At 59.4% G+C, this 53,837-nt stretch carries 62 protein-coding genes and 1 pseudogene (2 of these 63 only partly in view); 41 read left to right on the forward strand and 22 right to left on the reverse strand.

Features of this window, described 5'->3' with window-relative positions:
* Positions 1-153: the 5' portion of a cupin domain-containing protein gene (locus ACR0IM_RS01125; RefSeq protein WP_480589462.1), read on the reverse strand. Its footprint begins 267 nt before the window's first position; the window shows 153 of its 420 coding nt (coding positions 1-153); the start codon lies at positions 151-153; the stop codon falls past the left edge of the window.
* Positions 154-240: 87 nt separating this feature from the next.
* Between ACR0IM_RS01125 and ACR0IM_RS01130 the strand changes: the two genes are divergently transcribed.
* The 9 genes from ACR0IM_RS01130 (at position 241) to ACR0IM_RS01170 (ending at position 7,895) form a co-directional block, all read left to right on the forward strand.
* Positions 241-1,659, forward strand: a complete 1,419-nt coding sequence (locus tag ACR0IM_RS01130; RefSeq protein ID WP_480681429.1) for a protein adenylyltransferase SelO — start codon at positions 241-243, stop codon at positions 1,657-1,659.
* Positions 1,660-1,738: 79 nt separating this feature from the next.
* On the forward strand, positions 1,739-2,578 hold the full coding sequence (locus ACR0IM_RS01135) for an isocitrate lyase/PEP mutase family protein (RefSeq protein ID WP_480680577.1): 840 nt from the start codon (positions 1,739-1,741) through the stop codon (positions 2,576-2,578).
* Between the two features lie 191 nt (positions 2,579-2,769).
* Positions 2,770-3,132: a cupin domain-containing protein gene (locus ACR0IM_RS01140; protein WP_480589460.1), complete on the forward strand. Its 363-nt coding sequence runs from the start codon at positions 2,770-2,772 to the stop codon at positions 3,130-3,132.
* Between the two features lie 47 nt (positions 3,133-3,179).
* Positions 3,180-3,902 carry an endonuclease/exonuclease/phosphatase family protein gene (locus ACR0IM_RS01145; protein ID WP_480680578.1) on the forward strand — a complete coding sequence of 241 codons (723 nt, stop codon included), beginning with the start codon at positions 3,180-3,182 and terminating at the stop codon, positions 3,900-3,902.
* A 55-nt stretch (positions 3,903-3,957) separates the two neighbouring features.
* The gene (locus tag ACR0IM_RS01150) at positions 3,958-4,371 is read left to right on the forward strand and encodes a Fur family transcriptional regulator (protein WP_480589456.1); all 414 of its coding nucleotides are present in this window, start codon (positions 3,958-3,960) and stop codon (positions 4,369-4,371) included.
* Between the two features lie 137 nt (positions 4,372-4,508).
* Positions 4,509-5,390 (forward strand): DMT family transporter, encoded by an 882-nt coding sequence (locus tag ACR0IM_RS01155; protein ID WP_480680579.1) that lies wholly within the window; start codon positions 4,509-4,511, stop codon positions 5,388-5,390.
* Between the two features lie 145 nt (positions 5,391-5,535).
* The gene (gene eno, locus ACR0IM_RS01160; RefSeq protein WP_480589452.1) at positions 5,536-6,813 is read left to right on the forward strand and encodes a phosphopyruvate hydratase; all 1,278 of its coding nucleotides are present in this window, start codon (positions 5,536-5,538) and stop codon (positions 6,811-6,813) included.
* Positions 6,814-6,872: 59 nt separating this feature from the next.
* Positions 6,873-7,550, forward strand: coding sequence for a haloacid dehalogenase type II (locus ACR0IM_RS01165; protein ID WP_480589450.1), 678 nt, complete (start codon positions 6,873-6,875; stop codon positions 7,548-7,550).
* 177 nt (positions 7,551-7,727) lie between these two features.
* On the forward strand, positions 7,728-7,895 hold the full coding sequence (locus tag ACR0IM_RS01170; protein ID WP_480680580.1) for a hypothetical protein: 168 nt from the start codon (positions 7,728-7,730) through the stop codon (positions 7,893-7,895).
* A 49-nt stretch (positions 7,896-7,944) separates the two neighbouring features.
* Here the strand turns inward: ACR0IM_RS01170 and ACR0IM_RS01175 are convergent, their stop codons facing one another.
* The 3 genes from ACR0IM_RS01175 to mazG all read right to left on the reverse strand — a co-directional run bounded on the left by ACR0IM_RS01175 (position 7,945) and on the right by mazG (position 10,253).
* Positions 7,945-8,394, reverse strand: coding sequence for a GNAT family N-acetyltransferase (locus tag ACR0IM_RS01175; RefSeq protein ID WP_480680581.1), 450 nt, complete (start codon positions 8,392-8,394; stop codon positions 7,945-7,947).
* The gene (locus ACR0IM_RS01180; RefSeq protein WP_480680582.1) at positions 8,391-9,332 is read right to left on the reverse strand and encodes a nucleoside hydrolase; all 942 of its coding nucleotides are present in this window, start codon (positions 9,330-9,332) and stop codon (positions 8,391-8,393) included. Before ACR0IM_RS01180 ends, ACR0IM_RS01175 begins: the two co-directional genes overlap by 4 nt.
* A 63-nt stretch (positions 9,333-9,395) precedes the next feature.
* Complete coding sequence (gene mazG / locus ACR0IM_RS01185) at positions 9,396-10,253, reverse strand: nucleoside triphosphate pyrophosphohydrolase (protein ID WP_480681431.1); 858 nt, start codon at positions 10,251-10,253, stop codon at positions 9,396-9,398.
* 66 nt (positions 10,254-10,319) lie between these two features.
* Here mazG and ACR0IM_RS01190 point away from each other — a divergent pair, with 66 nt between their 5' ends.
* From ACR0IM_RS01190 to ACR0IM_RS01215, 6 genes and pseudogenes are all read left to right on the forward strand, one after another.
* Positions 10,320-11,483, forward strand: a complete 1,164-nt coding sequence (locus ACR0IM_RS01190; RefSeq protein WP_480640219.1) for a M20 aminoacylase family protein — start codon at positions 10,320-10,322, stop codon at positions 11,481-11,483.
* A gap of 12 nt (positions 11,484-11,495) precedes the next feature.
* Positions 11,496-12,458: an agmatinase gene (gene speB, locus ACR0IM_RS01195; protein ID WP_480640220.1), complete on the forward strand. Its 963-nt coding sequence runs from the start codon at positions 11,496-11,498 to the stop codon at positions 12,456-12,458.
* Positions 12,455-13,012: a hypothetical protein gene (locus tag ACR0IM_RS01200; RefSeq protein WP_480680583.1), complete on the forward strand. Its 558-nt coding sequence runs from the start codon at positions 12,455-12,457 to the stop codon at positions 13,010-13,012. Before speB (ACR0IM_RS01195) ends, ACR0IM_RS01200 begins: the two co-directional genes overlap by 4 nt.
* A 32-nt stretch (positions 13,013-13,044) precedes the next feature.
* Positions 13,045-13,992, forward strand: coding sequence for an agmatinase (gene speB / locus ACR0IM_RS01205; RefSeq protein WP_480680584.1), 948 nt, complete (start codon positions 13,045-13,047; stop codon positions 13,990-13,992).
* A gap of 63 nt (positions 13,993-14,055) precedes the next feature.
* Positions 14,056-14,460 carry a DUF1499 domain-containing protein gene (locus ACR0IM_RS01210; RefSeq protein WP_480680585.1) on the forward strand — a complete coding sequence of 135 codons (405 nt, stop codon included), beginning with the start codon at positions 14,056-14,058 and terminating at the stop codon, positions 14,458-14,460.
* A gap of 98 nt (positions 14,461-14,558) precedes the next feature.
* Positions 14,559-14,843 (forward strand): annotated as a pseudogene (locus tag ACR0IM_RS01215) (DUF6404 family protein); the annotation flags it as partial.
* Between the two features lie 3 nt (positions 14,844-14,846).
* Here ACR0IM_RS01215 and ACR0IM_RS01220 read toward each other — a convergent pair.
* A complete protein-coding gene (locus ACR0IM_RS01220; protein ID WP_480640225.1) occupies positions 14,847-15,137 on the reverse strand; it encodes a hypothetical protein in 291 nt (96 codons plus the stop codon).
* A 63-nt stretch (positions 15,138-15,200) separates the two neighbouring features.
* Between ACR0IM_RS01220 and prfA the strand changes: the two genes are divergently transcribed.
* The 3 genes from prfA to ACR0IM_RS01235 all read left to right on the forward strand — a co-directional run bounded on the left by prfA (position 15,201) and on the right by ACR0IM_RS01235 (position 17,917).
* Positions 15,201-16,256 carry a peptide chain release factor 1 gene (prfA, locus tag ACR0IM_RS01225; RefSeq protein WP_480680586.1) on the forward strand — a complete coding sequence of 352 codons (1,056 nt, stop codon included), beginning with the start codon at positions 15,201-15,203 and terminating at the stop codon, positions 16,254-16,256.
* The gene (prmC, locus tag ACR0IM_RS01230) at positions 16,253-17,095 is read left to right on the forward strand and encodes a peptide chain release factor N(5)-glutamine methyltransferase (RefSeq protein WP_480640227.1); all 843 of its coding nucleotides are present in this window, start codon (positions 16,253-16,255) and stop codon (positions 17,093-17,095) included. The genes prfA and prmC overlap by 4 nt, the downstream gene beginning before the upstream one ends.
* 243 nt (positions 17,096-17,338) lie before the next feature.
* Positions 17,339-17,917: a DUF4167 domain-containing protein gene (locus ACR0IM_RS01235; protein ID WP_480589425.1), complete on the forward strand. Its 579-nt coding sequence runs from the start codon at positions 17,339-17,341 to the stop codon at positions 17,915-17,917.
* 56 nt (positions 17,918-17,973) lie between these two features.
* Here the strand turns inward: ACR0IM_RS01235 and rsmA are convergent, their stop codons facing one another.
* From rsmA to lptG, 5 genes are all read right to left on the reverse strand, one after another.
* Positions 17,974-18,816, reverse strand: a complete 843-nt coding sequence (gene rsmA / locus ACR0IM_RS01240; protein ID WP_480640228.1) for a 16S rRNA (adenine(1518)-N(6)/adenine(1519)-N(6))-dimethyltransferase RsmA — start codon at positions 18,814-18,816, stop codon at positions 17,974-17,976.
* A gap of 84 nt (positions 18,817-18,900) precedes the next feature.
* The gene (gene pdxA, locus ACR0IM_RS01245; RefSeq protein WP_480680587.1) at positions 18,901-19,866 is read right to left on the reverse strand and encodes a 4-hydroxythreonine-4-phosphate dehydrogenase PdxA; all 966 of its coding nucleotides are present in this window, start codon (positions 19,864-19,866) and stop codon (positions 18,901-18,903) included.
* Positions 19,863-21,116, reverse strand: a complete 1,254-nt coding sequence (locus tag ACR0IM_RS01250) for a peptidylprolyl isomerase (protein WP_480589419.1) — start codon at positions 21,114-21,116, stop codon at positions 19,863-19,865. Before ACR0IM_RS01250 ends, pdxA begins: the two co-directional genes overlap by 4 nt.
* Entirely contained in the window at positions 21,107-23,269 is a 2,163-nt protein-coding gene (locus ACR0IM_RS01255; RefSeq protein ID WP_480680588.1) for an LPS-assembly protein LptD, read from the reverse strand. The genes ACR0IM_RS01250 and ACR0IM_RS01255 overlap by 10 nt, the downstream gene beginning before the upstream one ends.
* Complete coding sequence (lptG, locus tag ACR0IM_RS01260; RefSeq protein WP_480589415.1) at positions 23,269-24,369, reverse strand: LPS export ABC transporter permease LptG; 1,101 nt, start codon at positions 24,367-24,369, stop codon at positions 23,269-23,271. The genes ACR0IM_RS01255 and lptG overlap by 1 nt, the downstream gene beginning before the upstream one ends.
* Before the next feature lie 240 nt (positions 24,370-24,609).
* On the opposite strand from lptG, the gene ACR0IM_RS01265 reads away from it, so the two are divergent.
* Genes ACR0IM_RS01265 through ACR0IM_RS01275 form a run of 3 tightly spaced genes read left to right on the forward strand, consistent with a single transcriptional unit; the run spans position 24,610 to position 27,622 of the window.
* Complete coding sequence (locus ACR0IM_RS01265; protein ID WP_480680589.1) at positions 24,610-26,076, forward strand: leucyl aminopeptidase; 1,467 nt, start codon at positions 24,610-24,612, stop codon at positions 26,074-26,076.
* A 4-nt stretch (positions 26,077-26,080) separates the two neighbouring features.
* Complete coding sequence (locus ACR0IM_RS01270; RefSeq protein WP_480680590.1) at positions 26,081-26,539, forward strand: DNA polymerase III subunit chi; 459 nt, start codon at positions 26,081-26,083, stop codon at positions 26,537-26,539.
* A 36-nt stretch (positions 26,540-26,575) separates the two neighbouring features.
* Complete coding sequence (locus tag ACR0IM_RS01275; protein ID WP_480680591.1) at positions 26,576-27,622, forward strand: aldo/keto reductase; 1,047 nt, start codon at positions 26,576-26,578, stop codon at positions 27,620-27,622.
* Between the two features lie 67 nt (positions 27,623-27,689).
* On the opposite strand, the gene ACR0IM_RS01280 is transcribed toward ACR0IM_RS01275, so the two are convergent.
* On the reverse strand, positions 27,690-28,676 hold the full coding sequence (locus ACR0IM_RS01280) for a GlxA family transcriptional regulator (protein ID WP_480680592.1): 987 nt from the start codon (positions 28,674-28,676) through the stop codon (positions 27,690-27,692).
* Positions 28,677-28,807: 131 nt separating this feature from the next.
* Here ACR0IM_RS01280 and bcoG point away from each other — a divergent pair, with 131 nt between their 5' ends.
* From bcoG to ACR0IM_RS01300, 4 genes are read left to right on the forward strand one after another with little or no spacing between them, the layout of a single operon-like run.
* Positions 28,808-29,725: a 3-dehydrocarnitine:acetyl-CoA trimethylamine transferase BcoG gene (gene bcoG / locus ACR0IM_RS01285; protein WP_480680593.1), complete on the forward strand. Its 918-nt coding sequence runs from the start codon at positions 28,808-28,810 to the stop codon at positions 29,723-29,725.
* Between the two features lie 52 nt (positions 29,726-29,777).
* Positions 29,778-30,125, forward strand: a complete 348-nt coding sequence (locus ACR0IM_RS01290) for a hypothetical protein (RefSeq protein ID WP_480680594.1) — start codon at positions 29,778-29,780, stop codon at positions 30,123-30,125.
* Between the two features lie 13 nt (positions 30,126-30,138).
* Positions 30,139-31,605 (forward strand): carnitine 3-dehydrogenase, encoded by a 1,467-nt coding sequence (locus tag ACR0IM_RS01295; RefSeq protein WP_480680595.1) that lies wholly within the window; start codon positions 30,139-30,141, stop codon positions 31,603-31,605.
* Positions 31,602-32,363: an SDR family oxidoreductase gene (locus tag ACR0IM_RS01300; protein WP_480680596.1), complete on the forward strand. Its 762-nt coding sequence runs from the start codon at positions 31,602-31,604 to the stop codon at positions 32,361-32,363. The genes ACR0IM_RS01295 and ACR0IM_RS01300 overlap by 4 nt, the downstream gene beginning before the upstream one ends.
* Positions 32,364-32,369: 6 nt before the next feature.
* Here ACR0IM_RS01300 and ACR0IM_RS01305 read toward each other — a convergent pair whose 3' ends face one another.
* A complete protein-coding gene (locus tag ACR0IM_RS01305) occupies positions 32,370-32,552 on the reverse strand; it encodes a hypothetical protein (protein WP_480589400.1) in 183 nt (60 codons plus the stop codon).
* A gap of 83 nt (positions 32,553-32,635) precedes the next feature.
* Positions 32,636-33,511 carry a helix-turn-helix domain-containing protein gene (locus ACR0IM_RS01310; protein WP_480680597.1) on the reverse strand — a complete coding sequence of 292 codons (876 nt, stop codon included), beginning with the start codon at positions 33,509-33,511 and terminating at the stop codon, positions 32,636-32,638.
* Positions 33,512-33,618: 107 nt separating this feature from the next.
* On the opposite strand from ACR0IM_RS01310, the gene ACR0IM_RS01315 reads away from it, so the two are divergent.
* Genes ACR0IM_RS01315 through ACR0IM_RS01325 form a run of 3 tightly spaced genes read left to right on the forward strand, consistent with a single transcriptional unit; the run spans position 33,619 to position 35,611 of the window.
* On the forward strand, positions 33,619-33,822 hold the full coding sequence (locus ACR0IM_RS01315) for a DUF2061 domain-containing protein (protein WP_480680598.1): 204 nt from the start codon (positions 33,619-33,621) through the stop codon (positions 33,820-33,822).
* Positions 33,815-34,687 (forward strand): fatty acid desaturase, encoded by an 873-nt coding sequence (locus tag ACR0IM_RS01320; RefSeq protein WP_480680599.1) that lies wholly within the window; start codon positions 33,815-33,817, stop codon positions 34,685-34,687. Before ACR0IM_RS01315 ends, ACR0IM_RS01320 begins: the two co-directional genes overlap by 8 nt.
* Positions 34,688-34,708: 21 nt before the next feature.
* Positions 34,709-35,611, forward strand: coding sequence for an EamA family transporter (locus ACR0IM_RS01325; RefSeq protein ID WP_480680600.1), 903 nt, complete (start codon positions 34,709-34,711; stop codon positions 35,609-35,611).
* Between the two features lie 97 nt (positions 35,612-35,708).
* Here the strand turns inward: ACR0IM_RS01325 and ACR0IM_RS01330 are convergent, their stop codons facing one another.
* The 4 genes from ACR0IM_RS01330 to ACR0IM_RS01345 form a co-directional block, all read right to left on the reverse strand.
* Positions 35,709-37,067, reverse strand: a complete 1,359-nt coding sequence (locus ACR0IM_RS01330) for a DEAD/DEAH box helicase (protein ID WP_480680601.1) — start codon at positions 37,065-37,067, stop codon at positions 35,709-35,711.
* Positions 37,068-37,250: 183 nt separating this feature from the next.
* Positions 37,251-38,180, reverse strand: a complete 930-nt coding sequence (locus ACR0IM_RS01335) for a glycosyltransferase family 2 protein (protein WP_480589388.1) — start codon at positions 38,178-38,180, stop codon at positions 37,251-37,253.
* On the reverse strand, positions 38,177-38,932 hold the full coding sequence (locus ACR0IM_RS01340; protein ID WP_480680602.1) for a hypothetical protein: 756 nt from the start codon (positions 38,930-38,932) through the stop codon (positions 38,177-38,179). Before ACR0IM_RS01340 ends, ACR0IM_RS01335 begins: the two co-directional genes overlap by 4 nt.
* Before the next feature lie 49 nt (positions 38,933-38,981).
* Positions 38,982-40,586: a peptide chain release factor 3 gene (locus tag ACR0IM_RS01345; protein ID WP_480589385.1), complete on the reverse strand. Its 1,605-nt coding sequence runs from the start codon at positions 40,584-40,586 to the stop codon at positions 38,982-38,984.
* 109 nt (positions 40,587-40,695) lie between these two features.
* On the opposite strand from ACR0IM_RS01345, the gene ACR0IM_RS01350 reads away from it, so the two are divergent.
* The 9 genes from ACR0IM_RS01350 (at position 40,696) to ACR0IM_RS01390 (ending at position 48,739) form a co-directional block, all read left to right on the forward strand.
* A complete protein-coding gene (locus tag ACR0IM_RS01350) occupies positions 40,696-41,058 on the forward strand; it encodes a SnoaL-like domain-containing protein (RefSeq protein ID WP_480680603.1) in 363 nt (120 codons plus the stop codon).
* Positions 41,059-41,101: 43 nt separating this feature from the next.
* The gene (locus ACR0IM_RS01355; protein WP_480680604.1) at positions 41,102-41,545 is read left to right on the forward strand and encodes a hypothetical protein; all 444 of its coding nucleotides are present in this window, start codon (positions 41,102-41,104) and stop codon (positions 41,543-41,545) included.
* A gap of 202 nt (positions 41,546-41,747) precedes the next feature.
* Positions 41,748-42,527, forward strand: coding sequence for an SDR family oxidoreductase (locus ACR0IM_RS01360; RefSeq protein ID WP_480640246.1), 780 nt, complete (start codon positions 41,748-41,750; stop codon positions 42,525-42,527).
* Positions 42,528-42,529: 2 nt separating this feature from the next.
* Positions 42,530-43,642, forward strand: coding sequence for a DNA alkylation repair protein (locus ACR0IM_RS01365; protein ID WP_480640247.1), 1,113 nt, complete (start codon positions 42,530-42,532; stop codon positions 43,640-43,642).
* A 102-nt stretch (positions 43,643-43,744) separates the two neighbouring features.
* The gene (locus ACR0IM_RS01370) at positions 43,745-44,791 is read left to right on the forward strand and encodes a methyltransferase domain-containing protein (protein ID WP_480640248.1); all 1,047 of its coding nucleotides are present in this window, start codon (positions 43,745-43,747) and stop codon (positions 44,789-44,791) included.
* Positions 44,792-44,837: 46 nt separating this feature from the next.
* Positions 44,838-45,959, forward strand: coding sequence for an ABC transporter ATP-binding protein (locus tag ACR0IM_RS01375; protein ID WP_480589377.1), 1,122 nt, complete (start codon positions 44,838-44,840; stop codon positions 45,957-45,959).
* A 121-nt stretch (positions 45,960-46,080) separates the two neighbouring features.
* A complete protein-coding gene (gene surE / locus ACR0IM_RS01380; RefSeq protein ID WP_480640250.1) occupies positions 46,081-46,863 on the forward strand; it encodes a 5'/3'-nucleotidase SurE in 783 nt (260 codons plus the stop codon).
* Positions 46,860-47,510, forward strand: coding sequence for a protein-L-isoaspartate(D-aspartate) O-methyltransferase (locus ACR0IM_RS01385; RefSeq protein ID WP_480680605.1), 651 nt, complete (start codon positions 46,860-46,862; stop codon positions 47,508-47,510). The genes surE and ACR0IM_RS01385 overlap by 4 nt, the downstream gene beginning before the upstream one ends.
* Positions 47,511-47,572: 62 nt before the next feature.
* Positions 47,573-48,739: a peptidoglycan DD-metalloendopeptidase family protein gene (locus ACR0IM_RS01390; protein WP_480589374.1), complete on the forward strand. Its 1,167-nt coding sequence runs from the start codon at positions 47,573-47,575 to the stop codon at positions 48,737-48,739.
* A gap of 63 nt (positions 48,740-48,802) precedes the next feature.
* Here the strand turns inward: ACR0IM_RS01390 and ACR0IM_RS01395 are convergent, their stop codons facing one another.
* Complete coding sequence (locus tag ACR0IM_RS01395) at positions 48,803-49,474, reverse strand: helix-turn-helix transcriptional regulator (RefSeq protein ID WP_480589372.1); 672 nt, start codon at positions 49,472-49,474, stop codon at positions 48,803-48,805.
* Positions 49,475-49,495: 21 nt separating this feature from the next.
* Entirely contained in the window at positions 49,496-49,801 is a 306-nt protein-coding gene (locus tag ACR0IM_RS01400) for a hypothetical protein (RefSeq protein WP_480680606.1), read from the reverse strand.
* A gap of 219 nt (positions 49,802-50,020) precedes the next feature.
* Here ACR0IM_RS01400 and ACR0IM_RS01405 point away from each other — a divergent pair, with 219 nt between their 5' ends.
* The 4 genes from ACR0IM_RS01405 to ACR0IM_RS01420 all read left to right on the forward strand — a co-directional run bounded on the left by ACR0IM_RS01405 (position 50,021) and on the right by ACR0IM_RS01420 (position 52,536).
* Positions 50,021-50,236, forward strand: coding sequence for a twin-arginine translocase TatA/TatE family subunit (locus tag ACR0IM_RS01405; protein ID WP_170325152.1), 216 nt, complete (start codon positions 50,021-50,023; stop codon positions 50,234-50,236).
* Positions 50,237-50,242: 6 nt separating this feature from the next.
* Positions 50,243-50,701, forward strand: coding sequence for a Sec-independent protein translocase protein TatB (gene tatB, locus ACR0IM_RS01410; RefSeq protein ID WP_480680607.1), 459 nt, complete (start codon positions 50,243-50,245; stop codon positions 50,699-50,701).
* Positions 50,698-51,576 (forward strand): twin-arginine translocase subunit TatC, encoded by an 879-nt coding sequence (tatC, locus tag ACR0IM_RS01415; RefSeq protein ID WP_170399418.1) that lies wholly within the window; start codon positions 50,698-50,700, stop codon positions 51,574-51,576. Before tatB ends, tatC begins: the two co-directional genes overlap by 4 nt.
* A gap of 117 nt (positions 51,577-51,693) precedes the next feature.
* Positions 51,694-52,536, forward strand: a complete 843-nt coding sequence (locus ACR0IM_RS01420) for an ATP-binding protein (protein WP_480680608.1) — start codon at positions 51,694-51,696, stop codon at positions 52,534-52,536.
* Between the two features lie 59 nt (positions 52,537-52,595).
* Here ACR0IM_RS01420 and ACR0IM_RS01425 read toward each other — a convergent pair whose 3' ends face one another.
* From ACR0IM_RS01425 to purF, 3 genes are all read right to left on the reverse strand, one after another.
* Positions 52,596-53,240, reverse strand: coding sequence for an SDR family NAD(P)-dependent oxidoreductase (locus tag ACR0IM_RS01425; RefSeq protein ID WP_480589367.1), 645 nt, complete (start codon positions 53,238-53,240; stop codon positions 52,596-52,598).
* Between the two features lie 41 nt (positions 53,241-53,281).
* A complete protein-coding gene (locus tag ACR0IM_RS01430; protein ID WP_480589366.1) occupies positions 53,282-53,530 on the reverse strand; it encodes a hypothetical protein in 249 nt (82 codons plus the stop codon).
* A 267-nt stretch (positions 53,531-53,797) separates the two neighbouring features.
* Positions 53,798-53,837: the 3' end of an amidophosphoribosyltransferase gene (gene purF, locus ACR0IM_RS01435; RefSeq protein ID WP_480589364.1), read on the reverse strand. It continues 1,484 nt past the right edge of the window; 40 of the gene's 1,524 nt are visible here — the last part of the coding sequence; its start codon lies beyond the right edge, outside the window; the stop codon is at positions 53,798-53,800.

Here is a 53,837-nt window from a genome sequence, read left to right on the forward strand (position 1 = left end):
GTGCCAGTGGCTGCGCTCACCTTTTGGCAGCAGGAAATAGATGCATGTGCCAGTGGCGCGGCCTTCGTTATCCGCGCGCCATGTTTCGCGGAACCAGCCCCCCTCGGGATGGCGGGACAGGTTCAGGTGATCGATGATTTCTTGCGCGGTCATTGGGGCCTCATTGTCATATGCGGTGATTATGCACGCGCAGGTGCGATCCGCTATGGTATTCGTGTGGTTCAGCAATATGTTTGCGACATGACCCTGACGATCCCGTTTGACAACAGTTACGCCCGCCTTCCCAACAGCTTCTATGCGCGGCAAGCGCCAATACCGGTGCGCGCGCCGCGTCTTGTGGCGTTCAACGAGGAATTGGCGCGTATTCTGCGTGTCACCCCTGGTGACGTGCACGAGATGGCCGAAACGTTCGCCGGGAACACGCTGCCCGAGGGGGCCGAGCCGATTGCGCAGCTTTACTCGGGGCATCAGTTTGGCAGCTATAACCCTCAGCTTGGCGACGGGCGCGCGGTTTTGTTGGGTGAGACGGTCGGAACGGATGGTATCCGGCGGGACATCCAGTTGAAGGGCTCTGGCCCGACGCCGTTCAGCCGCAGGGGGGATGGCCGGGCCTGGCTGGGGCCAGTGCTGCGCGAATACGTGGTGTCCGAGGCGATGCACGCGCTGGGCATTCCGACCACCCGCGCCCTTGCGGCGGTTGAGACCGGAGAGATCGTTTTCCGCGAAGGCCCTATGCCCGGCGCGGTGCTGACCCGCGTGGCGCAAAGCCATCTGCGTGTGGGGACGTTTCAGGTCTTCGCCGGACGCGGGCAGACTGAAAACCTGCGGAAACTGACCGATTACGCAATTGCCCGGCACTATCCGGGTGCCGAGGGACCAATGGGTCTGTTGCGCGGAGTGCGGGATGCGCAAGCGCGTTTGATCGCGCAGTGGATGAGCGTCGGGTTCATCCATGGAGTGATGAATACCGACAATTGCTCGATTGCCGGGGAAACCATCGATTATGGGCCCTGCGCCTTCATGGACAGTTATCATCCGAATACGGTCTACAGTTCGATCGACCAGATGGGGCGCTATGCCTATTCCAACCAGCCGGACATTGCGGTGTGGAATTTGGCGCAACTGGCCACCGCCCTGATCCAACAGGTCAATGAACCCGAGGCCGCCGTCGAAGAAGCCACCGAGATCGTGCACGCCATGCCGGGTCTGATCCATCAGCAATGGCTGGGGCGGTTCCGCGCCAAGGTCGGGCTGACCACCAAAGAGGAAAGCGACGAAGCCCTGATCTCCGATCTGCTGACCCGTATGGCCGAGAGCCGCGCCGATTTCACCAACACGTTCCGGGCGCTGGGGGGTGATAAGGCCCGCGATCAGTTCCTGAAGCCCGAGGCCTATGACGCATGGACTGTTGGCTGGCAAACACGACTGGAACGGGAACAGGACCCACAGGCGGTGATGAACGACGCCAACCCGGCTTTCATCCCGCGCAACCACCGGGTTGAGCAGATGATACAGGCCGCCGTTCAAGGGGATTATGCCCCGTTTCTTCGTATGACCAAGGTTCTGGCGCAACCCTACAGCGATCAGCCCGAGGCGGTCGATCTGACCTATCCTCCGACCGAAAAGGAAGTGGTCCACGCGACATTCTGCGGGACGTGAGTAGGTCTTCAAGCGGCTGAGAAAAGAGTTCTCTGCTTGTTCCGGATAGATATACTTCCCGCTGCCAAGAGGATGCAACGTGAACCAGGATACAAAATTCGAACGCTTCAAAGCGCTTCACGACAAGGACGAAGCGTTTGTTATTCCGAACCCTTGGGATGTGGGCTCTGCGCTGTTGCTGGCCAGCATGGGGTTCGACGCATTGGCAACAACAAGTGCCGGATACGCCTTTTCCAATGGTAAGCGGGATTCATTTGCCAGCCTTGGGCGAGAGGAAATTCTGTTAAATGCGGCCGAAATCGTTCGGGCGACGGATTTGCCAATCACTGCCGATTTGGAAGATGGGTTTGGCGCTGCTCCCGAAACCTGCGCAGAGACGATCGGGCAGGCGATCGAGGTCGGCTTGGTCGGTGGGTCCATCGAGGATGCGACGGGTGATGAAAGTGATCCGATCTACGCGCTACCCATTGCGGTCGACCGCATTCGTGCAGCTGCGGATGCTGTTCGGGGAAAACCATTTCTGTTGACCGCCCGGGCCGAGGGTTTTCTGTGGGGACAAAAAGACCTGTCAGAAACAATCAACCGCCTGCAGGCGTTCTCGGATGCTGGGGCCGATGTTTTATACGCGCCCGGTCTTCCGGATATCGACGCTATTCGAACGGTATGCAGCGCTGTGGACAAGCCCGTGAATGTCGTCATGGGGCTGCAGGCTCCGTCGTATACCGTGGCGCAACTGTCAGACGCCGGAGTGAGGCGGATCAGCGTGGGAGGGTCGTTCGCCCGCGCTGCGTTTGGGGCGTTACAGCGTGCCGCGCATGAGGTCAGGGTCAACGGAACCTTCACTTATGCCCGTGATGCGATGCCCGGAGATGAAATCAGCGCGGTGATGTCGCAACGCAAGTTATCGGATCGACGATGACTTCCTTTTGATACTCAACGGCAGAGAAGCCGAAATGTGGGAAGGAATGAGAGTTCCCCGTCGTACCTTGTGAACTGGGGGAAAACTGAAAGAAACACCAGATCCAACCGCCCTCCGACTTACCCTCAAAGAAGAATGCTGCATAATGGGTGTTTCGGGGGAAAACTCTAATTTGATTTAAGGAGCACATCATGCGCTACTCCTTGTTGTTGGAAGACGCAGAGGGCCTTTCGTATTTTGAAGACCGGGACATTGATCTGGAACTCAAGACCTTTGCCCCGCCCGCCGCGCCTTTCCACGTGTCTGGCGAGTTTGACGCCTCGCGCTTTGTCTTCCTCACATTGCCTGCAGGGTGGAAAGGAATACAGCACCGCTCTCCCAAGCGGCAGCTTGCGACGGTTCTGTCGGGGACGTTTCGCGTTCAGGCGGGGTCGGGTGAGGTTCGCGACTTTACGGCCGGTGATCTGTTCTGGGCAGAGGATATTACCGGAACGGGTCATGCCTCATCCGCCGAAGGGGGCGAACCCGTCAATTTAATGGTTACGCAGTTTTGAGAGAAACCGGTTGCCGCGCACTGTTACATGCTAATCACAGGACATCCATGATCGAATCCTCAACCCTGCGCATCGCCAGCTATAACATCCAGAAATGCGTTGGTCTGGATTTTCGGCGGCAACCGCAACGCATCATGCAGGTTATCGAAAGCATGAAGGCGGATATCGTGGTGCTGCAAGAAGCCGATAAACGCCTGCCGCCGCGTCCCGCCGCCTTGCCGCATTTCATGCTGGATGAGGCCGGGTGGCAGATTGTCGATCTGGGCGGCGCGGGCAGTCTGGGCTGGCATGGTAATGCGGTGATTTGGCGTGGGGACGCGATCCGGGTCCGGCAGGCCGGTCACCACGACCTGCCGGGTTTGGAGCCCCGGGGCGCGGTACGGGTAGAGTTCGACACACATATCGGGCCATTGCGGGTGATGGGAATGCATTTGGGGTTGTTGCCTGCGTCCCGGCGCCAGCAGATCACTCATATCCGTCGTTTTGACAATGATCTGGACCATATGCCCACCGTCTGGGCCGGTGATTTCAACGAATGGTCGCGACAACCGGTGCTGGATCATCTGGCCCCTGACATGCGCTTTTTACCGCCTGTTCCCAGCTTCCCGGCCGCGCAACCCTTGGGGGCCTTGGACCGGATCGCGCTGGGCGTGGGGCTTGAGGCAGTGGTGCATGGCGTCCACGACGCGCGGCCTGCGCATATCGCCTCTGACCACCTGCCGATCTGGGCCGATTTGCGGGCGGCGCGGGAAACCGCAATTCCCCGGTAGCGCCAGCCGCCCAGACGTATTAAGACAGAAACCCGAACTACTCTGGGGATCACATATGTCCGACACGATCATCGCCCGATGCGAAGCCAAAGGCCTGCGCATGACCGGCCAGCGCCGCACGATCGCACAGGTTTTGCAACAAAGCGAAGATCATCCGGATGTCGAGGAACTCTATTCCCGCGCCTCCAAGGTGGATTCGGGGATTTCCATCGCTACCGTCTATCGCACCGTGAAACTGTTCGAAGAGGCCGGGATTCTTGAGCGTCTGGAATTCGGTGACGGGCGCGCGCGCTATGAAGATGCCGAGCGTGACCACCACGACCACCTGATCGACATGCAATCGGGCGAGGTGATCGAATTCGTAGACCCCGAGATCGAAGCGCTGCAGGAAAAAATAGCCGCCAAACTGGGCTATAAGCTGAAGGGCCACCGGCTGGAACTGTACGGCGTGCCGCTGGACCAGGACTGATCCATCACCAAACACGAACGGCAGGCCCACGGGAAATCATGATTTCCCGTCGGATAATGCTTGCTTGAATGGGTGTCTTGCGTTTTGGGTGACATAAGGGGCGGCGAATAGGGCCGCAGAGATTTACGGAAATGACCATGAACAACGTAAACGGCATTTTGCTGGTCGTCGGCGCTATGGCGGCTTTTGCGCTTGAGGATATGTTCATCAAGCTGCTGTCGGTCACCGTGCCGACCGGTCAGATCATGGTTGTTCTGGGCGTTTTCTGTGGGATTCTGTTCGGTTTGTTGGCTGTGGTCACCCGCAAGCGCATCCTTGATCCTCTGGCCTGGCAGCCCTTGCCGCTGGCCCGCGCTGCGACCGAGATGGTTGGGGCGCTGACCTTTGTTACCGCGCTGTCGCTGGTTGATCTGTCTACCGTGGCCGCCGTGTTTCAGGCGATGCCGCTGGCCGTCACCATGGGCGCGGCGCTGTTTCTGGGGGAAAAGGTCGGCTGGCGGCGTTGGAGCGCCGTCGGGCTGGGCTTCATCGGCGTTCTGATGATCATTCGGCCGGGATTTGAAGGGTTTCAACCCGACTCCCTGTTCGTGGTGGCAACCGTAATCGCCATCGCCGCGCGGGACCTGATCACCCGCAAGCTTGATCCGCGGGTCGCGTCTTCGGTTGTGGCTCTGCAGGCCTATCTTGCAGTGGCCGTGTCGGGAGTGGCGCTGATGGTGTTTTCGGCGCAGCCCGTCATTCCGCTGCAATCGGCGCAACTCGGCCCTTATCTGGGCGCCGTCGGATTCGGTGTGCTTGGGTATTACGGCATCGTCACCGCCATGCGGATCGGCGAGGCTTCGGCCCTGATGCCTTTCCGCTATACCCGGCTGATCTTTTCGATCATGGCAGGGATGCTGATGTTCGGGGAGCGCCCTGATTTCCTGACCTTCGCCGGGGCGGCGTTGATCATGGGGTCGGGCATGTACACCTTTATCCGAGAGCGCAAGCTGGCCCGTGAACTGGCCGTCGCGGCCTGACGGATCGTCGCACGTTGGCGCAAACAGGAACCTGTTAGCCCTAAAGCTCCGATTATATACCTGTTAGCGATAACATGACCGGTTTACTTTTTACCCGGTGATGGTATGAGGCATGCAACTTATTGCAGCCACAGGGACGGGCCTCATGAGCACCATCATCGACATTCACGCACGCGAAATTCTGGATAGCCGGGGTAATCCGACGGTCGAAGTGGACGTGATCCTGGAAGACGGCACCATGGGCCGCGCCGCTGTGCCCTCGGGCGCGTCAACCGGTGCCTATGAGGCGGTGGAAAAGCGTGACGGTGACAAGGCCCGCTACATGGGCAAGGGAGTGCTGGAAGCTGTCGCCGCCGTGAACGGCGAGATCGCCGAAGAACTGGTGGGCTTCGACGCGACCGAACAGGTTGCTATCGACGAGGCGATGATCGAACTGGACGGGACCGAGAACAAGGGCCGGCTGGGTGCCAACGCCATTTTGGGTGTCTCGCTGGCAACCGCCAAGGCGGCGGCGGATTTCACCACGCAGCCTTTGTATCGCTATGTCGGCGGCACCTCGGCCCGCGTTCTGCCTGTGCCGATGATGAACATCATCAATGGCGGCGAGCATGCGGACAACCCGATCGACATTCAGGAATTCATGATCATGCCGACCTCGGCCGCGAATATCCGCGAGGCGGTGCGCATGGGTTCGGAAGTCTTCCACACCCTGAAAAAGGAACTCTCGGCCGCTGGTCTGGCCACCGGCGTCGGTGACGAAGGCGGTTTTGCCCCGAACATCGCCAGCACCCGCGAAGCGTTGGATTTCATTCTGAAGTCCATCGAAAAGGCAGGCTACAAGCCGGGTGAGGAAATCCATCTGGCGCTGGATTGCGCCGCGACCGAATACTTCAAGGACGGCAAGTACGTGCTGGCGGGCGAGGGGATATCTCTGAGCTCGGAAGAGAATGCGGCATACCTGGCGGCGCTGGTCAACGACTATCCGATTATCTCGATCGAAGACGGCATGTCCGAGGATGACTGGGACGGCTGGAAGGCCTTGACCGATATGATCGGCGACAAGGTGCAGTTGGTGGGCGACGATCTGTTCGTGACCAACCCCGAGCGTCTGGCAGAGGGGATCGAGCGTGGCTGCGCGAATTCGATGCTGGTCAAGGTGAACCAGATCGGTTCGCTGACCGAGACCCTGCGCGCCGTCGATATGGCCCACCGTGCCCGTTATACCAACGTGATGTCGCACCGCTCGGGCGAGACCGAGGATGCCACCATTGCCGATCTGGCGGTGGCGACCAATTGCGGTCAGATCAAAACCGGCTCGCTGGCGCGGTCGGACCGGTTGGCGAAATACAACCAACTGATCCGCATCGAGGAATCGCTGGGCGAGGTTGCTGAATATGCCGGAGCCTCGATCCTTAAGCGGTAATCCGGCGAACACAGCCCTGCCTAAATCCGGGCAGGGCTTGTCAGGACGGGGACCAGGTCATGGTAGAAGCGTTGATCTTTGACGTATTTGGCACCTGCGTTGACTGGCGTAGTTCCATAGCGCGCGAAGTGGCTACGGTTTTGCCGGAACTGGACGCTCTGGAATTCGCCGATGCGTGGCGGGCGGAATACGATCCCTCCATGGCAGCCATCCGTGAAGGGGGCAGGGGCTATGTGCCCCTGGACGACCTGCACCGCGAAAACCTGGAACTCGTCGCAACCCGATTTGGTGTTACCGTCCCGAACCCCGCCGATCTGACGGCAGCATGGGAAAGACTGGACCCTTGGCCCGATGTGGTCGCCGGTCTGCTAGCGCTGAAACGCAATCGGATCGTCGCACCCTGTTCCAATGGCTCTATTGCGTTGATGACCCGACTTGCGAAGTATGGCGGACTGCCTTGGGACTGTATTCTCGGGGCTGAGATCGCGCGGGATTACAAACCCAAACCACAAGTGTATCAGGCGAGTTGTGCAGCGCTGCGTCTGAGCCCCGATCAGGTCATGATGGTCGCCGCGCATAACGATGACCTGTACGCGGCCCGGCAGGCCGGTTTGAAAACCGCTTTTGTGGCCCGCCCGACCGAGCACGGACCCTCCCAATCCCATGACCTGCAGGCCGAAGGGAATTGGGATATTGTCGCCAAAGATTTTGCAGATCTGGCCGACAGGCTCGGTTGAGAGTGGCTCACGCCCAAAAAAACTAGAAAAACTTGATTGCGTAACGTCCTAAAAAGGCAGTTACTTTTTCCGAAAACGGACTTTTTACCGACATAAATCAGGTTATGTGTGAACTTTTTCCTATTTGTATCAAATTGAGCTGACATATTCTGCCGGCAGTACAGAAAGGAGAACACCATGACTGGTTCGAAATTCCTTCTCGTTGCCTCAGTGATCAGCACTGTATTCTTGGCGGCTTGCGCAGGGCCGGATACTTACCCGATTACCGGCGATCCGGTGTCTGCAAATGATCCGGTTCAGAAAATGGACACGCCCACATATATCTTCCGCGGCGAGTCCCGCTAGGCGCTATTGAGCCAATCATGGATCTTTGCGATCGTGATGGGGACGTTCGTCAGAGCTTTCTGGTCATCAGCATGTAACGCTCACGCGGTCTGAAGCCGGTGCGCAGATACAGGTTCTGAGTGGCTTCGTTGGTACGGTCGACTTCCAGATGCAGCGCGGTCAGGCCAGCTCCGGCTAAGGCTTTGGGCAGGTCCAGCAGAACTTCGCTCGCGATCCCGCGTCCGCGAACAGCGGGGCGGATGTATATCTCGTCGACAAACCCGTCCATGCCGCCGAATTCAACCGACCAACCGAAAGTCAGGACGATATAGCCCAGCGGTGCGCGGCCGGGTCCGATCAGGTAGATGCAGCCGTGGGGGATACCCTCAAGCAGAGGGGCCAATGCCTCGCGGCGTTGGTCGGCGTCCTGCTCAATTCCGGCCTCAATGTGAAAGGCCGCGACCAGCCCCATCAGGCGATCCAGATCTTCGGGGCGGGCGAGTTTCAGTGCGGCGCTCATAGGCGGGCCAGCCTTTCTGTTAGCAGGTCAAAGAATCCGTCGGCGTCGATTTCGCCCATGAACATGGCGTTGGGCGGATGATCCGTGACACGCCACCAGTCCGCGACGGTCATCCCAAGTGTGAGATCGGATTGCGTTTCGATCTGAACGTTGATGTGGCGACCCGAGAAGAGCTCGGGTCGGATCAGATAGGCAGTCACGCAGGGATCGTGCAACGGCGCGCCCTCAGAGCCGTATTTTTCCTTATCGAACCGTTCGAAGAAATCTGTCATCTCGGCAACCGCATGGCCGACTTTTGAGTCCAGTGCGCGGAAGGCTTCGTTGCGGTGTTTGGTGACCAGGGCATCATGCGTGACATCCAACGGCATCACCACGATATGAACGCCGGATTTAAACACAATTTCAGCAGCTTCCGGATCAACGTAAATGTTGAACTCGGCGGTGGGAGTGATATTGCCGACCTGAAAATACGCCCCACCCATCAACACGATTTCCTGAACGCGATCGATGATGTCGGGCGCTTTCTGGAAAGCGGTGGCAATGTTGGTCAGCGGCCCAAGCGGACAGAGCGTTATCGTCCCGGGTTCATGCGCGCGCAGGGTGTCGATGATAAAGTCGACCGCGTGCCCACCGGTCAGTGGCATCTCGGGGTCGGGCAGCACAGGGCCGTCCAGCCCGGTCTTGCCGTGCACATGCTCGGCTGTCACCAAAGGCCGATTCAAAGGGCGATCACACCCGGCGTAAACAGGGATATCCGTGCGCCCGGCAAGTTCACAGACGATCCGCGCGTTCTTTGCGGTCAGCTCCAGCGGCACGTTTCCGGCCACAGCCGTGATGCCCAGAACATCAATCTCATCCGGGCTGGCCAGCGCCAACAAAATGGCGACGGCGTCGTCCTGTCCGGGGTCGGTGTCGATGATGATTTTGCGGGCTGCCATGCTCTGCCTCCGGGGTATTGAAGCGCGGACACTCGCAAGTGTCACCGCGCTTGTCCAGCGGTTTCAAGCCCCGGTCGTGGCGTCCACAGGCGGGAGTTTGCCGTTGGCGCGATGTTCTTCGGTTTTCACCTCGTCCCAGAGCGCGTCCATCTCGGCTAAATCGCTTTGAGACGGGGTTTTTCCCCGTGCAGCCAAACGTGTCTCGACCTGTTCGAACCGGCGCGTGAACTTGGCGTTGGTGCGGCGCAGGGCGGCCTCGGGCTCGATCCCCAGATGCCTACCCAAATTGACCATCACAAAGAGAAGATCACCGAACTCGTCCTCGAGCGCGTCCTGGTCCATACTGTTTCGCGCCTCTTCCAATTCGGCGGCTTCTTCGGTGATCTTGGCCAGCACATGGCTGGCATCGGGCCAGTCGAATCCGACGCGGGCCGCACGTTTCTGCAGTTTGTGGGCGCGCAAAAGGGCGGGCAGGTTTGCGGCCACCCCGTCCAGTGCGCCTTTCTGCTCTTTGCCTGCGCGCTCGGCGGCTTTGATGGTTTCCCAATCCACGGTCTGCTGTTCGGCGGATTTGTCACGGGATTCGTCGCCGAAGACGTGCGGGTGGCGGGCAACCATCTTGTCCGCCATCGTGCGTACCACGTCCTGAAAGCTGAAATGCCCTTCTTCTTCAGCCATTTGCGCGTGGAAGACGGATTGAAACAGCAGATCGCCCAACTCTCCCTTCAACTCGTCATAGGCGTTTCGTTCGATGGCGTCCGCGACCTCATAAGCCTCTTCGATCGTATAGGGGGCGATGGTCGAGAAATCCTGTTCGATGTCCCACGGGCAGCCGTTTTCTGGGTCGCGCAGGCGGCGCATGATTTCCAGCAAACGCTCGATACCCGCTTCGCTGTCATGGATCAGAGGATTTTCGGCCATTGCGAACCCTTTCTTTCCGGTGTCAGATGCATCCATTCCGCAGTCAGGATCAGGAGTCCACCCCAGATGCCCGTCGTCAACCGAATTGCCGATTTCTCTGCCGATATGGCCGCGTGGCGGCAGCACCTGCATTCCATCCCCGAACTGGAGTTTGAATGTCATGAGACGGCAGCCTTTGTCGCAGAGCGCTTGCGTGAATTTGGCGTGGATGAAATGCACGATGGGATCGCCAAAACCGGTATTGTGGCAATCATCAACGGGCAGACCGAAGGCCCGACCATCGGCTTGCGTGCCGATATGGATGCGTTGCCGATCCCCGAGGAGACCGGTGTCGAATATGCCTCGAAGAAGCCCGGCAAGATGCACGCCTGCGGCCACGACGGGCACACCGCGATGTTGCTGGGGGCCGCACGTTATCTGGCTGAGACACGGAACTTTGCGGGCCGCGTCGCGTTGATTTTTCAACCTGCCGAAGAAGATGGCGGCGGTGCCGGTGTAATGGTCGAAGAGGGGATCATGGACCGGTTCGACATTTCTGAGATCTATGCGCTGCACAATGCGCCGGGGATTCCTGTGGGAGATTTTCACACGACACCGGGTCCAATTATGGCAGCGGTGGACACGTTTCACGTTTATATTCAGGGGGTTGGTGGGCACGGGGCTATGCCGCATGAGACACGCGATCCTGTGATGGCCGCCTGTGGTATCGCGCAGGCGATCCAGACCATTGTCAGCCGAAACCACTATGCTTTGGATGATCTGGTCGTCTCGGTCACGCAAATCCACACCGGTACAGTTAATAACGTGATTCCGGATACGGCCTACATCAACGGTACCGTGCGTACCTTTGATCCGGCCGTTCAGAAAATGGTAATGGAACGGATGGAGCAGATCGTGCAGGGGCAGGCGGCCTCTTACGGGGTTGAGGCCCGGTTTGACTATGAGGTGAATTACCCAGCCACGATCAACGACGTTGAAAAGGCAGGTTTCGCCGCTGGCGTGGCCCGCGAAATCTCAGGCGCTGACCGCGTGACTGCCAATGCGGGTCGCGAGATGGGGGCCGAGGATTTCTCGTACATGCTGCAAGCTAGACCGGGCGCCTATCTGTTCCTTGGGCAGGGCGAGGGAGCTGGTCTGCACCATCCGAAATACAATTTCAACGACGAGATCGCGCCGGTGGGAGCTTCGTTCTTTGCACGGATCGTGGAAAAGGCGCAGCCGCTGGGTTGATAGGGGAAAGACATGGCACTGGAAGACGCAAAAAATCAGGTGGATGAGGCGTTCACTAACCCGGACCTCAAAGGGTTGTCATTCGAGAACACCTTTGGCGGCGCTACCTCGTTTCTGCGGCGGCTTTACACCAAGGACCTGAAGGGTGTTGATATTGCCGTGACCGGTGTGCCGTTCGACCAGGCGGTGACCAACCGCCCCGGCACCCGGCTGGGGCCCCGGGCCATCCGAGAGGCCAGCGCGCTGCAATCACCGGATGCGCCCTATGGCTGGCCATTTGATGCGCTCAGCGAGTTGGCTATCGTGGACTATGGGGATGTGGCCTATGACTACGCCAATATCCCGGCTTTTCCGGATACTCTGACCGATCACATCCGAACCATTCTGGAGGCCGACGTGGCCTCGGTTTCGCTGGGCGGGGATCACTATATCAGCTTTCCGATCCTGAAAGCCTACGCTGAAAAATATGGACCCATGTCCCTGCTGCAATTCGATGCGCATACAGATACCTGGGCCGATGACGACATGACCCGCGTGGATCACGGAACCATGTTCTACAAGGCGGTTAAGTCGGGGATCGTCGACCCCAAACGCTCGGTTCAGGTTGGCATCCGCACCACCAACGAGGATACGTTGGGTGTCAATATCATCGACGCACGCGAGGTTTACGAGTCCGGCCCCGCCGCCGTGGCGCAAAAGATCAAGGGCATCCTCGGCGACAGCCCTGTTTACCTGAGCTTTGACATCGACGGCCTGGACCCGGCTTTTGCTCCCGGCACCGGCACACCAGTCTGGGGCGGGCTGAGTTCCATTCAGGCGCAGATCATCCTGCGCGACATCGCCGGGATCAACATCAAGGGCGGCGACGTGGTCGAGGTCTCTCCACCCTATGATACATCCGGCGCAACGGCGATTGCCGGGGCTCATGTGGCGACCCAGATCATTTGCCTTTTGGGGTGGAACAAGCTGGTATGAAAATCCAAAAGGCGCTGATCTGGTGCTGCATAGTTACGATTGGCCTGCCCATAGGCTATTTCGGACGTGAATATTTTCACCAACCCGTGGACCGTGTTCAATCCGCGCTTGATCTGTTTGAAACGTATTGCTTACCGTTCGCAGAAGGACGATTTCTTGAGCCAGATGAGGCACTTGTTCCGTTAAGGTCGGTAGAAGGTTATACTTGGGCCGATCCTCAATCCGTGATGCTGCTACGCTATTCGCGACGAGAATGTAGTGTAACGGACACGCTGCGCGCGTTAGATGCGCGATCTGCGAAGGAGATGGATGAGCGGGTCTCGGTTTTTGTCGAAAGAGTGTTTTCACATCTGGTCCGCGACCCTGAAGGCTTAATCGAGGCATGGCCGGCATTTATGGTTTGGCAGAGCCACCCTCGAGACGACAAAAGACGCCGCATAGTGGTTTATGCGCGGTGGGATTTTGATGAAGACGCACAAATGTCGTTAAGCTTTTCTTATCCAAATAATGATGATGTTTCGGAAAATTTGCGCGAACTTCGAAAGGGTTCGTAAAGCAAACACTCTGGGGCTTGTCGAGGAAGAAAATGACAGACTTTAACCAACCCATCAGCGGCAATGATCTGGCGCGGTTTTCCGGGCCGAATACATTCATGCGCTTGCCGCAGGCGGATACGTTGGCCGGGCTGGATGTGGCCGTTCTGGGCATTCCGATCGATATCGGTACCTCGTGGCGGTCGGGCACGCGGTTCGGGCCAAAGCAAATTCGCAGCGAAAGTGCGATGATCCGGCCCTATAACATTGCCAACTCCGCGGCGCCGTTCGACAGTCTGCAAATTGCGGATATCGGCGATCTGGCGATTAATACGTTTTCGCTGGCCGATAGCCTTAAGATCATCAAGGAAAGCTATGACGCCATTCTGGCGCAGGGTGTGACACCCGTTGCGATGGGAGGGGACCACTCGATCACCCTGCCGATCCTGCGGGCGATCGCGGCCAAACACGGCCCGGTGGCGTTGGTGCATGTTGACGCCCATGCGGATGTGAATGACGAGATGTTCGGCGAAAAGGAAACCCACGGTACAGTGTTTCGTCGCGCCTACGAAGAAGGGCTGATCGTCCCCGACAAGACCTTCCAGATCGGCATTCGCGGCTCGGGCTATGCTGCCAGCGATTTTACCGAGGCCAAGGGCTGGGGCTTCCGCCAGTTCCCGGCGTGGGAGTTGTGGCAGCAGAACCTGACTGAGATCGGTTCACAAATCCGCAAAACGGTCGGGGACCACCCAACCTATATTTCCTATGACATCGACAGCCTGGACCCGTCCTTTGCACCCGGCACCGGCACACCCGAGATCGGAGGCCTGACGACACCGCAGGCGCTGCAACTGATTCACGCGCTGGCCGGGACGAATGTAGTGGGCAGCGATCTGGTTGAGGTTTCTCCGCCCTATGACCCCACGGGCAACACGGCGCTGACGGCCGCGAACCTGCTGTTCGAGATGCTGTGCATCCTGCCCGGCGTGACGCAACGGTAGGGGGATCGGTACCTTGTCCGGCGCGCCGTTGCGAATAATGCTTTCGAAAAGAACGGGTTCGGGATGAAGAAGAAGGTGTTTTGGCTGATCGTCGGTTCGGTGGTGCTTGTGGGTGCCTATATTCGTTTGGCCCCATCCGACCCCGGGATATGGCATGTGGCACCTGTGGGCGGGGCCGATCTCGACATGCAAGGCGGCGCCCTTCGGGTGATTGAAACCGGGCCGGACGGCCTGGCCCGGCTGGACGCCATTGCAAAGGCGACGCCACGCACCACGGTGCTGGCCGGATCGGTGGGTGAGGGGATGATCACCTATGTCACCCGAACCAAGGTGATCGGTTTTCCCGATTACACAACCGTTCAGCAGGACGAGGATACACTTCGAATCCACGCCCGCCTGAGGTTCGGCCGGAAGGATTTTGGCGTGAACAAAACCCGGGTCGATGGGTGGCTGGCGGTTCTTCAATAGCTTGAATTCACGTAATTTATTCCCATATGGGTAGTATGAGTGACTATGAAAGAAAGTATCAACGCGCAACTGCGGAGCTGTAGAATGCGGGGCTACAGGAAAGGGGTGTGACGCCGCCGATTACCCGTATTCTCAGGAAAATCGGGTTCGAGCCACGACCTCAGTATTACCGAACGACAGTATCTCGATTTGCCTATGATCCACTGATCCTTGGTGGCGTTTGGGGGTTGGCAATGTTCTTGGTGACCGATGTTCCAATGTGTTTGCTGGCGATGTTCGTTCTGATGTCCGCTGCATTCGGTTATTTTCTTACGGGATTGTCGGAAATCACGATCCTTCGGCAGCGCAAGCGGCAGAATTTAAGCAACTGGGAAGACTTTTGACACCTATAGGGCGCTAGCAAGATTATTGGGCGCGTCCGGGGTAGGCCTGTCAGTTTGTAAATTTGAAGACAAACACCCCTCCTGCACCTCGCGCCACATCGGTACATTCAGCGACATCTGGCACTGGGCGGTGAACATGCGTCCATCGACCTGCAGGCAGATCATCTCGCCCAACTCGATGCGCGATCCCGATTTATCGGTGCAATAACAGTCTTGTACCTTGCCTTTGGGGCCGACAACATCGGCCATGGCAGGGGTCGCGCACAGCAGGAATACAAGCGCCAAACGTGTCATACGCGTCAGCTTAGCACAGGGACGGCACTTGACCAAAGCTTCGGATTGATAGACACCGCGCGAATGATCCCCGAAGAACGCCTTGAACAGATAACCCAGCGATTCCAGTACCTCGAAGCGGCCATGGCAGACGGCGCCTCGGGCGGCGATATTGCGGCTTTGGCCAAGGAATACTCGAACCTCAAGCCGGTGGTTGATCAGATCATGGCCTGGCGGCAGCTGGTCGCCGATCTGGCCGAGGCCGAGGTGATGCTGGCCGACCCCGACATGAAAGAACTGGCCGAGGAGGAAATCCCCGACCTTCAGGCCCGCATCCCCCAGGCGGAACATGCTCTGCAACTGGCACTGCTGCCCCGGGATGAGGCCGATGCGCGACCCGCGATGCTGGAAATCCGTCCAGGCACTGGCGGGGATGAGGCCGCGCTGTTCGCGGGTGATTTGCTGCGCATGTATCAGCGCTATGCCGAAGCACGCGGATGGCAGTTCGAGATTATCGAGGAACAGGCGTCGGACTTGGGCGGGATCAAAGAAGTGGTGGCCCATATCAAGGGCGACAATGTCTTTGCCCGGTTGAAATACGAATCCGGAGTACACCGGGTGCAGCGTGTCCCGGAAACCGAAAGCGGCGGGCGCATCCATACATCGGCCGCCACCGTCGCGGTTCTGCCCGAGGCCGAGGATGTGGACATCCAGATTGATGCCAATGACATTCGCATCGACACCATGCGTAGTTCCGGCGCGGGCGGGCAGCACGTGAACACCACAGACTCGGCTGTGCGGATCACGCACCTACCGACCGGTCTGGTGGTGACCAGTTCCGAGAAGTCTCAGCACCGCAACCGCGAGATCGCGATGCAGGTGTTGAAAACGCGCCTGTATGATCTGGAGCGGCAACGCATCGACAGCGAACGCTCTGCGGATCGTGCCAGTCAGGTGGGTTCGGGCGACCGGTCCGAACGGATCAGAACCTATAACTTCCCGCAGGGCCGTATGACAGATCACCGCATTAATCTGACGCTGTATAAGCTGGATCAGGTCATGCAGGGCGATCTGGACGAGGTAATTGACGCGCTGACCGCCGACGATCAGGCGCGTTTGCTGGCGGAGATGGCGCAATGATCGCGGCTTTGACAGCAGCGCAGGCAATGGTCGTCGCCACCGCGCGCCTGCGTGCCGCAGGGGTGGCCGATCCGGCGCGGGACGCACGGGTATTGCTGGCCCATGCCGCACGGATCGAGGCCAGCCGTGTCACGCTGATCGCGCCCGAGGAACTCTCGCCCGAAATTGCCGAACGCTATGACCAGTTGATCTCGCTGCGGGCCATTCGGGTGCCGGTGTCGCATCTGTTGGGTGAGCGTGAATTCTATGGTCGCCAGTTTCGTGTCAGCCGTGACGTGCTGGACCCGCGGCCCGAAACCGAGACCCTGATCGAGGCGGCGCTAAGCGAACCGTTCGAGCATGTGCTGGACCTGGGCACTGGCTCCGGCTGCATCCTGATCACGTTGCTGGCCGAGCGCACCAGCGCCAGTGGGATCGGTGCGGATTTGAGCGAATCCGCCTGTTTGCAAGCCAGCGCCAACGCGGTACAGCATCAGGTGCAGGGACGCGTTGAGATATTGCGCTCGGACTGGTTTGAGAACATTGAAGGCGAATTCGACCTGATTGTTTCAAATCCACCGTATATTTCGCTTTCCGAAATGGACGACCTGTCGCCCGAAGTGCGTGAGCATGAGCCCCGGATGGCCCTGACGGATGAGGGCGACGGGCTTGGCGCATACCGCCATATTGCGGCCGCAGCGCCGGATTTCCTGATGTCGGGTGGGCGGATTCTGGTAGAAATTGGCCCGACACAGGGTCAAAGCGTCGCATCCTTGTTTCAGGCGGCGGGATTGGCCGAAACGCGTATCATTCCCGATCTGGATGGCCGTGATCGTGTAGTTCTGGCCAGATTGCCGTAAATACGGCGTGAGGTGAGGCTGAAAAACGCCGATTAATGTAAAAAAGCTGCAAATTTTTGGACAAACCTCTTGTCTGCGCGCGCTGGACATGCTTACTCAGAGATAGTCGGAGAGGTTGACGCTGTTTCAGCGGGCCCCTGACGCCAAGCCCAAAAAAGTCGACATCGCGTGACGGCTAAAGCCATTGAGCAGTGCAGGACGCGACTTCATCGGCACCGAATGACAAGGCTGACGTAAAGTAAGATGAGATCTTCCAAATCCCGCTCGCGGGCCAAGAATAACCGCAATCGTCCTTCTGGCGGCAACGTTGTTAACCGGGTTTTTGACAGCTCGGGTCCTGAAGGCAAGGTGCGCGGTACGCCCCAGCAAATCATTGATAAATACAATCAGTTGGCGCGCGATGCACAGCTGTCGAATGACCGTGTGGCTGCCGAAAATTTTCAGCAGCACGCCGAGCATTACCTGCGCCTTCTGAGTGAAGCGCAGCGCGAGATGGAAGCGCGTCGCGAGGAGCAGGAGCGCCAGAATCGCGAGCGGCAGGCCGAGCGTGACCGCGAACGCGCCGAACGCCAGGAACGCGAAGCGGCCCGCCAGGCCGACCCGGCCGATGCGCCGCAGCCCGACGTGATGGATTTCGGCGCGCCCGAGGCCGCACCCGAAAGCGGTTTGGTCGAGACGCCGGAAAACAAAGGGTCCGAGTCGGCCCCGGCACCGGAGAAGAAGGAAAAACCTGCTCGTAAGCCCCGGGCTCGTAAACCCAAAGCACCGCCTGCCGAGGATGCGCCCAAGACGGATGGGGACGCGCCGGAAGCAGCCGAGTAAGCGCTGGTACGGAAATTGCAGAAGCCCCGGGATTTCCGGGGCTTTTTCATTTGTACTCAGCCTTTTTTCACTTCACGGGCCAGCGCGCAGAATGCCTCAAGCGGTACTTGCTCGGCCCGTTCCGTGGGCTGGATACCAGCCGCCAAAAGACGATCTTCAATATCCGAGGCGACGCCTTTCAATGAGGCGCGCAGCATCTTACGGCGCTGGTTGAAGGCTGCCGCGACGACGCGTGACAGGGTCGCGGCGTCGGCAGGATAGCGGGGCTCGGGCAGAGCAGTCAGGTGCACCACCGCGCTCGACACTTTTGGCGGCGGGGTGAAGGCACCGGGGGGCAGGGACATGGCGATACGCGCCTCGGCCCGCCATTGGGCGAGGATGGCGAGGCGGCCATAGGCCTTGCTGCCAGGCTGGGCGACGATACGCTCGGCGACCTCGCGCTGGAACATCAGGGTGAGGCTCTGCCAGAAGGGCGGCCATTCGGGTGGGGTCAACCAGCGGACCAGCAACTCAGTGCCAACGTTATAGGGCAGATTGGCCGCTATTCGTATCGGCGGGGTCAGGTGCGCCAGCGGGTCGATTTCCAATGCGTCACCATTGATCACCTCGAGCCGACCGGGATTGGCGGCGGCGATGTCGTTCAAGGCGGCGATGCAGCGGGTGTCTTTTTCGACCGCCACGACTTTGCGCGCGCCTTCGGATAGCAGCCCGCGGGTCAAACCTCCGGGACCGGGGCCGATTTCCAGCACGTCGCAACTCGTCAGGTCTCCGGCCTGACGCGCGATCTTGGCGGTCAGGTTCAGGTCCAGCAGGAAGTTCTGGCCCAGCGACTTGCGGGCTGAGAGCTGGTGTGCTGCGATGACCTCGCGCAGAGGGGGGAGGTTGTCTATTGCGCTCATGATCCGGTTACCGTGGCGCGGGTTTCGGGTAATGCGCCAGAGATTTTTTGACTCTGGCGGGGATATTTGGAGCCAAGTGAAGGATCAAGAGCTTTGTGCCATGCGTTGCGCGAGTTTCAGGGCCTCAATCAGGCTGGTGGGTGTGGCGACGCCTTTTCCCGCGATATCAAGCGCGGTGCCGTGGTCGGGTGAGGTGCGAATGAAGGGCAGGCCCAGCGTCACGTTCACGCCGCGATCAAAATCCAGCGTCTTGATCGGGATCAGCGCCTGATCGTGATACATCGCGATCGCCGCGTCATAAGTCGCGCGAGCGGCGGCGTGGAACATCGTATCCGCGGGGTGCGGGCCGGTGACCGTGTAGCCGTCGGTGGTCAGTGTTTCAATCAGCGGGGTGATCCAGTCCAGCTCTTCCCGGCCCATCTTGCCGCCTTCGCCCGCATGAGGGTTCAGTCCCGCAACGGCGATGCGGGGATGTGAGATACCGAACTGGCGGCGCAGGCCGTCGGCAGTGATGGAGATGGTTTCGCACAGCAGATCCGGTGTCAGGGCCGAGGGTACTTGCGAAAGAGGGATATGAATGGTTGCGGGCACCACGCGCAATTGGTCGCTGGCCAACATCATCACCACGTGTCTACGATCCGCGAGGGCGGCCAGAAACTCTGTATGGCCGGGATAGCCAAACCCCGCCCCGTCGATCAGGGCCTTCTTGTTGATGGGCGCAGTGCATAGCGCCGAGGCCGCACCGGATCGTACCAGCGAGACACCCTGTTCAATAGCGTCGATGACGTAGGGCGCGTTGGCCGGGTCCGGCTGACCCGGAACGTTGGGGGCAGGAAACTCCAGATGCAGAGCCGGCAGGGCGTTGGCGCAGATATTCGCCGCCTCGGAAGGGTGCGTGATGCGCGCAACCGGTGTGTCGGACGGCAAATGGGTGGCGTCACCGATATAGAAAAACGGGCAGGTGTCGCGCAGTTCCGACCAGGCTTTGGCTGCGATTTCCGGACCTATACCGGCCGGGTCTCCGCAGCTGAGCGCGATCGGGGTTGTCATTGTTCGATTATGGTTGCTTCGGCGCGAAGCTGCGCCAGCAGGCTGTTCGCAAAGGCCTCGAGCCGTTGTTGGGTAAGCGCGTTTGCCACGTCTGTGCGCGTCGTCTCTTCGCCCAGGTCGCGGGTACGGGTGCAGAGCATCAGGAACATCAATGTCTGGCCGTTGTTTCGGGTCAGCGTTGTGGAGACTTCGTTCAGATCTAGCTTGGCAAGCTCCAGCGCCACGTCGCGGGGGATCTCGCCAGGGCTGGCCTGAATACGCTGCAGCACTTCGGCGGGCTGATCCTTGGCAATGCCGTAGAGGTCATCGCAATTGTCGATCTCTTCCCTCAGCCGGGCCGCCTTGGCCAAGGTGTCGGCACTGCGGCCACCGGGCATGTTGTAGACTGCATAATCAATTTCGGAATAGCGGGTGGTGCCTGTCGCAACCTCGCGCAGGCCGCGCATCTGGAACAGAGCGATGGCATTGGGCAGGGTCAGTGGTTGGGTGATATCGCCGTTTTTCAGCCCGATGATCACCGGTTGCAGCGCCGGTGGCAGGCTCGAGAGGTTCAGCCAGTCCAACCGTCCGCCATTATCGCGCGTGGCAGCGGCCGAATATTGAGTCGCTGCAGCTGAAAAAGCATCAAAGCCTTCCAACTGGGAAATCTCCTCGGCCAGCAACTCGGCCTGTGCCACGGTCTGCTGGTTCACCGGGATGATGATTTCTGACAACAGGACCTGCAGGCCGCCGCTGTCGGTTTGTCCCAGCGCGCGGTTGATCTCGTCATCGGTCGGGCGCGCCTGCGACAGGAAACGCGCGCTGACATAGTCGCGCCAGGTAATTTGATCGGCGACGAAATCACGAACTGTTTCACGATCGACGCCCTGATCGGCCAGCAATTGCAGGAACTGATCGGTCGACAACTGTCCTCGCGCGGCAAATTCGTCGATGCCGACTTGAATGTCTTCGGGCGCGGCCTGAACTCCGGCGTCGCGCATGACCTGTTTGCGCAGCCGCTCGTCTATCAAAGTCTTGCGCACTGCGTCCTCAGACGCGCCGGGTGCACCCAGAGCGGTCAGGAACTGTTGCCGCTGGTCCAGCTCGTACCACGTGATGATATCCTGGTTGACCTTGATCGCCGGCGAAAACAGGCTTTGCGCATCGGCCTGAGGCGACGTCAAAGCCAGCATTGCCCCGACCAGCAAAGGGGTGACCGGTTTTAGCCAACCGGAGCGAAGGAAACTGGTGAAACCTGAAATCAACTGCATCTTCTCTTGTACTGTTGGCCGCCACTGTTAACGGAATAACCCGTCAGGGCTACGGTAAAGCCGAATTCTGTCGAAGGCTCAATACTTGATGACGAGGTATAGCGCCTGCTGACGTTCATGTTAACCTGCACACATTCATTCTGATACGTGACCCCCAACCCATAACGGATCGGTTCGGATTCGCTCAGGTCATAGCGTGCCAGGGCGGTTGTGTTCCAGTTCTGATCCACACGGTAACGTCCGGTCAACCAGACCTCGGAAATCTCGTCATCCACGTTTTCCGCCGGATCGGGCTCTTGCCAGACATAACTGCCGGTGACGCCCATTTCTGATTGCTGCCATGCGGCACGAAGTTCGGCCTTGGCAAAGCTTAAATCCCCGTTCAGAAGGCCGCGTCCGGCCAGAGACCAGCCATTTGGGGTCTGAATCTGACCGGCTAGCAACAGATCCGAGCTCGTGCCCTGCAAACCGGAGGTCAGGTTGAAATTTGGGTCCGCATCGGCGCGAAACACCTGGCCGATCGTGGCCAAAGCCCGCCAGTTGCCGGCAGAATAGCGCGACCAGTTGACGCCAATGACGCCGGTCAAGCCGTCTTCGCGCTGGTCCGGTGCCGGAAACCGGGATAACGACAACAGGTTACCCTGATCGAATTCCTGAAAGGTGCTTTCGTCGTTGGGAACATCGTCGTCGGTCACATGGGTCCAGCCAACCTGGGCAATCGGTTCAAGAATCTGGGTCGCTCCGGACGTTTCCCGTTTTCGCATCGGATAGCGCAGCGTCAGCGCCGCACGGGGCGTGGCCCGGGTCACCTGATCTGGGAAATTGCTGTCGTGGCGTATGTTGAACGTATCAACTGACGTACCCACACGCGCCTCAGCCCGCAGACCTGACGCGTAGGTCCAGTTGCGCAGCCATTCCGCATCAAAGGTGGCGCGGGCGATATCGCGGCCGAGGACGTCTTCGTCGCTGGTACGCTCATGCGCGTGCGTGATGAAGCTCAGCCGGACCTCGCCGCCCAGAGTCGTGGGGAACATGCGTTTCTGATAGTACAGGTCGAAGATCCGGGACGGGATTTCATCCTGGTTTTCGCTATCGCGCAGGGTTTTGTAGTGGATAAAACTGGTGCGGAAGGCGGTGTCGCGCCTGATCCGCTCAAGGGCGACCTCGCTTCGCAGCCGGTCGAGATCAGGCAGGCCGTAGTCAGCCAGATAGGCGTCGTCGGACGTGGTTCTGACGTTGAACAGGAATCGGTATCCGTCGTTCAGGTTGAACCAGCCATTGGCAAACAGGTATCCCCGATCCTCGCCCTGTTGCAGGTCGTCGCGGGTATATGCGCCCTCAAGCTGGATGCGACCGTTCTTGAACGCCTGCCGATAGCGCAGTCCAAGCGTTTTGGTCTTGGACGAGACATAGGGGGTCAGCGTCAGGTCCTTGTGGTCCCCCAGCTTGATGAAATAGGGCACCTGCACGCCGGTTCCCAGTTGTGATGTTGTCCGGATCGATGGAACCAGAAATCCTGTGGCGCGTTCAAGGGTCGGGTCCGGCAGCCGCAAATAGGGGAAATAGAACACAGGCACGTCCAGCACCCGCAGCTGCGCCCCTTCAAAATAGAGCTGACGCTCCAGTTGATCGTGCGTGACCTTTCGCGCGCGAATCTGCCAGATCGGTGGCTTGCCATTGGCGCAGACGTGGCACGAGGTGGCAGAGACCTTGCTGAACTGCGTGTATCTGCCCGCCGCGCGGGTGGCCTGAACCGAGGCGATTTGAACCTGCTGGTCAAACACCATCCGGGCACCGATCAGCAGACCGTTCTGAATACTGTCATCCAGTTCCGCCGAATCTGCCAGGATCGTCGTCGCGCCGGCCTCATCGATCCGGATCGGACCCTCCAGCGACAGCGCACCGGTCTCGCGGTCATAAGTGATGCGGTCGGCAGTGATTTTGACATCGCCCTGAAAGGCCTCGACATTGCCTTCGGCCACCAGCACGCGTTCGGGCGTGATGAAAATCTCGTCCGCGACCAGCAGGGCGGGCTGGTCTTCCTGTTGGACATCCTGCGCCGGACCGGGAGTAGGTTGGGTTTGGCCCACGGCACCGGTTGGCAGTGCCAGCGCAACCGCGCCTGACAGCAGAAGATGGGATATGATCCGCATCAGCCGTCCTCCGCATGAAGCAGAAGGCCGAGGGACAGAAGAATGGCTGCAAAGGGCGGAGCCCAGGCCGCGACGACGATTGGCAATTGACCGTTTTCCCCGAGTATTTGGGCAAAGTTGCGAACGAAATAGATGGCAAAGCCCAGTAGAACGGCGGACAGAACCGCTATGCCAGTGCCGCCAAAGCGCACATGGCGCATAGTGAAGGCCGCGCCGATCATCACCATCGCCATCAGAAATAAGGGCCGCGCAAGCTGTACCTGCAGCCAGACCTCATATTGTTTGGTGGAAAACCCAGCTTCGCGGAGGTCGCGGATCAGTTGAGGCAGGTCGTAGACCGAGACCGAATCCTGCTGACCCAGCGTGTCCAGAATGCGTTGCCGTGTCAGGGTGGTCGGGATTTCGATCTGCGCGTGAGCCTCGGCGACGGCTTCGGGGTTCACGTCATCGGCCAGAGACCAGATTTTTGCGTTGGACAGAATCCACGAACCGTTTGACAGCCGCGCCCGATTGGCAACGATCTGCTGCGTCGGTTTGCCATCCGGCGAAAACGAGATGATTGTTACCCAGATCAGCTCCAGCGTATCAGCATTCGTGGTGCCGCGGGCATGAATAACTGATTGCCCATCTGCCGATCCCTGACGCAGCCAAAGCCCTTCGCTGGTGATGGACAGGGCGGAGTCGCCATTGTTCTTATAGGTGTCGGAGAGGCGCCGAAACTCCTCGGACGTGGCGGCAGTAATCGGGTTCAGCAAGGCGACTGCAAGAGCACCGATCACCAGCGCCAGTGTCACGGGCGCCAGCAGCGCCCGGATACCCGACCGCCCGATGGCGCGGGTCACCACCAGTTCCGAGCTGCGCGCCATCCCGACAAACAGTGCGATGGTAGACAAGATCACCAGCAGCGGAAGCATTTCGCTGATCGCCGCTGGTGTGTTCAGCAAGGTCAGGTGCAACAATGCGCCGAAGGACAGGTTTTCCGAGTCGAACCGGCGGGCCTGTTCGACCAGGTCGATCAGAATCAGCAGGGTCAGGAAAATGCCGCCGATGACCAGAAAGCTTTGAATGAACCGGCGGGCGAAATAGCGGTCGAGGATCACGAATGCGCCTCCGCCCAGCGGGCATTCTTGGGGAAACGGGCGATCATCGGGCCGGATTCACCGTCGCCTGCGCGGATGCGCACCGGCTTATGCCTGCCCTGTCTCGCCAACTCGTTCTCCCCCGATCCTGCCGGAATTTTTCGGGGACTGTAATGCAATTGGTACGCGGGGAAAACTGCTATCTGGTCAAGCCGCCCGGCGCGGGCTAGGTCTTGGGGAACAGATTTTGAGGAGTTTGCAATGAGCAGTCTTGTACCGATCCGGTTTCAAACCTTTGACGTGGACATAATGGCACAGGCGGAAGGGCGTGTGGTTGTGATCGTATCGCCCGAGGGCAAAATGAGCCCTGCGGTGCGTCGCGCCAATCGTCTGACCCGCGGTGCGGTTGCTCGGCTGATCGAAAGCGCCCGCTTCGAAAAGGTCAAATCGGGTGATGTGATCTCGTTGGCGTGGCCCGGCGGTATGGCGGCCGAGGCGCTGGACATCGTGGTTCTGCCGCGCCGTCCCGACACGGCCGAGGCGCGCAAGGCCGGTGCCGCGCTGGCCAAGCTGGCGGGAGGTAAAGCCCTGCTGGTGATGGCGGGCAATCAGGTGCGCACCGAGGACATCGCCATGGGCATCGCCCTGCGCAGCTATGATTTCGACGCGCACAAGACCAAGGAACAGGACGAGGTCGGAACCGTTACAATCAGCCACCAGAAGGCCGATGAGGTCGAGGCCGCCTTTGCCCCGCAATACGCTGTGGCCGACGGTGTGCGTATGACCCGCGACCTGACCAACGAACCCGCCAATATTCTGACCACCACCGAATTCGCCGACCGTCTTGCTGAGATGGAGGCGCTGGGGCTCGAAGTCGAAGTGCTGGAAGAGGACAAACTGGCCGAACTTGGCATGCGTACGCTGCTGAGCGTGGGGCAGGGCTCGGTCAGCCCCTCGAAGGTTGTGGTGATGCAGTGGAACGGTGGCGATAAGGACGACGCGCCGCTGGCCTTGGTCGGCAAGGGGGTTGTGTTCGATACCGGTGGTATCTCGCTCAAGCCCGCAAGCGGTATGGAAGACATGACCATGGACATGGGTGGCGCGGGTGTCGTCGCGGGCACCATGCGCGCGCTGGCCAAGCGCAAGGCCAAGGCCAATGTGGTCGGGCTGGTGGGTCTGGTCGAGAACATGCCCTCAGGCAACGCGACCCGTCCGGGTGACGTGGTCAAATCGATGAAGGGCGACACGGTCGAGATCATCAACACGGATGCCGAGGGCCGTTTGGTTCTGTGCGACGTGATGTGGTACGCGCAGGAGCGGTTCCAGCCCGTGGGCATGATTGATCTGGCAACGCTTACCGGTGCGATCATCATCGGTCTGGGGCATGAGAATGCGGGTGTTTTCTCGAACAACGACACGTTCTGCGATGCCTTCCTGAAATCGGCCAAGGTCGAGGACGAGGGTGCATGGCGTATGCCGCTGGGCGAGGCCTATGACAAGCAACTGAAATCGCGCATCGCGGACATGAAGAACGTGGGCGGTCGCCCGGCGGGCTCGATCACCGCCGCGCAGTTCCTGCAGCGGTTCGTGAAAGAGGAGACGCCGTGGATTCACCTCGATATCGCGGGTGTGGCGTCAGTGTCGTCCGAGACCTCTTATGCGCCCAAAGGGGCCACAGGTTGGGGCGTTCGCGCACTCAGCCGTCTTGTGCAGGACAATTTTGAGTAATCCTATGGGCGCCGTATATTTCTACCACCTGACCCGGCAACCGCTGGAACACACTTTGCCGGTTCTGTTGGATAAGGCGCGACAGGCCGGGTGGAAGATCGCCGTGCGGGGCACTGATCCCGCGCGGATGGACTGGCTGGATGAAAAGCTGTGGCTGGGACCTGACGAAGGGTTCCTGCCACATGGCCGCGAAGGTGGCGCGCATGACGCGGTGCAGCCCATTTTGCTGACAACCGGACCCGAGGCCGCCAATGAACCGGCCTGTGTCATGGCCGTTGACGGGGCACCGGTGGATCCGGATGAAGCGGCGGCGTTGGAACGGGTCTGTATCCTGTTCGACGGTAATGATGGCGAAGCTGTTCAGCACGCGCGGGGACAATGGAAAGCCCTGACCGGCGCGGGCTGCGCGGCGCAATACTGGTCCGAGGAATCGGGCCGGTGGGAGAAAAAGGCCGAGGCATAAGTCGCGGGCTAAAAAAGAACCTCAGGAGAGCGACAGATGGAAATGAAGCCGTTGGGCCGCACCGGCATTATGGTGACCGACCTGTGTCTTGGCACGATGACCTTTGGCACGCAGACCTCTGAGGCCGATGCCCACACGCAAATGGACATGGCGCTGGAAGCCGGAATCAATTTCGTCGACACCGCAGAGATGTACCCGGTCAACCCAATCTCGAAAGAAACCGTGGGCCGTACCGAAGAGATCTTGGGCAATTGGAACGGCGCCAACCCGTCGCGGCGGGGCGACTATGTTCTGGCGACCAAGCATTCGGGCGCTGGGTTCGCTCATGCCCGCGATGGTGCGTGGATTTCGGGTGAAACCATTCCCGATGCGATTGAAGGCTCACTGCGGCGCTTGCAGACGGATTGCATTGACCTCTACCAGTTTCACTGGCCGAACCGGGGCAGTTACATGTTCCGGCAGAACTGGAACTATTCGCCATCAGGACACAACACCAACGAAGTTCTGGACAACATGCAGGACTGCCTCGCGGCGCTGCAGGCGCAGGTCGACAAGGGCAACATTCGCGCCTTTGGCCTGTCGAACGAAAGCGCCTGGGGCACCGCGCAATGGTTGCGGATTGCCGAGCAGATGGGCGCGCCGCGGGTGGCTTCAGTGCAGAACGAATACTCACTGCTTTGCCGTCATTTCGATACGGATATGGCGGAACTCAGCGTACACGAGGGTGTAGGGCTTATGGCTTTTTCTCCACTGGGAGCGGGCTTTCTGACCGGCAAATATCAGGGTGGAGCAGTTCCCGAAGGTTCGCGAATGTCGTTGGTAGCCGAGATGGGCGGGAGGAAATCAAATCGGGTCTTTGATGCAGTTGCAGCCTATCTTGAGATCGCCGATCGGCATGGGCTGGACCCGGTTCACATGGCGCTGGCCTGGTGTCAGACGCGACCGTTCATGATGTCCGCTATTTTTGGAGCGACCACCGTGGCTCAGTTAGAGCATATTCTGGCTGGAAAAGACCAACGGTTGTCGGATGAGGTCGTGGCCGAGATTGGCCAGACGCACCGCGCGTATCCGATGCCGTATTAGGGGGATTGCCCCCGCTGCGTTGTAGGCAATCCGGGGGTATATTTCTGGCCTTTGTAAGAGGATTCCGTCAGTGATGGGTAGGCTGCGTGCGCTCTTGCCTCAGGTCGCGGGCCGACAGGCCGTGGGCGGTGCGGAAGGCGCGGGCGAAGCTGGACTGAGAGGCGAACCCCGTAGCAAGCGCCACGTCCATCAGCGGTAAGTCGGTGTCGGTGACCAGACGGCGGGCCTCGGCCAGGCGCAATTGCAGGTAGTGATCCTGCGGCGTGGTATTCAGGCGCAGGCGGAATTGCTGTTGCAGGGTGCGGGGGCTGGTGCCCAGGGTTTCGGCAATATCAGCCAGCGGAAGCGGCTCGTCGAGGGACGATTGCATCAGCGAATTCGCCTTGGAAGTCAGGGCGGTATGGCGATGAGGGGCTCCGGTCCGGCTTTGCGGTTTTGCGGGGTCCGGCATACCGTCATAAAGGAACAGGCCGGACACACGCGCGGCAAAACCTGCGCCGTGGCGGGCGGCGATGATGTGCAGCATCATTTCGACTGCCGGAATCGCACCACCTGACGTCAGGCGGTTACCAGACACGGTGAACCGGTCAGGTCGCACGTCCACTTGGGGGAAACGGGCCGCAAAATTGTCGAGGTCTTCCCAATGGGTCGTGGCGGTGTGGCCGTCGAGCAGTCCGGCCTCGGCGAGCAGCCAGGGCCCCCCGTCAATGCCGGCCATCGTCGCGCCGGTGCCCGCGATGCGGCGCAGGCCGGCCAGCAGGCTGGGTGTGGCGTGGCGCGCCAGTTGGAATCCGGCCACCACGATCATCAGATCACAACTTTGCAACCTTGCCAGGGGGACGCCCGGCACGCTCAGCGCGCTTGTCAGCATCGCTGGTTCTGCTGTTGCGGTCACATAGTCCCAATCGAATGCCGGACGGTCAGCCAACCGGTTGGCAGCGCGCATCGGATCAACAGCCGAGGCGAAGCTGAGCGTATTGCATTCGTCCAGCACCAGCACCGCCGTTTTCAGGGCGCGATGTTCGGGTTGGAGTATGTTTTTTGCGGATTTCATCAAGTTCGATTCGCATTCTGGCAAGTGTTTCTACAAGGCTGCGTCAGAGTTGAGGGTAACGCAATTCGGAATCCGGGGAGAAGCCTGGGGAAAACCCACGGTAAAACCGGGTATAACTTGGGGAAAACGTCATGCCTCTGGAAATGAACCGCGAAGTCTTCATCACCTGCGCCGTTACCGGCTCTGGTGGAACACAGGATCGCAGCCCGCACGTGCCGCGCTCGCCGCAGCAAATTGCCGATAGTGCCATTGCCGCGGCCAAGGCGGGGGCGGCCGTGGTGCATTGCCATGTGCGGGACCCCGAGACCGGCGCACCCAGCCGCCGTCTGGACTTGTATCGTGAGGTGACGGACCGTATTCGCGATGCCGATGTGGACGTGGTACTGAACCTGACCGCCGGGATGGGCGGGGATATCGTGTTCGGTGGCGTCGAAAATCCATTTCCGGTGAACGAGGCGGGGACCGATATGATCGGGGCCTCGGAGCGAGTCGCCCATATCGCCGAGTGCCTGCCCGAGATCTGTACTCTGGACTGCGGCACCATGAACTTTGCCGAGGCCGATTATGTCATGACCAACACCCCCGGCGCGTTGCGGGCAATGGGGCAGATGATGACCGATATGGGCGTGAAGCCCGAGATCGAGGCGTTTGACACCGGTCATTTGTGGTTTGCCAAACAACTGGTGAAAGAGGGCATTCTGGAACCTAATGCTCTGGTCCAGCTGTGCATGGGCGTGCCGTGGGGCGCACCGGATGATCTGAACACCTTCATGGCCATGGTGAACAACGTGCCGGACGACTGGACCTTCAGCGCGTTTTCATTGGGGCGTAACCAGATGGCCTTTGCGGCGGCCGCGGTCCTTGCGGGAGGCAATGTGCGCGTAGGTCTGGAAGACAATCTGTGGCTGGACAAGGGCGTGCTGGCGGAGAACTGGCAACTGGTAGAGCGTGCCGGAACCATCATCGAAAACATGGGCGCGCGGGTGATCGGTGCTCAGGAAGTGCGTGACAAGCTGGGGCTGGTGAAGCGAGCGCCGGTCAGTGCGTAAAGCGGCAAAACTCGGCGTGACAAACGTTTTCTAGGGCGGTAGCGAGTTAAGAATGACTATACTGTTTTTCTTTTCTCTTCTCGTCGCGTCGATGCTTGGCTTGACTGCTTATCTTCAATCTGAAGCCCGTTGGTGGACCGGCCCCGCATGGGCTGTTCTTCTGGTCGTTTTGGGTTTTTTGGCCGCTTATTTTGTGCCGCTGACCGAAGCGACCGGCTTTACATCACCTGCCGCCTTTCTTGTAGTTGGCGCTTGGTGGTGTGGTGTCATCATTGGGATCGGAAGCGTTTCCGCGCTTGTTTTGCGTCGCTTCCGCAACGCGGGCCAAGTTGCCGGGATCGCCTTTTTAGGCGGTTGGATGTTGACGTTTCTCTGGTTCCTGACCGGAGGATTTATATGAATGAAAGAGCGAAATGACAAATACAGCAGCGATCATTGGCGGCGGTGTTATCGGCGGCGGATGGGCCGCGCGGTTTCTTCTGAACGGTTGGAATGTTCGGATCTTTGACCCGGACCCCGAGGCCGAGCGCAAGATTGGCGAGGTTCTGGACAACGCCCGGCGGTCGCTGCCCGGACTGAGCAATGTGCCTTTGCCGCCCGAAGGCGCGCTGACTTTCCATGATGACATGGCTGAGGCGGTGCAGGATGCAGCGTGGATTCAGGAAAGCGTGCCCGAGCGGCTGGACCTGAAACTGAAGGTCTACAAGGGCCTGCAAGAGGCATGTGATCCAAGCGCGATCATTGGCTCTTCGACAAGCGGGTTCAAACCGTCCGAATTGCAGGACGGTGCTCTGCGCCCCGAACAGATCGTGGTGACGCATCCGTTCAACCCGGTCTATCTGTTGCCGCTGATCGAGCTGGTGCCGACAGACAAGAACGCGCCCGAGATGGTTGAGCGTGCACAGGAGCTGTTGAAATCGGTCGGTTTCTTCCCGCTGCACGTCAAAAAGGAGATCGACGCGCATATCGCCGATCGCTTCCTTGAGGCCGTCTGGCGCGAGGCGCTGTGGCTGGTCAAGGACGGCATTGCCACCACCGAAGAGATCGACGAAGCGATCCGCATGGGCTTTGGCATCCGTTGGGCCCAGATGGGTCTGTTCGAAACCTACCGAGTGGCGGGCGGTGAGGCCGGGATGCGGCATTTCATGGCGCAGTTCGGGCCTGCGTTGAAATGGCCGTGGACCAAGCTGATGGACGTGCCCGAGTTCACGGATGAGCTGGTCGACATGATTGCCGATCAGTCGGATGCGCAATCGGGGATGCATTCGATCCGCGAATTGGAGCGTATTCGTGACAACAACCTTGTTGGCATGATGCGGGCCCTGAAGGCGCAGAACTGGGGTGCGGGCGCGGTGCTGAACCAGCATGACGCGGCGCTGAAACCCGGCGCGTTGCCGACGATGGAGCAGGCTGATCTGAGCCAGCCGATCCTGACCGTTTCCCGCGCGGTGCCCTTGGACTGGACCGACTATAACGGTCACATGAACGAGGCGCGCTACCTTGAGGCCTTCGCGGACGCGACCGACCGGTTCATGGAGATCATCGGCTGTGACGCGGACTATATCGCCTTGGGCGGCAGCTATTTCACTGCCGAAAACCACATCCGTTACATCGATGAGATTCACGCGGGCGCAAAGATCGAGATTCGCACGCAGATGCTGCTGGGGCAGGGTAAGAAGCTGCATGTCTTCCACAGCATGTATGAGGGCGACAAGCTGATCGCTACAGGAGAAAGCTTCCTGCTGCATGTCAGCCTTGAAACCCGTCGCCCCAGCGCTCCTTCGGCCGAAATCGAGGCCGCAATGGCCCGTATCGCCGAAGCACAGGCCGGTTTGCCGTATCCGGAAGGCGCCGGTGCCGCGATCCGGAAACCAGCATGAGCGGGCGCGTTCTGATCACCGCCGGTGCTTCGGGCGTTGGTCGGGCGATGGCTAAAGCCTTCGATGCAGCTGGCGCGCAGGTGTGGGTGGCGGATGTGAACAAGGCCGCGCTGGACGGTTGTCCTGGGCATTGGCAGCGCTCGGACGTGGACGTGGCGGACGAAACTGCCGTGTCCACGTTGTTCGCAGACATCGAAGCTACGTGGGGCGGGTTGGATACGCTTTGTGCAAATGCAGGCGTTGCTGGCCCAACCGCTTCGGTCGAGGACGTGGCGTTGGATGAGTGGCGGTTCTGTCTAGCGGTCAACCTAGAGGGGGCGTTCCTGTGCGCGAAATACGCGGCACCGATCCTCAAACGGCAACGCGGCGGAGCGGTACTGATCACGTCATCCACCGCCGGGCAATACGGATACCCAAACCGCGCGCCCTATGCGGCGGCGAAATGGGGCGTGATCGGATTGGGCAAGACGCTGGCGATGGAGCTTGGGTCACACGGTGTGCGGTGCAACGTCATCTGCCCCGGTGCGGTTGAAGGCCCGCGGATGGAGGGCGTGCTGGCCCGCGAAGCGACCGCCAAGGGTATGACCCGGGATCAGGTCTATGACGGCTATGCTGCCGGCACCTCGATGGGCCGGTTCGTCGAAGGGCAGGATATTGCCAATATGGCCGTGTTCCTCGCCTCGGACGCGGCGCGGTTGGTGTCGGGCCAGGTGATAGCCGTAGATGGTCATACGGTGAACCCTGACCCGAAAATCTAAACCGAATTAGCCCTGATTTGGCCCACGAAATTGGCGGATGGTCTGACGGACCGCCTGCCAGTCCTGCGCTTGCTGCATATTCCCGGCGGCTTCGCATTCGCGCATTTTTTTTGCAGCCTCCGCCTCGGCCTGATCACCATGAGCGGTATAGAGGGCTCGTGCGTATTGAGCGGTTTGTAGTGCGTCCATTCCTGTCGTCCTCCCGTCTATGATCGGAATACCCGAAGGTTCGCGCCGAAGGACGATAGCACAAGAACGCCGCAGGTGCATCCTCAACTCTGGGGTGGGCCGGAAATCGCCGCGCGCAGCTGTCTGAGGTGGTCCGGAAAGTCGCGCGCGGTCAGGTCGGCCTCGCGTACCAGGCGGTCGAAATGACGTGTAAACATCTCGATCCGGTCGCGGTCGCGGAAGGCCATATAGTGGCTGCCTGCGTAGAACACACACAGAAGTGGGCCGAAAATGGTCACCGGGGCCGAATAGAGCCTTTTTGCATCAAAAAGATAAATGCGTAGACGGGGGTAGAGCTGTTCGCAAATCTCCAGCAGGTGGTCAATCTGTTCCAGCCTTATGTTGGGGCAGAGACCTTCGTAATAGCCCGAGGCGTAGGCGAAACTGTCGATCTCATACAGTGGCATGGCGATTTCGTAATCCGACTGGGCACTGCGCATCCATGTCAGCCGGTCCGCCGAGGCACCGATGGCCTGATCCGCAGTCCGGCCAAGATGCGGCGCGTATTCCCATTCCAGCACGGCACGTGTTTTTAACATATCTGGCAAAGTCGCTGGAACGTAACGGATTTTATAGCCCGCAGCCTCCTGGTGCCATTCGAAAATACGCTCGTCCACCAGTGCGCGGGGGGCCTCGGTCATGGTCAGGGAACTGGCAAGCAATTCCGCCGCACTTTCCGGTCGGTCTGAAAGGCTCAGCAGCCAGTCTGCAGACACCCCAAGGGCCGACGCGCAGCTACCAACCACATGCGCATTCGGCAGGCGCGCGCCCTCATCAGTCAAAAGCTGCGATACGGTCGAGCGATCCACACCGATATGTCGCGCCAACGCACTTTGGCTGACGTGACGCTCTTCCATGGCCCGGGCAAGTCGCAGGCGGAACTGCGCTGCGCGGTCTCGTTTGTCGATTTTATCCTGCATTTGATGGAAAATATCACAGATGATGAGTTTTGTTAATCATATTCAGAATTTTCAACGGGCGCGGCAACCCGTAATTTTAAATACATAACAATAATATGGGTGACGGAATGGAAACACGACGAAGATCAGTCGTGAAAGCGCTGCTGTGGAATGTAATGGGCCTGATCGTGATGACGCTGGTGGGTTTGTTGGCCACCGGGTCGGCGGCGATTGGCGGCACGCTGGCGATTGTGAATACGGCCATCGGTCTGACCATGTACGTGATTTACGAACGTATCTGGTCGGGTATTTCGTGGGGCCGCAATGTTTAGGCCATCAACCCCCGAGTGGGGCACGTTGGCCCTGATCGTGGCGTGTTATGGCGCCTGGCTGGCTGTTGTGTTTCTGCTGCCGCTGTGGTTGGCGATTCCGATGATGGCAGTGGTGGCAGCGCTGCACTCTTCACTCACGCATGAGGCGTTGCATGGGCACCCGTTCCGTACAAAATGGCTGAACGAGATGCTGATGGCGCTGCCATTGACCCTGTTCATCCCGTATCAGAGATTCCGCGACCTGCATCTGGCGCATCACCGGGATGAAACGCTGACCGATCCCTATGACGACCCCGAATCCAACTATCTGGACCCGCAGGTCTGGAGCACCTTGCCCGGTTGGCAACGGCGGTTACTGAGTGTGAACAATACTCTGCTGGGGCGGATCGTGTTGGGTCCAGCCATCGGGCAGACCGTTTTCATACGCAATGAGTTGCGTGGCGGTCGTGATGTACTGCAGGCTTGGGCACTTCATCTGCCCGGAGTCGTTGTGGTCCTGTGGATTGTCGCGCAGTCCCAAATGCCGATCTGGGCTTATGTGCTATCCGCTTATTTCGGATTGGGTCTAGTCAAAATCCGCACCTTTCTGGAGCACCGCGCGCATGAAAACTCCGGCGCCCGTACAGTGATCATCGAAGATCGTGGACCGCTGGCTTTTCTGTTTCTGAACAACAATCTGCACGTCGTTCATCATATGAAACCCGGCGCGCCTTGGTATCGGTTGCCCGCGCTGTACCGCGCTGAAAAAGAGCAGTATCAGGCCCGGAATGAGGCCTATGTTTACCGTTCATACGCGCAGATTTTCCGGTCATACTTCCTGAGATCGAAAGACCCAGTAGCGCATCCTCTATGGCCAAAGGGTTGATTTGACGACACAAGGGAATCCATGAGTTTATGGATTCCCGTCACAATCGCCGCCGCCGCATTCCAGACCGTGCGGTTCATGCTGCAAAAGTCGCTCAGCACCGTGAAACTGACTGCGGCTGGCGCGACCTTTGCCCGGTTTGCCTATTCGATGCCGCTGGCGCTGCTGGGGCTGTTTCTGGCGCTGCAGTTGACCGGGCTCAGCCTGCCGACTTTGACGGCAAAGTTCTGGCTGTTTGCGGTGATCGGTGGAACGGCGCAAATTCTGGCGACCATCTGCGTGGTGGCCCTGTTCAAACAACGCAACTTTGCCGTCGGGATTACCTTTAAGAAAACCGAGGTGATCCAGACCGCCATTGTCGGTTTTCTGGTGCTCGGCGATCAGGTCTCGGCCGGGGCGCTGGCGGCGATTATTCTGGGTCTTATGGCGGTGCTGCTGCTGTCAAAATCACCCGGAGGTGACGGAGCATGGTGGAAGCACCTGACCAACCGCGCGTCGCGGCTGGGGCTGGGGTCGGGTGTGCTGTTCGCGTTTTCATCGGTCAGTTATCGCGGTGCTTCGCTGGAGCTTGGCGATATCGACGCGTGGTTCCGCGCGCTGGTTACGCTGGCTTTCGTAGTGACGTTCCAGTTTCTCAGCATGGGGATCTGGTTGTTATGGCGCGACCGATCAGAACTGATTGCAGTGTGGCAGACCCGCCGAACCAGCGTATTTGTTGGCCTGACCAGCCTCTGCGGCTCGTTCTGCTGGTTCTTTGCTTTCACGCTGCAGAACGCGGCCTATGTCAAAGCGCTGGGGCAGGTCGAACTGCTGCTCAGCCTGTTCGCTTCGCTGCTGTTTTTCCGTGAAACCATCACCCGGCGAGAGATTGCCGGGATGACGTTACTTGGCGCGTCGATACTGGCATTGGTGCTGGCAATTTAGGTCGTGTTTGATTTCAGGATCTCGGAACCACTGGAATTCTGCGTTGAAGCCGACAGGCGAGAGGCAGCGAAATCCGTTTCAATGCAATCAAACCCGGCTAGCCAGCGCGGCGTTCATCAAAGCTCAGCGCTATAAAACTGGGCAAGTGATCCCCCATGCCCACGATGGCGGGGCTGTTGTCATCGCGGCGACCGCGACCCTTGGACTCTTTGTCCTTCTTGCGGTCGCCTTTCTTGCTGTCGCTCTTTTTCTCGTCCGAAGATCTGGATCTTTTCTCAGGCTTCGGTTTTTCGTCCTTCGGCTCTTCCTTGACGGGATTATCAAGTCGCGGGATATCTTTCTGGATCAGTTTTTCGATCGCATCCAGGGCCTTTTCGTCCCGGCCAGAGCAGATTGTGATTGCCTTGCCCTCACGCCCGGCACGGCCAGTACGGCCGATGCGGTGAACGTAATCTTCGGCATGGCCAGGCACGTCGAAGTTGAACACGTGGCTGACCGACGGAATGTCCAGCCCGCGCGCGGCCACATCCGAGGCAACCAGCAGGCGCAGAGAGCCATCGCGGAATCCGTCCAGCGTTTTCATCCGTTGCGATTGGTCCAGATCACCATGGATGGCGGCGGCATTGTAGCCGTATTTCTTTAACGATTTGGCGCAGATATCCACATCCGTCTTACGGTTGCAGAATATGATCGCGTTGGTGCATTTGTCGCCTTCGCCATCGATCAGCGCGCGCAGAACCTTGCGCTTGGCACTGGCTTCGCGGTCGCGGCGGCCACCTTTGAACATGACCACGCCCTGTTCGATGGTCTCGGATGCGGTGGCTTGACGGGCAACCTCGATCCGGGCCGGGGCGGACAGGAACGTGTCGGTGATCCGCTCAATCTCAGACGCCATGGTGGCCGAGAAGAACAGCGTCTGGCGGGTGAACGGCGTCAGTGAGAAGATGCGTTCGATGTCAGGGATGAAGCCCATATCCAGCATCCGGTCGGCCTCATCCACCACCATGATCTGAACGCCGGTCAGCAGCAGCTTGCCGCGTTCGAAATGGTCCAGCAGTCGGCCCGGAGTGGCGATCAGCACGTCGACCCCACGGTCGATCAGGGCGTCCTGTTCCTTGAAGCTGACACCGCCGATCAACAGCGCTTTGGTCAGTTTCACATTTTTGGCGTATGTGTCGAAATTCTCGGCCACCTGCGCGGCCAGTTCCCGCGTCGGGCACAGGACCAGAGAGCGCGGCATCCGCGCACGGGCGCGGCCACGAGCCAGAAGCGTGATCATCGGCAGGGTAAAGCTGGCGGTCTTGCCGGTGCCGGTCTGGGCGATCCCCAGAACATCCTTTCCCTCAAGCGCAGGCGGAATCGCACCGGCCTGGATTGGGGTGGGGGTTTCGTATCCGGCTTCCTCAATGGCTTTGAGGACCTTCGGGTTCAGGTTCAGTTCGTTAAACTTTGTCATGTATGTCCGGTTTTTGCGGACACTTACCTGGCCCGCGCGTCAGAGGTTTGCCGGGCCCGGATGGCCATACGCGTCATTGCGAACTTCGGCTTGAGGGGGACATAACAAAAACGTTGATCGGGGTCAAATGAAGACCCCTTTAGGGTTTTCTGAGGCCCAGCGGTGCGGATTTCTCGCAACAATTCAGACACTTCCGGGAAAGTGTTTCCTGAGTTTATCTTCCAGATACAGCGGCCGGTGAAGGATCATGCCGTGGTCTTCCAGTCGGGCCCGCCCTTCGGGGTCCGCGCAGCTCATTTCATTGAAAAAAGCACGCAGTCCGTCCCAGCCTTCTTCCGCCTCGATCCAAGTGAGCAATTCATTCATGTTCATGCCGCCACGCTCGCGCGGGACATTGGGCGACATGCCCCTCTGGTACGAGCCGCGTTCCAGCCTGAACCGGTAGTGGGCCAGCCAATGGTCCCAATCGGGGGCGTGCCGGTGACACAGACCAACACCGGGCAATTCTGTCCTGCAAGGCATCCTCTCGCCATTCTGAAACAGGCTATGGATGCGGAAGTTGATCTGGGGCAGTCCTGTGCGTGCAAATACTTTGCCTTGCAGATGGCTCAGAAAGCCGCCCTTCACGAAGGCTCCGAAATTTGGATACAGAGCTTGCACGATGTCCACGCGGTCCGGACCGGACGGGATGTAGGCCTTGTACAGGTCTTCGCCACTGGCCAGAGCCTCGTCGGGGCGGACACGAACAACGTTGATGTCATCCGGGACCTTGGCCAACAGCTGAGCAATCGGACGGTCCGGCCAGAAGAACTCGTCCAGATCGATGTGAGCCAACCAGTCCTCAACGGCCTTGCGATAGGTAAAGGTCGCGTTGGCGGTCTGACGGATCTGGTGTTTGTCTGGACGTTCGCGTTGTCGATAGGCCCAAAACCCGTCGTCGCAATTGCGCACTTCGACCTTTGGATGACGGTTCAGCGCGTTGAACGCCTTGGGATTGGGCTCGTCCAGATAGATATACATCCGGTCGACCTCAAGATCGAGGTGATAGGCCACGAAGCGTAGAATGTCCGATGCAGAGCCCCGAACCGTTGAAACAATACCCCAGCTTGTCATGCCCGAGACGTCTTGGCTGCGCGGGTGTCCCGCATGGTTTTCAACCTGCGCAAAACCCCGCCCGGATCATTGTTAAGGGATTGCAACAGATGATTGGCCAATGGAGCAATCGTTGGATCTGTCAGGGCTTTTTCCCAAACTGGTGCGATCAGGTTTATGTCCAGCCCCCCATGTTCAAGCGAAAATGACTCCATGCCCACAGGCAAAGGCGCATTAACTTTGCGTCTGAACCGGAACGGGGTTTCTGGTGTGAAACCTGAGAATAGGCGCTCGAATTCATAGAGTTTCATCATGCCAAAAAGCATGCGCAATGCCTGACCAACCTCGCGTTGGGTGGCCGTTTGGCCGTGATCTGCGAAGGTTTGTATGGATGAGACTTGCCAGCGCAAGTCCAGAGCCAGCAGTAGATGCCGGGACTGTTCGGACCATAAGCGCTGAAACAGCGACGGGGCATGTCGGGGGTACGACCGTTTACGCAGGTTCGATACCAACTGAGCGTTGAGAAAGGCCAGCTCTGAATTCCCAACGAATTCGGTGGCGATCCGGGCGCGTTTGCGCGCCCAGGAAGTACTCGGACCGTCGGGCGGGATCTGCGTCGCTTTCTGATGCACGACTTGCAGCGCAAGCACATCGAGTTTCACATCCAGAGGAGGCAAGGCCTCGGGACCGAAATCGAAGGGGGCTCGCCGCCCCTCGAACCGGTCCAGCATTTGGGGCAAACCGCCTGGATAGGTCAATTCTTCGCTGCTCATTCACGCAAGATGGCATGGCTAAACTTGCCCGCGCAATCAGAGAGTTGCATTACGTCATCATCTCTTTCGTCGCCGTCAGGTTCAGCGCCGGATAGTCCCGCACAATCCGGTCGATATCCCATTGCAGGCGGGTCAGGTAAACGATGTCACCGTCGTGGTCGTGGGCGATATGTTGCTTGTTGGCGTTGACGAATTTTTCGACCTCAGCCTTTTCGCCGCTGACCCAGCGGGCCGAGGTGAACTGAGACGCCTCGAACCGGACAGGCAGGCCATATTCCATCTCAATCCGGCTGGCGAGCACTTCGAATTGCAACGCGCCGACAACGCCGACGACAAAACCCGAGCCGATCGAGGGTTTGAACACCTTGGCGGCACCTTCCTCGGCGAATTGCATCAGGGCTTTTTCTAGGTGCTTGGCTTTCATAGGATCGCCCGCGCGGACGCCTTGCAGCAGTTCCGGTGCGAATGACGGAATGCCGGTGACGCGCAGCGCTTCACCCTCGGTCAGCGTATCACCGATGCGCAGCTGGCCGTGGTTGGGGATGCCGATGATGTCGCCGGCCCAGGCCTCTTCGGCCAGTTCGCGATCAGATGCCAGGAACAGAACCGGGTTGGAAATCGCCATCGGCTTCTTCGACCGCACATGGGTTAGTTTCATGCCGCGCTTGAAGTGCCCCGAAGCCATGCGGACAAAGGCCACCCGGTCACGGTGTTTGGGGTCCATGTTGGCTTGAACCTTAAAGACAAAACCCGCGACCTTTTTCTCATCCGGTGAAATCTGACGCGGTTCAGCGGACTGAACCTGCGGCTGCGGACCATACGCTCCGATGCCTTCCATCAACTCTTTTACGCCGAACGAGTTGATTGCCGACCCGAACCAGATCGGGGTCATGTGCCCTTCAAGTACCGCTTGCGGATCGAGTTTGGGCAGCAGTTCGCGCGCCATCTCAACCTCTTCCAGCAGTTTTTCCAACAGATGCTCGGGCACGTGCTCGGCAAGCTTTGGGTCGTCCAGACCGTCAATCTTGATGCTTTCGGCCACCTTGTTACGGTCGGCGCGGTCCATCAGCTCCAGCCGGTCGCGCAGCATGTCGTAGCAGCCAATGAAATCGCGGCCCACGCCAATCGGCCACGCGGCAGGCGTGACGTCGATAGCCAGCATTTCCTGAATCTCGTCGATGATCTCGAACGTATCGCGGCTTTCGCGGTCCATCTTGTTACAGAAGGTCAGGATCGGCAGATCACGCAGGCGGCAGACCTCGAACAGTTTTTGCGTCTGGCTTTCCACACCTTTCGCACCGTCGATTACCATGACGGCGGCGTCCACGGCGGTCAGTGTCCGATAAGTATCTTCCGAGAAATCGCTGTGACCGGGTGTGTCCACCAGATTGAACCGGAAATCGCCGTAATCAAACGACATCGCCGAGGCGGAAACCGAGATGCCCCGATCTTTCTCCATCTGCATGAAGTCGGATCGCGTCCGCCGCGCTTCACCCTTGGCGCGCACCTGACCAGCCATCTGGATCGCGCCCCCGTACAAGAGGAACTTTTCCGTCAAAGTCGTCTTGCCCGCATCCGGGTGCGAGATGATGGCGAATGTCCGGCGCCGGGCGATCTCGGGCGGCAGGGTGGGTTGGTTCGAAGTATCAAGCATATTCGCGCGTATAGGCGGGGAATCCTGCCGAGGCAAGACAAAGGGGCTGGTTCGAATCGTATGGCTGTGGCAATAAGAACATATAGTGAACAAAACATGGAGAGTATCAATGAATTTGAAAGAAATCGCAGACGAATTGGTCGCCGGTTGTCGCGAGGACCGCGCCAAAGAGAACTTGCCGAAACTCTACGCGGCGGATGCCGTTTCCGTCGAAGCCCAGGACATGGACGGGGTGGGGCGCGAGACCCACGGTGTCGACGGTATCCGTGGCAAGCACGAATGGTGGGAAGGCGCCCACGAAGTCGCAGGAGCGACGGTTAGCGACCCGTACCTGCACGGCGATGACCGCTTTGCCGTGATCTTCGAGGTTCAGGGCAAGGTGAAGGAAACAGGTGAGAGCTTCGATATGAAAGAGGTTGGTGTCTATCACGTTACCAATGGCAAGATCGTACGTGAGGAGTTCTTTTACTGATCGGCGTTGAAATCTAGTCGTCTCCCTCTGGCCGTTTCCGGGCATGCGGGTAACAACAGATGGAGAGGATCAGATTGAAGTCGTATGTATCTGTTTTTGCGATTTTTTTGCTTTTTCCAGTGCGCTAGTGACGGCACAGAACGCGGATGAACAGAATGCAAGTATGACGCCTTCGGGCGGTGTGCGCCCGATTCCGCTTATGGGGGGCATTCAGGATCCTGAGTTTCTGGAACTGGCTAAGCAGACCGAAGTAGTCTTTCTGGTGCATTCTCCAAACCATGCAGAACCGCGAGACCGTGCTATAGCGCTCATTGCATTTATTGGGTCGGATTTAGTATCGGATGGTCAGTTTGTTGCCCCGGACGACGTTCATATTGCCAAGCAACACCTTGGGATGGTGTCAGAGCGGGGATTCCCGGTCGAGGGGTGTAGGGTTGATCGCTTGAGTTCTGAGGCCGAGCGAAGATTTCGCAGTGTTAATTGTTGACGCTTTTAGAGCCAACCACCGACTTAATTGGGCATTGCCTGTTGGTTGCGACAGCGACTGCTCGTGGATAGGACTTGCACAAGCAACCTTAATGGCAGTGGCGGAAATGCGCGAGCTTTTGCGCCAACATCAAGAATATGACAGGTAAATGCGGATGGCTTTGGAGGCACTCCGTGCTTGCAGAAAAATTGCGGAGGACTGAATGGATCTGGGAATACAGGGAAAACGCGCCCTAGTCTGTGCCAGCAGCAAAGGTCTGGGTCTGGGCTGCGCCGAGGCTTTGGCGCAGGCGGGCGTTAATCTGGTGATGAATGCGCGTGGGGCCGAAGTGCTGGAGGCCGAAGCAGCACGCTTGCGGTCCGAACACGGTGTGGATGTGCAGACGGTGGCTTGTGATGTGACCTCGGCTGAGGGGCAGGCGCAGGTGATCGATGCAGCTCGGGACGTTGATATTCTTGTGACAAATGCAGGTGGCCCACCGCCGGGCCAGTGGTCGGACTGGGAGCGTGACGATTTCATCAAAGCGCTGGACGCCAACATGCTGACGCCGATTGCCTTCATGAAGGCACTGTTGCCTGGGATGACCGACAAGGGCTGGGGCCGGGTGGTGAACATCACTTCGCAATCCGTCCGTGCGCCGATTGCGGTGCTGGGCCTGTCGAATGCGGCACGCACCGGGCTGACCGGTTATGTGGCCGGGACATCACGACAGGTGGCGCCGTATGGTGTGACAATCAACAACCTGCTGCCGGGTATTCACGCCACTGATCGCGCGGATTCGCTGGATGGCGGTGTCGCGGCGCAGCAGGGCATTTCAATTGACGAAGCCCGCGCGAACCGCGCGGCGACGGTTCCGGTCCGGCGATATGGGTCGCGGCAGGAATTTGGTGCAACCTGTGCGTTCCTGTGTTCGCAGCATGCTGGCTTCATCGTAGGCCAGAACATCCTGTTGGACGGCGGGGCGACCAACTTGACGATGTGACGATGGCCGAGAACTTTTCGCTAAAAGATCAGTTATTCAATGCCGAAAAGACCCGCTATCTGGCAGGGCTCTTTGCCGGGGCTGTTCCGTCCTTTGATGTTGAGGCATTCCAGGCGCGCGTCATGTCCCGCCTGCTGGAGCTTGAACTGAAAGAACGCATGTCCTGGATCGCTGTATGCCTGCAACAGGCCGTGCCCGGTGACTTGCCTGACATCGCGCTGACCCTGCTGCGCGCGCTGCCACCACCGCTGGACCCAACCAAGACTGATGATGATTTCGGCGATTTCATCTTTGCACCTTTGGGAGATTGGGTGGTCAGTGTTGGGTTGGATCATCCCGATCTGGCACTGGATGTACTTGAAGAACTGACGCAGCGGTTCTCGATGGAATGGGCCATCCGCCCCTTCCTCAACCGTTACCCGGATCAGGTGCTGGCGCGGATGGAGATATGGTGTGCCCATGACAGCTATCACGTGCGCCGATTGGTCAGTGAAGGCACACGACCGCGACTGCCATGGGGGCAGGCGGTTGGGTTGAACATGACCGACCCGCTGCCTTTGCTGGACAGGTTGCATGGGGACCCGACGCGCTTTGTCACGCGGTCGGTGGCGAACCACCTGAACGACATCTCCAAGAAAGACCCTGATCTGGTGCTGGCCCGATTGCAGAGCTGGGCCTCGGCAAAGCAACAGTGCAAGGATGAATTGCGCTGGATGACCTCTCATACTCTGCGGGGGTTGGTGAAATCTGGCCACCCGGGCGCCATGAAAATGTTGGGCTATGATCCGGATGTCAAAGTCACGGCGGACGTACAGGTGACCGGTGACGCCCGGATCGGTGAGGCGCTGGAATTCGAAGTGACATTAAGCGGAGCCGGGAATCCTCCGGTTTTAGTGGATTATATCGTTCACTTCCAAAGGCCTGGAGGTAAAACCTCAGCGAAAGTGCATAAGCTGAAGCAGGCTGCGTTGCGGGATGGCACGCTGAAACTGAGCAAGAAGCACAAGCTGAAGGGCAACGCGACCACGTTCAAGCTCGTCCCGGGTACGCACCGGCTTGAGATTCAGGTGAACGGGAAGGTGCGTACAGGTGTCGATTTCGACCTGCTGGAGTAGCTCGGTCGTCTCACGCTTTCGTCAGATTCTATGGGTGCGGATTGCACGCGGGCCAACGCTGTATTAGCTGCGGTGCAGCCAGTAAGGAAAGGGATAGCCGCGATGAAGCATGAATCGGTGCAGAACTACTATGGCGAGGTGCTGCAAGGCAGCGCAGATCTGCAAACCAATGCGTGCTGCACGCCCGACGACATGCCGGATCATGTGAAAAAGATCCTCTCGCAAATCCATGACGATGTGCTGACCCGTTACTACGGCTGCGGCCTGATCGCGCCTCTGGATCTGGAAGGTATGAGCATCCTCGATCTGGGTTGCGGTGCGGGCCGTGACGTCTATGCCCTGTCGGCGATGGTGGGTGAAAACGGCCGTGTCGTCGGTGTCGATATGACGCCCGAGCAATTGGACGTTGCCCGCACGCATCAGGATTATCACGCGCAGGCCTTTGGTCACGCGACCAGCAATGTGGAATTCCACCACGGCTATATCGAAAAGCTGGACGAATTGGACCTGGAACCCGGATCCTTTGATATCATCGTTTCGAATTGCGTGATCAATCTGGCCACCGATAAAGAGGCTGTCCTGCGGGGCGCGCACCGCCTGTTGAAAGAGGGCGGCGAGATGTATTTCTCGGACGTCTATGCCGATCGCCGCATCCCGACCGCAATGGCCGAGGATGAGGTGCTGTATGGCGAGTGCTTGTCTGGCGCACTGTATTGGAACGATTTCCTGACGCTCTCGCGCAGGGCAGGTTTCGGCGATCCGCGCCGCGTCACGCACCGCCCGTTGACCATCGAAAACCCAGTGCTGGAACAGCGCGTTGCGCCGCTGAAATTCCTCTCTGCCACGTATCGGCTGTTCAAGCTGCCTGAACTGGAACCAGCATGTGAGGACTATGGTCAGGCGGTGATCTACAAAGGCACCATCCCCAACGCGCTGCATCTGTTCGAATTGGACGACCACCACGCGATTGAGGCTGGCAAGGTGTTTCCGGTCTGTGGCAACACCTGGATGATGCTGAAAAACACGCGTTTTGCCCGGCATTTCGACTTCATCGGTGATTTCTCGACCCACTATGGCATCTTCGAAGGTTGCGGTGGTGAAAGCCCGTTCGAAGCCACCGGTGAGGCACCCTCGGGTGGGTGTTGCTGATCCCTTGCACCTAACGGGCGGGGTTGCTATCCCCGCCTGAAGCCCGATGAATTTCATCGGGAAAAGGCAATGGGGTCCATCGGTGACAGTTGACGCAACTCCTCCTCGTCTGGAAATCCGCAATCTGATCGCCCGGTACGAGGGGCGGGTCGTTGTGGACGACGTCTCTCTGACCGTTGAGGCGGGGAAGGTAACCTGTTTGCTGGGGCCGTCGGGCTGCGGCAAGTCGACCACTCTGCGCATGATCGCGGGGGTCGAGATGCAGGAGTCTGGTGAAATCTATGTGGATGGCAAGCTGATCTGCGACACAGTCTTTCGCGTACCGCCCGAGCGCCGCGAGATCGGGCTGATGTTTCAGGATTTTGCGCTGTTCCCACATCTGAACGTCGCCGACAACGTGGCCTTTGGCCTGACGGGGCGCAAAGAGGAAAAGCGCGCTCGTGTCGAGGAACTACTGCGCAAGGTCGACCTGATCCATTTCATTGACAAGTTCCCGCACCACCTTTCCGGCGGTGAACAGCAACGGGTGGCATTGGCGCGCGCGCTGGCACCGCGCCCGCGTATCATGCTGATGGACGAGCCGTTCTCGGGTCTCGATAACCGTTTGCGCGACGGTATACGCGATGAGACTTTGGCGATCCTCAAGGAAGAGGACGCCGCTGTTGTACTGGTGACGCACGAGCCCGAAGAGGCGATGCGCATGGCTGATGAGATTGCCCTGATGCGGCGCGGTAAGATCGTGCAGCAAGGTGCGCCTTACAACGTTTACACCCGTCCTGTCGACAAGGCTGCGGTGGCATTTTTTAGTGATGTCAACGTGGTACGTGGTCGAGTTGAAGGCGCCCTGACAAAAACTCCATTCGGTCAGTTCCTGGCGCCGGGCGTACCAGACGGCACGGATGTCGAGATTGTTTTTCGGCCTCAGCACGTCCGGCTGGATTTCGATCGCAACGGCAAGGGACCTTTGCCTACGGTGACCGACGGCGTCGCCGCCCGCGGCGTGGTCGAGCGGGCGCGGTTTCTGGGCAATGAAAGCCTGGTGGAGTTTCGGATGGATCATGATGGCTCGATCCTGCGGGCAACCGTGCCGAATGTCTTTGTGCCCAATCCGGGGCGGGTCATGTGGTTGACCGTTCGCCGGGATCGGTGCTTTGTTTTCCCGGATTAGGGTCTGAAATCACAGTTTGAGCCCAAGTGGTGCGCGAAAGCCGCAGATTGCGGGTTCGCATTGCTTGCCGCCACGCTAGGGCGGGTCTATCAAGGTCAAAACGCAGCGGTGGATGGGGCATATGCGTATTCTTTTGACCAATGATGACGGCATCAACGCTCCGGGCCTGATCGCATTGGAGGCGGTTGCAGCCGATCTGGCCGGGCCGGATGGAGAGGTGTGGGTGGTCGCACCTGCTTTCGAGCAATCGGGTGTCGGCCATTGCATCAGCTATACCCACCCGATGATGGTTGCCAAGCTGGGCGAGCGTCGCTTTGCCGCCGAAGGCTCGCCTGCCGATTGCGTGTTGGCCGGGCTGCATGACGTGATGAAGGACGCACGGCCTGATCTGGTGTTGTCAGGGGTGAATCGAGGCAACAACTCGGCGGAAAACACGCTCTATTCCGGTACCGTCGGTGGCGCGATGGAGGCCGCCTTGCAGGGCATCCCGGCCATCGCGCTTTCGCAGTACTTCGGCCCGCGCAACCTGGGATTGGATGACCCGTTCGAGGCTGCGACCCGATTTGGTGCCGATCTGGTGCGGAAAATCCTGCATGCGACTCCGACAGAGCAGGGCGACTATCGGCTGTTTTATAACGTAAATTTCCCTCCCGTGCCTGCGGATGAAGTGTTGGGCACGCGTGTGGCCCCGCAAGGCTATCGCCGCGATACCCATTTCTCGGTCGAACCGCACAGCTCGCCTTCAGGGCGGCGGTTCCTGTGGATCAAGGGCGGCTATCAGCACAACCCGACCGCGCCAGGTACGGATGCGGCGGTCAATCTGGCGGGCTATATCTCGGTCACGCCGATGCGGGCCGATCTGACGGCGCATGATGCGCTTGAGGCACTGAAGACAATCGAATGACCGGACTGGATCCCGAAACGAAAATGCAGTTCCTGTTCGCTCTGCGGTCGCGGGGCGTGACGGATGCGCGCGTGCTGGCGGCGATGGAGCAGATTGATCGGGGCCGGTTCGTCAAAGGTCTGTTTGCCGAACGCGCCTATGAGGACACGCCGTTGCCGATTGCCTGTGGGCAGACGATCAGCCAGCCCTCGGTAGTGGGGTTGATGACGCAGGCGCTTGAGGTCAGCCCGCGGGATACGGTGCTAGAGGTTGGAACCGGCTCGGGCTATCAGGCTGCGATCCTGTCCAAGCTGGCACGACGGGTCTATACGGTGGAGCGTCACAAGCGTCTGGTGCGCGAAACCGGGCAGTTGTTTCGCGATTTGGGGCTGACCAATGTCACCGCGATGCTGTCGGACGGCTCTTTCGGTTTGTCCGAGCAGGCACCGTTTGATCGAATCATTGTGACCGCTGCGGCGGAAGACCCGCCCGGGCCGCTCTTGGCGCAGCTCAAAATCGGCGGTATCATGGTGTTGCCGGTGGGACAATCGGATGCGGTTCAGACCCTGATCCGGGTCCGGCGTACCGAAACCGGTCTGAACTATGACGAATTGTTGCCCGTTCGTTTCGTGCCCCTGTTGGAGGGGCTTGGCAGGGACGGGGCGTAAGTAAATATTCTGCAAAAGCGCCGGAACCCCGGAGAACAGGGGCAGGCGTTGAGGACAGTAAAATGAGAGCAGTTTCCAAATCAGCGATGCTTCGCTGCGCGACAGGGGTTGCGGTTGTGGCGTTCCTTGCCGGATGCGAGGGCCCGTTCGACTATGATCTTCGCGGGGAGGTCGGTGGATTTTCTACCGCTGACGCAGCGAGAGGCGTGACTGCTAATCGCCCAACGCCCGACGCGCGCGGAGTGATTACCTATCCTAACTACCAGGTGGCCGTCGCGCGCCGGGGCGACACGGTCAGTGATGTCGCCGCGCGTATCGGTCTGCCAGCGGGCGAGTTGGCCAGATTTAACGGGTTGCAACCGGCAGACCAATTGCGTGACGGCGAAGTGATTGCTCTGCCGCGCACCGTCAGTGCGGCCAGCACGGTGGATATCGCCACTATTGCCGGAACAGCGATTGACGAGGCTCCGGCGGATGGTTCGGTTCGGACATCGACGCTGGAACCTGCGCGACCCGTCGCGGCACCGGCGCCGACACCGCCCGTCGCCTCTGGGCCAGAGCCGGTTCGCCACAAGGTCAAACGGGGCGAGACGGCCTATACCATTGCGCGGCTCTATGATGTGCCGATTGATTCACTGGCAGAATGGAACGGGTTGGGGCCGGACTTTACAGTACGGGAAGATCAATTCCTGCTGATCCCGATCAAGAACCAACCAGCGCCGCAACAGGCCGCTGTGCCGGCCACCAATGTCACGCAGCCGGGGCAGGGATCGCCCACGCCGACACCGCCAAGCGCGACGCAACCTCTACCGGACGAGCAGATATCCCCGGCCGTGCCTGCGCCTGACGTGACCGCAGAAGCGCCGACCAGTCAGAGCAACTCGGCCCTTGGCCTGCCGGTCACAGGGACGATCATTCGGACTTATGCAAAGGGCAAGAACGAGGGGATCGATATCGCAGGTTCACCGGGCTCTGCCGTAAAGGCGGCCGAGGCCGGAACGGTTGCAGCCATCACCGCGGATGCCGATCAGGTGCCGATCATCGTGATCAAGCACAACAGCGATCTTCTGACGGTTTATGCGAATGTCGATAAAGCAACAGTCAAGAAAGGCGACCGCGTGCGCCGAGGGCAGCAGATTGCGTCCCTGCGCGGTGGGGATAACTCCTATGTTCATTTTGAAGTGCGCAAGGGATTCGAGTCAGTTGATCCTGAGCCTTACTTGAAGTGACGGAAAGGACCCGCTCCGGGCCATGCCGCGGGCGGGTATATCATTGGCCAGATGAAGAACGGGTCAGGTGTGTGGGTCGAAGTCGTCCAGGCGTTTGCCGGGTTCGTCGGCGAATATTTCAGGCAGAGGCTCGACCGCTTCGATCAGGTCGATTCGGAATACTCGGAATCCCTCGCGCAACTCGCACCAGGCGGTCAGGGTCCAGACACGGCCCCAGTATTCCATGTGTAGGGGTCGTATAGTGCGTTCCGTCAGGACACCGTCGATACGGCGGTAGGACAAACGCAGTTTCTGGCGTGATTTGATAGCGGCCCGGATCGGGGCCATATGCGCCAGCCCCCGCGCGGCGTCGGCAAAGGGGTAGACGGCGAATTTCCACGTGTCGGCCTCTGCCACGACCTGAGTGGGCAGCACCGCATCGATTTTGTCGGCGAGTGACTCGGCTGCTGCTTTCAGGTCCGGATCGGCAGCTTCGGCGACGATTGCCATGCCGAGGTTCAGAGCTTCCAGCTCCGCCGGGGTCAGGTTCAGTGGGGGCAGGGTGATTTGCTCGCGGACCATGTAGCCGACGCCGCGCTCGCCTTCGACCGGGACGCCCGATGCGACCAGCGTATCCATGTCGCGATAGATCGTGCGGACCGACACCTCGAGCCGGTCCGCGATGTCCTGCGCGCGGTGCAGTTTGCCGTCGCGCAGGATCTGAATGATATCAAAAAGGCGGTCAGTACGGCGCATGACACGCCGTCCGAACCGCGTTTAGGCCTTCATGTTCCATAGCACATTCTCATGGCGCATCTGTACGCTGTCTGGCTGGATCGCGGCCATAAGGGCCGGGGCAAAATCCTGCCGCGGGAATTGCGCTGCTGCGTCATGCGCGGCCTTCATATCCGTCCAGATGACGTAGTCAGTCCAGCGACCATCTTCCCCCTGGCTCAGCTGACGGTGGGCAAATCCGGGGGCTGAACGGACGAACGCCTCGGACGCCTGACTAAGTCTCACAAACTCCTCCGTCGTTGTGCCATTGGCGAGGGTGAAAGTGACGATTTCTGCAACATGGGTCATTTTAATCTCCGTTGACCAGGTTTCGATGCCCTCTTCCTAGCCACCAACAACTGACATAAACCTGTCAGTTGAGGAAGGCCAGCCCGTAAAAAACGTACGATCCGTTCACAATTCGGCGCGGAATTGATTTGCGTCACTTTTGCGCGCGGGCTTGTGGGCGTAGACACGGGGCCAGACAATATTCCCGGCGCGAGGCGCCGACGTACAAGGAGAAGAGACATGCTCAACAATATCGGCCTTCCCGGTCTTCTGCTGATCGCCGTTGTGGTGCTGGTGCTGTTTGGCCGCGGCAAAATCAGTTCGTTGATGGGCGAAGTGGGCAAGGGCATCACCTCGTTCAAGCGCGGCGTCAAGGAAGGCGCGGACGAGCTGGAGCAGGACGCAGCCGAAGTGGCCAAGGACGTCACTCCTGAGACCGACAAAGACAAGGCCTAAGTCCAGATGTTTGATCTGGGCTGGACCGAGCTTCTGGTCATCGGCGTTGTTGCCCTGATCGTTGTGGGGCCAAAGGACCTGCCGGTGCTGTTCCGCAATGTCGGGCGATTTGTCGGCAAGGCGCGTGGCATGGCGCGCGAGTTCTCCAGCGCCATGAACGAGGCCGCCGATCAGGCGGGCGTGAATGAGATCAAGAAAGGTCTCAACGCGGCCACCAACCCTGTCGGAACTGCAATGGATGGCGTGAAAGAGGCCGCGCAGGATCTGGCGAAAAGCATCGACCCGACCAAGTTTGACCCTGACAGCGAGACCGGCAAGCTGGCCGTTGAACGGGCCGAGCAGGCCAAGAAGATCCAGGCCTCGACCGCGCGGGCCGCTGCCGAACGCAAGGCCAAGGAAGCTGCTGACGCGCTGGCCAAGGCTGAAGAGGCCGAAGCCGCGCTGAAAACCGAAAGCAAGACATGACCAAAACCGACGAGATCGAGGACAGCTCGGCCCCACTGATCGAGCACCTGGCGGAACTGCGTACGCGGTTGATTCACTGCGTCGTGGCGTTTCTGGTCGGTATGATCATCTGTTTTACAGTGGCTACGCCGCTCTTTAATTTCCTGACTAACCCCCTGTGCAGTGTTCTGGCCGAACGGGGACAGGATTGCGGGTTGATCTTCATCTCGCCGCAGGAAGGGTTTTTCGTAGCCATCAAGGTCTCATTGCTGGGCGGTTTCATTCTGGCCTTTCCGTATATCGGAATGCAGATGTGGCGGTTTGTGGCGCCGGGCTTGTACAAATCGGAGAAGAACGCGTTTTTGCCGTTTATGCTGGCCTCACCCTTCATGTTCCTGCTGGGGGCGAGCTTTGCGTTCTATGTGGTCACGCCGCTGGCCTATGACTTCTTCCTAGGCTTCCAGCAATTCGGAGCCGAAGGCGAAGCCGTGACCGAGGGCGCAACCTCTGCTCCGCTGAGCGTGGTGTTTCAGGGCTCGGCGCAGGAATACCTCAACCTGACGATCAAGTTCATTGTGGCCTTTGGCCTGTGTTTCCAGCTGCCGGTTCTGCTGACCCTGATGGGCAAGGCGGGACTGGTTACCGCCGAAGGGCTGGGCTCGGTACGCAAATACGCTGTGGTCGCCATTCTGGTGCTGGCCGCGCTGGTGACCCCGCCGGACGTGATCACACAGATCATCCTGTTTGTGGTGGTTTACGGGCTCTATGAGGTATCGATCTTCCTCGTCGCTCGGGTCGAGAAAAAGCGCGAAGAGCAACTGCGCGCAGACGGCTACTATGACGACGAAGAAGAAGAGGCCGACGAAGAGATCATTCTGGAAGAAGACGGCAAGTAATCCTGTCGGTTGCTAACAATCAGGCGCGTCCTTCGGGGCGCGCCTTTTTCGTGCCGCGCTCTTGTTGTGCCGGGCGGAACATGGTTTGAACCCCGCAAGACAAGACCGGAGGCCCCAATGGACGATCAAGCCCTGAACCGCATCGCCGACGCGCTGGAACGTATGGCGCCAGCCCCTCTGGCTGCGCCGGACTTTGCGGCAGCCCCGGCTTTTGTCTGGCATGTGGAGCCCGATCGGCTGGAACCGGTCACGAAGGTCAACCGCGTCGATCTGGACCTGCTGGTCGGTATCAACCGATCCCGCGATACGTTGCTGGACAACACGCGCCGCTTCGCCGCTGGTTTCAAGGCCAACAATGCGTTGCTCTGGGGCGCGCGCGGGATGGGGAAATCCAGCCTTGTCAAAGCAGTGCATGGCTCCCTACAGGCCGAGCATCCGAACTTGAAGCTGGTCGAACTGCAGCGCGAGGACATGGGCTCGGTCGCACGCCTGCTGAACCATCTGCGCGCCGCGCCACACCGATTTATCCTGTTTTGCGATGACCTGTCGTTCAGCCACGATGATCAACACTACAAATCGCTCAAGGCTGTGTTGGATGGCGGCATCGAAGGCCGCCCCGAAAACGTCGTCTTTTACGCCACCTCGAACCGCCGCCACCTGATGCCGCGGGACATGATCGAGAACGAGCGTTCAAGCGCCATCAACCCGTCCGAGGCGGTTGAGGAAAAGGTTTCACTGTCTGATCGCTTCGGCCTGTGGCTGGGCTTCCATCCCTGCGATCAGGACGAGTATCTGGCCATGATCGACCGCTACTGCGCGGCCTACGGAGTGTCCGTCGCCCCCGAGACCCTGCGCGCCGAAGCCATAGAATGGCAGGCTACACGCGGCGCACGCTCGGGCCGCGTGGCTTGGCAGTTTTTTGTCGATCTCGCCGGGCGCAACGGCGTTCACATCGCGTAACCCGCCCGCTTCATCTGGCCAAAAAACCTTCGCCGGAGGCATGGCCCAAAGGCCATTCCTTACAGTAACGCCAGAATTCTCGCGGCCTCATCCGCCGTGCTGGTCAGCGCATCCCGATCCTCGCCGGGATGGAACCGGGCGCGCACAGCTGTTGGCATCGGCTTGGGCTCGACAATTGTCACGCGTGGACCGGTCCGTTCGGTTTCCAGCGCCCAGCTGCGCGCAAGCGCCAACTGAGCGGCCTTGGTCGCACCATAGATGCCATAGAATTTTTCACCCGCTTTGGGATCGTCGAAGAACACCGCGTGGCCCGCCTCACCCAACAGGGGAGAGATATAGGGGATCAGGACCGACGTGGCCGTGGCGTTGGTGTTGACGGCTTTGGTCCATTCCTTCGGGTCGATGAAGTGCGTGGGTGTCAGGGCGGATGTGTGAACTGCGGTATGCAGCCACAGGTCCACCTTGCCCCAACGGTCGTGAATGCCCCGGCACAGGGTCGCCATGGCATTTGGATCAGCGATGTCCATGGGCGCAAGCGTCGCCGCGCCGCCTTTGGCGCGGATGCGATCATCCAGCTCTTCCAGCCCGCCGGTGGTGCGGGCAACGGCGACGATGTGATATTCGGGTGCCAGTGCCTCAGCCAGGGCAGCGCCCAGCCCGCGAGAGGCCCCGGTGACGAGGGCAATTTTACTCTGATCGGTCATGACAGCGGTTTGAACCCCTGCGCGAAGGGCGTCAAGCAGGATTAGCTGCCGGGTATAACGATCCGCTTGGTCTGGCCGCTTTGTCGCAGCATCACACCTTTGTCATCAATGGCGACCACTGTGCCCGTTGAGACCCGGCTGCCCGGTTTGACCTCTTTCACGCGCCCCGAAGACATGCGCACCAGCGCGCGCATATCCGATTTCGACCCGAAGACCCCCAGAACGGACACAGAGCTTTTGTTCAGCGCACCCTTTTGCGTGGCTGCACTTGTGACGGTTGCGTTTGACATTAATTCCGGCCTGACCGCGGTGGCCCGACCCCTTGTTATGAGTGGTTGGTTGCCGGAGGCCTAGCAAACCGGAGCCACGACTAAAAGCCTGACCGAAGGACGAGAAAGCGGCTGGCGTCACAACCCCGCCGAAACCCTTGCGATTGCAATTTCTTCACCGAAGGGTTGTGCGCGAAAACCCACTCATGGACCTGAATTCCGGGCACAAATTGGCCCGCGTCACGTCAGCGAGGCGGGCCGAAAGCTGTATTGATTCGGTTTTAGAACTTATCCCGAAGCCAGTTTCGCTCCGTTCCACGACCCACCG

The sequence above is a fragment of the Ruegeria sp. BF6 genome, assembly GCF_056538665.1.

Bases quoted from the DNA above. Each gene is read 5' to 3' on its own strand.
- speB (WP_480680584.1), top strand. From the start codon at position 13,045: ATGACAGACTTTAACCAACCCATCAGCGGCAATGATCTGGCGCGGTTT.
- ACR0IM_RS01405 (WP_170325152.1), top strand. From the start codon at position 50,021: ATGCTCAACAATATCGGCCTTCCCGGTCTTCTGCTGATCGCCGTTGTG.
- ACR0IM_RS01370 (WP_480640248.1), top strand. From the start codon at position 43,745: ATGAAGCATGAATCGGTGCAGAACTACTATGGCGAGGTGCTGCAAGGC.
- ACR0IM_RS01150 (WP_480589456.1), top strand. From the start codon at position 3,958: ATGTCCGACACGATCATCGCCCGATGCGAAGCCAAAGGCCTGCGCATG.
- ACR0IM_RS01200 (WP_480680583.1), top strand. From the start codon at position 12,455: ATGAAAATCCAAAAGGCGCTGATCTGGTGCTGCATAGTTACGATTGGC.
- ACR0IM_RS01295 (WP_480680595.1), top strand. From the start codon at position 30,139: ATGACAAATACAGCAGCGATCATTGGCGGCGGTGTTATCGGCGGCGGA.
- ACR0IM_RS01180 (WP_480680582.1), bottom strand. From the start codon at position 9,332: ATGGCAGCCCGCAAAATCATCATCGACACCGACCCCGGACAGGACGAC.
- ACR0IM_RS01190 (WP_480640219.1), top strand. From the start codon at position 10,320: ATGCCCGTCGTCAACCGAATTGCCGATTTCTCTGCCGATATGGCCGCG.
- ACR0IM_RS01220 (WP_480640225.1), bottom strand. From the start codon at position 15,137: ATGACACGTTTGGCGCTTGTATTCCTGCTGTGCGCGACCCCTGCCATG.
- ACR0IM_RS01290 (WP_480680594.1), top strand. From the start codon at position 29,778: ATGACTATACTGTTTTTCTTTTCTCTTCTCGTCGCGTCGATGCTTGGC.
- ACR0IM_RS01350 (WP_480680603.1), top strand. From the start codon at position 40,696: ATGAATTTGAAAGAAATCGCAGACGAATTGGTCGCCGGTTGTCGCGAG.
- ACR0IM_RS01300 (WP_480680596.1), top strand. From the start codon at position 31,602: ATGAGCGGGCGCGTTCTGATCACCGCCGGTGCTTCGGGCGTTGGTCGG.
- bcoG (WP_480680593.1), top strand. From the start codon at position 28,808: ATGCCTCTGGAAATGAACCGCGAAGTCTTCATCACCTGCGCCGTTACC.
- speB (WP_480640220.1), top strand. From the start codon at position 11,496: ATGGCACTGGAAGACGCAAAAAATCAGGTGGATGAGGCGTTCACTAAC.
- ACR0IM_RS01395 (WP_480589372.1), bottom strand. From the start codon at position 49,474: ATGCGCCGTACTGACCGCCTTTTTGATATCATTCAGATCCTGCGCGAC.
- ACR0IM_RS01355 (WP_480680604.1), top strand. From the start codon at position 41,102: ATGCGGGTAACAACAGATGGAGAGGATCAGATTGAAGTCGTATGTATC.
- ACR0IM_RS01130 (WP_480681429.1), top strand. From the start codon at position 241: ATGACCCTGACGATCCCGTTTGACAACAGTTACGCCCGCCTTCCCAAC.
- ACR0IM_RS01265 (WP_480680589.1), top strand. From the start codon at position 24,610: ATGAGCAGTCTTGTACCGATCCGGTTTCAAACCTTTGACGTGGACATA.
- ACR0IM_RS01155 (WP_480680579.1), top strand. From the start codon at position 4,509: ATGAACAACGTAAACGGCATTTTGCTGGTCGTCGGCGCTATGGCGGCT.
- ACR0IM_RS01345 (WP_480589385.1), bottom strand. From the start codon at position 40,586: ATGCTTGATACTTCGAACCAACCCACCCTGCCGCCCGAGATCGCCCGG.
- ACR0IM_RS01340 (WP_480680602.1), bottom strand. From the start codon at position 38,932: ATGAGCAGCGAAGAATTGACCTATCCAGGCGGTTTGCCCCAAATGCTG.
- ACR0IM_RS01390 (WP_480589374.1), top strand. From the start codon at position 47,573: ATGAGAGCAGTTTCCAAATCAGCGATGCTTCGCTGCGCGACAGGGGTT.
- ACR0IM_RS01325 (WP_480680600.1), top strand. From the start codon at position 34,709: ATGAGTTTATGGATTCCCGTCACAATCGCCGCCGCCGCATTCCAGACC.
- ACR0IM_RS01400 (WP_480680606.1), bottom strand. From the start codon at position 49,801: ATGACCCATGTTGCAGAAATCGTCACTTTCACCCTCGCCAATGGCACA.
- ACR0IM_RS01315 (WP_480680598.1), top strand. From the start codon at position 33,619: ATGGAAACACGACGAAGATCAGTCGTGAAAGCGCTGCTGTGGAATGTA.
- prfA (WP_480680586.1), top strand. From the start codon at position 15,201: ATGATCCCCGAAGAACGCCTTGAACAGATAACCCAGCGATTCCAGTAC.
- pdxA (WP_480680587.1), bottom strand. From the start codon at position 19,866: ATGACAACCCCGATCGCGCTCAGCTGCGGAGACCCGGCCGGTATAGGT.
- ACR0IM_RS01210 (WP_480680585.1), top strand. From the start codon at position 14,056: ATGAAGAAGAAGGTGTTTTGGCTGATCGTCGGTTCGGTGGTGCTTGTG.
- ACR0IM_RS01430 (WP_480589366.1), bottom strand. From the start codon at position 53,530: ATGTCAAACGCAACCGTCACAAGTGCAGCCACGCAAAAGGGTGCGCTG.
- ACR0IM_RS01375 (WP_480589377.1), top strand. From the start codon at position 44,838: ATGAATTTCATCGGGAAAAGGCAATGGGGTCCATCGGTGACAGTTGAC.
- ACR0IM_RS01140 (WP_480589460.1), top strand. From the start codon at position 2,770: ATGCGCTACTCCTTGTTGTTGGAAGACGCAGAGGGCCTTTCGTATTTT.
- ACR0IM_RS01255 (WP_480680588.1), bottom strand. From the start codon at position 23,269: ATGCGGATCATATCCCATCTTCTGCTGTCAGGCGCGGTTGCGCTGGCA.
- ACR0IM_RS01235 (WP_480589425.1), top strand. From the start codon at position 17,339: ATGAGATCTTCCAAATCCCGCTCGCGGGCCAAGAATAACCGCAATCGT.
- tatB (WP_480680607.1), top strand. From the start codon at position 50,243: ATGTTTGATCTGGGCTGGACCGAGCTTCTGGTCATCGGCGTTGTTGCC.
- ACR0IM_RS01425 (WP_480589367.1), bottom strand. From the start codon at position 53,240: ATGACCGATCAGAGTAAAATTGCCCTCGTCACCGGGGCCTCTCGCGGG.
- ACR0IM_RS01420 (WP_480680608.1), top strand. From the start codon at position 51,694: ATGGACGATCAAGCCCTGAACCGCATCGCCGACGCGCTGGAACGTATG.
- ACR0IM_RS01330 (WP_480680601.1), bottom strand. From the start codon at position 37,067: ATGACAAAGTTTAACGAACTGAACCTGAACCCGAAGGTCCTCAAAGCC.
- rsmA (WP_480640228.1), bottom strand. From the start codon at position 18,816: ATGAGCGCAATAGACAACCTCCCCCCTCTGCGCGAGGTCATCGCAGCA.
- ACR0IM_RS01310 (WP_480680597.1), bottom strand. From the start codon at position 33,511: ATGCAGGATAAAATCGACAAACGAGACCGCGCAGCGCAGTTCCGCCTG.
- ACR0IM_RS01360 (WP_480640246.1), top strand. From the start codon at position 41,748: ATGGATCTGGGAATACAGGGAAAACGCGCCCTAGTCTGTGCCAGCAGC.
- ACR0IM_RS01320 (WP_480680599.1), top strand. From the start codon at position 33,815: ATGTTTAGGCCATCAACCCCCGAGTGGGGCACGTTGGCCCTGATCGTG.
- ACR0IM_RS01280 (WP_480680592.1), bottom strand. From the start codon at position 28,676: ATGAAATCCGCAAAAAACATACTCCAACCCGAACATCGCGCCCTGAAA.
- ACR0IM_RS01335 (WP_480589388.1), bottom strand. From the start codon at position 38,180: ATGACAAGCTGGGGTATTGTTTCAACGGTTCGGGGCTCTGCATCGGAC.
- surE (WP_480640250.1), top strand. From the start codon at position 46,081: ATGCGTATTCTTTTGACCAATGATGACGGCATCAACGCTCCGGGCCTG.
- ACR0IM_RS01275 (WP_480680591.1), top strand. From the start codon at position 26,576: ATGGAAATGAAGCCGTTGGGCCGCACCGGCATTATGGTGACCGACCTG.
- eno (WP_480589452.1), top strand. From the start codon at position 5,536: ATGAGCACCATCATCGACATTCACGCACGCGAAATTCTGGATAGCCGG.
- tatC (WP_170399418.1), top strand. From the start codon at position 50,698: ATGACCAAAACCGACGAGATCGAGGACAGCTCGGCCCCACTGATCGAG.
- ACR0IM_RS01165 (WP_480589450.1), top strand. From the start codon at position 6,873: ATGGTAGAAGCGTTGATCTTTGACGTATTTGGCACCTGCGTTGACTGG.
- mazG (WP_480681431.1), bottom strand. From the start codon at position 10,253: ATGGCCGAAAATCCTCTGATCCATGACAGCGAAGCGGGTATCGAGCGT.
- ACR0IM_RS01270 (WP_480680590.1), top strand. From the start codon at position 26,081: ATGGGCGCCGTATATTTCTACCACCTGACCCGGCAACCGCTGGAACAC.
- ACR0IM_RS01175 (WP_480680581.1), bottom strand. From the start codon at position 8,394: ATGAGCGCCGCACTGAAACTCGCCCGCCCCGAAGATCTGGATCGCCTG.
- ACR0IM_RS01170 (WP_480680580.1), top strand. From the start codon at position 7,728: ATGACTGGTTCGAAATTCCTTCTCGTTGCCTCAGTGATCAGCACTGTA.
- ACR0IM_RS01145 (WP_480680578.1), top strand. From the start codon at position 3,180: ATGATCGAATCCTCAACCCTGCGCATCGCCAGCTATAACATCCAGAAA.
- prmC (WP_480640227.1), top strand. From the start codon at position 16,253: ATGATCGCGGCTTTGACAGCAGCGCAGGCAATGGTCGTCGCCACCGCG.
- ACR0IM_RS01365 (WP_480640247.1), top strand. From the start codon at position 42,530: ATGGCCGAGAACTTTTCGCTAAAAGATCAGTTATTCAATGCCGAAAAG.
- ACR0IM_RS01305 (WP_480589400.1), bottom strand. From the start codon at position 32,552: ATGGACGCACTACAAACCGCTCAATACGCACGAGCCCTCTATACCGCT.
- ACR0IM_RS01385 (WP_480680605.1), top strand. From the start codon at position 46,860: ATGACCGGACTGGATCCCGAAACGAAAATGCAGTTCCTGTTCGCTCTG.
- ACR0IM_RS01250 (WP_480589419.1), bottom strand. From the start codon at position 21,116: ATGCAGTTGATTTCAGGTTTCACCAGTTTCCTTCGCTCCGGTTGGCTA.